The organism is Rhizobium sp. CF122 (assembly GCF_000282035.1).
Classification (GTDB): domain Bacteria; phylum Pseudomonadota; class Alphaproteobacteria; order Rhizobiales; family Rhizobiaceae; genus Rhizobium.
Genome location: NZ_AKKA01000009.1, coordinates 57,187 through 114,857 on the forward strand (window position 1 = coordinate 57,187; position 57,671 = coordinate 114,857).

The window sequence follows — 57,671 nt, forward strand, 5'->3', positions numbered from 1 at the left end:
AGGCCGCAAAATCAAGCCAGCATCCCGTCTATGCAGCTTTCCGGACCGGGCTTTCGCGTTCCGGCGGGCTGGAAAAGGCCTACCCGCCGGCAGCGATCTGACGCCGTATTACCTCGTGGCCGCGCGACCGACCGAACGACCTGCATCCTGAGTCGCGTTTACGGCATTTGCCGTGTCGCGACCGATGCCGCGAATCGTGTTTCCACACGAAGAAAGCACGAGCAGTATTGCGAGGGCGGAGCCGATCTTAGCCATTGTCGTCATTATGAAATCCTTCCTTCTCAATCGTCCGGGCGCGGGCGACTCCCGCCACGCGCGTTAAACCCCGGAGGAAGAAAAGAGGTCCCCGCTTAGTTGTCAAGCAGCAACGGCTTTTGCTTTTTCGGCAAAGGCAAAGCGGATACTTTCGGCCACAGCCCGCATCGGGCTGTTCATCTGCGATGCGGTGAGCAGCCTGATGTCGAAGGAACCAAGCTCGGGCAATCCTTCCTGCAGTCCGAGGATCGCCATCTCATCGGTGACATAGGAACGCGGCAGCGGCGCGATTGCCAGGTCGGAAACCACAGCTGCCCGTTGCGCCATCGTGTGGCCGCTGAGAAAAGCGACACGATAACCGCGCTTCATGCGCTCAAGTTGCGACAGTGCCTCCGAGCGCCAGATGCAGCCATCTTCCCAGATCGAGATCGGCAGCGGATCGCGGCGATGCGCCGTACCGCACTTGGCGCCAGCCCACACCAGCCGCTCGCGAAATACGATCTCGCCGTCAGTCGGCAGTGGACGCGTCGCGCAATTGATCAGCGCCAGGTCCAGGCGTTGCTCTTCAATGCGCTTCTTGAGGCCGATGCTCATGTCGATGGTAACGTCGACCATAATGCTCGGGAAACTCTCAGCGAAGCTTTTCAGGATACGCGGCAGCAGTCGTTCGCCGATATCCTCCGGCGCACCGAGCCGCACCACGCCGCTTAGTTCGGGCATGATGAACCGCGAAACCGCCTCGTTGGACAAAGCGAGAATGTTGCGCGCATAAGACAGCAGCACCTCACCATGCTGGGTCAGGCTGACGGACCGCGCATCCCGCAGGAAAAGCGTAGCGCCGAGTTGCTCCTCCAGCTTCTTGATCTGCATGGAGACCGCCGACGGTGTCCGGTAGACGGCTTCCGCGGCAGTGGAAAAATTGCCGGTCTCTGCTATGGCAACGAAGGTGCGCAGCACGTCGTTATCAAGCAAGGGAATGGGACGGCGAAAGGGAATGCTCATCGTCACATCTTTCAATTTTTCTGAATTTGAATTCCATATCATTTTGTTTGATTGAAAGTCAACCCGACAATATCCTTCCTTCGTAGCGGCTAGTACTGATGAAAGGAGGCCGCGATGAACACTCTCAACGCTATCTTTGACATCTTTTACGCATTCAGATCACGCCAGATCTCCCGCCAGACGCGCAATCGCACACGAGATCAGTTGGCACGGCTGCCGAGACATCTCGCCGATGATCTCGACCTGCAAGCTCTTGGCATGACCGAGCCTCGCTGAGACGCGAGACCCCAGCAGCGGCTTCAAAGACGCGGTCAAAGGCTCTAATATACGGTCCGCGGCGCGGCTACGGAGCGTAATGACCATGGCGATGAATGACGCGTGTTTCCAAGGTGATATCCCTGCAGCGTATGACCGGTACCTGGTACCGATCCTGTTTGACCCTTATGCGGCCGATCTGGCGCAGCGCCTGGCGCCGCTTCATCCGCACCGCGTTCTCGAAGTCGCGGCGGGGTCTGGCGCTCTGACGCGTGCGCTATCGTCGGTGCTTCCGCACGCCGAAATCATCGCCACCGATTTGAACCAAGCCATGTTGGATGTCGCCGCATTGAGACATTCCGGAGGGCATGTCGCATGGCAACAGGCCGACGCCTTGAGCCTGCCCTTCCCCGATCAGATCTTTGACGCCGTCACAAGCCAGTTCGGCGTCATGTTCTTTCCCGACAAGCACCGCGCCTACCGCGAAATCCTCCGGGTACTGAAGCCGAAGGGGACGTTCCTCTTCAACACCTGGGACTCCGTGGAGAACAACGCCTTCGCAAAGGCCGTCAAGGCTGCGACGGATGCGCTGTTTCCAGACGATCCGCCGGATTTCTTCCGGCGGACACCGCACGGCTACTTTGATGCCGAGGCGATCCTGTCGGAGCTCGAGCGGGCCGGCTTCCAGTCGGTGACTTTCACGAAGGTCGACAAGACTGCCCGTGCATCCTCGGCAAGTGACGTGGCGACCGCCTTCTGCCGGGGTAGCCCGCTCCGCATGGAAATCGAAGCCCGCCAGTCGAAAATCGATGTCGTTGCCCGCGTGGCCGATACACTTGAACAGGTTTTCGGCAAGGGACCGATCGAGGGCCGGATGTCCGCGTTTGTGTTCACCGCCGAGGCCCCACGCCAGACCTAAGCTGCTCGGCGCCCCGTTTCCGTGGTACCGCAGCCACCGTGGCTATCGGCAGGGTTCGATTGCGCCGCCAGGAAGCGGCCCACGTGACGACGCAACACTGTCGGAACATCCTGTGTGGAGCGACGTTCCTCCTATGCAACGCACCCTTTGTCGTTGCACTGACTGCGTTTCCCTCAACTGCAGTCCCAGAGGCCCGGCGCTGTCCAAACCAGCACCGGGCTTTTCTCTCTCGGCTCACCATTCACCCCTTAGATAATTAAGCGCCACCTAAAATAAATCTTGAAATCGCCGTCTCGGTAATGATGATGCTTGGCGTCAGCCAGGAGGGGTATCGATGTCACAATACCAGGAAACGCGGCGGTTCAAATGCACCGGCGACGCTGGAGATCCCTGCATCGTCATCGAACAGATCAAGATTGCTGATGAAGCCATCGCCAGCCCAAGAACAGACTATATGACGGTGGATGGCGACGTCGCCAATCGCCTCGACAAGAAGCACTTTCTGATCCTGATGAAGGGCGAGGTCGTTAAGATTCAGAGGGCTCTAAGGAAAAAGCACTGAGCTGCTACTAAGCGGCGTTGCCATCGCGGCGCGGGCCGACGTCGTGGTGGGTCCCTGCTACCTCGGAATGGACTGAGATGTTGCTGGGCACATGTCATCAGCGCGTCATGTGACGGTGATGTCTTAACGCACCGAGCGCTGAGACTCGTTTCCATTCGGCGCTGTTCACCGTTGGAATGACTGATGCTGTATATCATTGCCGTCGCCAGTGCCCTGCTGGCAGTCAATACCCTCAGCCTTATGATCGCCGGATGGCGGCTTCGGTCCCGCCAAGACAAGGCGCCAAGCGTCTCTGCGCGCCCTTCAGTCTCGATCGTGATACCTCTTTGCGGAGTGGAACAGTTCTCGCGGGAGACACTCCAAAGCGCACTTAGCCTGGATTGGCCCGACTACGAAGTCATCTTCTGCGTTGCCGACAGGAGCGATCCCATCATTGGTGTAGTCGAGCACACGCTCCGAACAAAGCCGCTGACAAGCGCGAAAATCCTTGTCGGAGACGACCGCATCAGCGCAAATCCGAAACTCAACAATTGCGTCAAGGGCTGGAACATGGCGTCCCATGAATGGGTTGTCCTTGCCGACTCCAACGTCCTGATACCCACAGACTATCTCGCACGCCTGCTGGCATCATGGCGGCCCGATAGCGGACTTGTCTGTTCGACGCCACTTGGGTCCCGTCCCAACGGGTTTTGGGCGGAGGTCGAATGTGCGTTTCTCAACACTCACCAGGCGCGCTGGCAGTATGCGGGTGAGGCGCTCGGATTCGGCTTCGCGCAGGGCAAGAGCATGCTATGGCGCAAGAAGATGCTCGACGCCCACGGAGGCATCCAGGCACTTGCGGCTGAAATCGCCGAAGACGCCGCCGCCACAAAGCTGGTGAACAGCATGGGTCTCAAGGTACATCTCGTCGCCGGCCCGTTCGAGCAGCCCCTGGGCAGACGGACCTTCCGCGAGATCTGGGCAAGGCAATGCCGTTGGGCGCGGCTAAGGCGCGTCACCTTCCCGCACTTCTTCGCGCCGGAGATCCTGCTTGGTGTGGTGCCCCCCTTATTGCTGTGCACGAGCGCTGCCTTCGGATCCGGGAGTAGTCTTCCCGCAACAGCTTTCGCGGTTTTATGCGCCGCCTACACACCGGAGCTTATTCTTACGGTCCGTAAGAATTGGCACCTGTCCCCGCTGTCACTCGTCGCAATGGTTACGCGCGATGCCTTGCTTCCAATTATCTGGACGAGGAGCTGGTTGGCAGGGAGCTACGATTGGCGTGGGAACAGGATGGTGATCGGATCGCAGGAGTCGCGTCTCGAAGCTGGCGTGGCTGGATCGGCCGCAAGCCCCTAACAACGGCGGGTGCATTCGATACGGTGTCGTATGTGAGGCCGCCCACTTAGGAGCTGGAATGCTCCGAAATTGAACTCAGGTTGGCAACTTGGCCGACGTGCCCTTATCCGCGAAATCGGCACTATGCTTCCGATCCATTCTATCGTCGCAATTGCGACGAGCGCGCCTCTGCTTGGCCGGCGCGCGCGCCTTCATCATTCAAAAACACTGATGATATCCATAAACTCTATTCGTTTGATTGATGGGAGCAAAACACCCATATTCTCACCATGAAACAAGCGTCATCCGACGAGGAAAGGAAACGGACATGACGACGATTACCTTCAGGCACACCAAGACGCCTTCAAGCGAAGCCCACCTGCATATTGTCGACTATGCCCGCAAGCTGGTACATGCATGGCATCAGCGACAGCTTGCCCGCGAAATTGAATCCATGCCTTTCGACATGCGCAAGGACATTGGCTGGCCGTCGGCGGATGACGCGGATGAACGCAAGGTCATGTAATGAATCCGACATTCCTCCCCGTGTGAAAGCGGCGCCTCGCCTTCGTGCAGCGCCGCTTTTTCCGTCTTTACGGCCACCTTATTAAATCTTGAATTTCCGACGCATATATTTTCCGCAATCGCCTTTTTTGAACTTTTGACGACAGCGATCGTCATTTGACCTTCGTCAATTTCAGCAATGTCGCAAATTTGCTCTTTGCGGCCGCATTTATCCATGAGAATGTCGCTTTCAGGATATCGAAACGACGTATTCCAAGCAACGAATAGTGCATTCGACCTCGAGCACGGATTTGTCTCATGAATAAGATGTCGCATAAGCAACGCTCTCTCGTCTTCTTCATGGTTCCGCAGTTTACGATGCTGCCTTTTTCAGCGGCAATCGATACGCTGCGCATCGCCAACCGTATGCTCGGCTACCAGGCCTATACCTGGCGGCTGACCTCGGTTGACGGGCAAAAGGTCTATTCTTCCTGCGGCATCGGTATCGAGGCAAATACGTCGCTTGCCGACGAGCGCCGCAATCTCGGTGGCGAGCACCGTCCGAGCATGGTGCTGGTCTGTTCCGGTATCGATGTCGAAGACTTCAATAACAAGTCCGTCAGCGCTTGGCTGCGCGAATCCTACAATCGCGGCGTCGCCGTCGGGAGCCTCTGTACGGGCGCACATATCCTCGCCCAGGCGGGGCTGCTGAATGGCAAGCGCTGTGCGATCCATTGGGAAAACCTGCCTGGCTTCTCCGAAGCTTTTCCGCAGGCCGAGGTCTACGCCGATCTCTATGAGGTGGACAGCAATCTCTATACATGTGCTGGCGGCACTGCTTCGCTGGACATGATGCTGAATTTGATCGGCCAGGATTTCGGCGAAACGCTGGTGAACCGGGTCTGCGAGCAGCACCTGACCGATCGCGTGCGCAGCCCGAACGATCGCCAGCGCCTGCCTCTGCGTGCGCGCCTCGGCGTCCAGAATGCCAAGGTTCTTTCCATCATCGAGCTGATGGAGGGCAACCTTTCCGAACCGCTCTCACTTCTGGAGATCGCCGATGGCGTCGACCTGTCACGTCGGCAAATCGAACGGCTGTTCCGCCAGGAAATGGGGCGCTCGCCGGCCCGCTACTATCTGGAAATAAGGCTGGATCGCGCCCGCCATCTGCTCGTGCAGTCCTCCATGCCGGTTGTTGAAGTGGCTGTCGCCTGCGGCTTCGTTTCCGCCTCGCACTTCTCCAAATGTTATCGCGAACTCTATCATCGCTCGCCGCAACAGGAGCGTGCAGAGCGCAAGATGACGATGGCAACCGCACGCCAGGCCATCGCGGCGTGATGTCAGCCGGGGCGGCTATTGAGCCGCCTCCTCCGTCATGCGCGCGTCGGAATAGACCTGATTACGACCCTTGTGCTTGGCCATATAGAGAAACTGGTCGGCGGCATTCAGATAGTTGTCGAAGGTCTCGTAGCCGGAAATTTCGGCAACGCCGATCGACACGGTGACCGAAAGCTCTTCGTCATCCGCCATCACCTTCAGACGTGAGATATCTGACCGTATCTCGTCACACAGCTTGCTCGCGGCAATCGAGTCCATCATCGGGAACAGGATCGCGAACTCCTCTCCGCCAAGGCGCGAAAGCAGGTTGTCGTCCCCCTCGAAGATCGTCCCCAGCCGATTTGCGACCGCCTTCAGCACTTCATCCCCGATCTCATGACCGTAGGTGTCGTTCAGCCGCTTGAAATGATCAATGTCCAGCACCGCAACGGCGGCCGTAGCCTTCTGACGCAGGCAGTCATTCACCAGCTTCGGCCCGAGATCGTAGAAATAGCGGCGATTGTAGAGCCCGGTCAGATAGTCGCAGGCCGCGGCTGCCCGAAGCTGCTTCAACTGTGTCAAGGTCTCGACGTTGTTGGCGATCCGGCACTGCAGTTCTTCGGCCACGAACGGCCTGTAAAGAAAATCGGATGCGCCGGCCTTCAAAAAGCTCACAGAAAGCATGCGATCGCTCGAAGATGAGACCCCGATGATCCGCAGCCTGTCCGAGCCGAAGCGCCGCCGTATCCGCCGCGTCAATTCATAGCCGCTCATGTCGGGCATATGATGATCCGTGACGACAACCTCAATATCGTCGTAGGCTTCGAGCGCCGCGAAGGCTTCGAGCCCAGAAGCCGCTTCGACAACCACGTATTGCTGCGCTTCGAGCAGCCCGACAAGGACCTGGCGCGCGGAATCAACATCGTCGACCACAAGAACCCGCGTTTTCCTGTTCGACAATACCCGTCTGACGCTGGCGACAACGTTATCGAGCGCGAACTCATTGTCCTTCAGCACGTAATCGATGACATTGCGCTCCATGATGCGATTGCGCGTATCGAGGTCGAAAGTGGCGGTGAAGACAATGGCCGGAATACCAGCCTGTATAGTGCAGTCGAGCGCTTCACCGTAGGGCGCGTCCGGCAGATTGAGGTCGACAATCGCCATTGTGTAATCGCTTGGCGACTGGGCGATAGTCTCGTTCAGCACTTTGAGGGAGGAGCAAGGCTTGACGTTCAGCCCGAGTTCCGCATGAAGCCGGTGGCACAGAACGGCGGAAAACATCCGGGAATCTTCAACCAGGAGTACCCACTGACCACCAAAGCGTGGCCCGGCCCCATCCCGATGGAGATCCTCCTGGAACGCCATTCACCCCTATCCCCCAGAAAGCCGCAGCGGTCCGAATCGACCATCTTCTCGACTTATGTGAAGATAACTCACAGAAACACGCCTGAGAAGATATCGGGACTTGGCAATACCTGAAATTGCAGAAATCTCGACCTCGAACGCGTGATAGCGCTTCCGCCTACCATCGTCGGGCGGAGGCAGCGCGTCAGGCAACGGCACGCTCCTTGCGCATCGACTGGATTTGCAGCAGTGTGTCCAGGTTCTGGTTGACGCGGCAGTAGAACTCCTCATCGATGAACGGCCGCAGCATGAAGTCGTTGCCGCCAGCCTTGAGGAAGCGCGCCGACAGCAGCCGGTTCGACGATGACGACACCCCGATGATGCGGAGTTCATGTGAGCCGATACTGGCGCGGATGCGCCGGGTCAGCTCGAACCCATCGATATCGGGCATGTTGTAGTCGGTGATCATCAAACCGATGTCGCGGTTCGCCTTGAGAATCTCGAGCGCCTTGGCGCCGCTGTCTGCTGTGCTGACCCGGAAATTGTAGCGCTTGAGACGGCTTGACAGCAGGGCACGAGCCGTCGGGCTGTCGTCGACGATCAGAACGTGGTGACGATGATTGGTGAGGAATCTGCAGATCGATTCCGCAAGCAGGTCGACTGCAAAGACATTGTCCTTGAGGATATAATCGACAATGTCCTTGGCCATCAGCTTGTCGCGCATGCCTTCCTGGAAGGTGCCAGTGAAGACGATGGTCGGGATGCTGAGATCGACCAGATACTCCAGAGCCTCGCCGTTCTCAGCGCCAGGCAGGTTGATGTTGGAGATGGCGAGCGTGATCGGGTCGGTCGACTTGTCGTAGGACAACTGCAGCTCTTCGAAATTCCGGCAGATTTCCACGTCGATATCGAAGAGCTCCTTCAGCCGCTTGCCTATCATCGACGTAAATACGTTCGAATCCTCCGCCAGAATAATGCGCGCATCAGCGAACATGCCTCCGGAATATTGCATTCCCGAAATACCCAAAAACGCCATTTCGAAACCTTTTGATGAAACTCCTGTCCCCGGCTGAAATCGGTACAGTACCCGGTTTGAATAAGTATTAATCGACCGCCTTCGCTGACCAACAAAAAGGCGGCCACGAAGGCCGCCCTGATATTCTTCAAAACATGCTTAAAAGACTATGCGCGCAGCGCCGCATTGTCCGGATCGAAGGGGCTCTCGCCGACGACGGTCGCGTTGTACGTCGTGCCGAGGATCTTGATCTTAAGCTTCGTGCCTTCCTTTGCGTAGTCCGGCCGCAGCATCGCCAGCGCAAGCGAACGATTGATACGGAAGCCGAACGTGCCGTTTGTCGCACGCCCGACAAGTTCGCCCGCCTCGTTGTAGATCGCTTCCGAACCGCGGGCATCGACATCGTTGCCGGTCTCGACGACGAGGGTTGCGAAGTTCCACTTCAGACCCTTATCCTTGTAGGCCAGCAGCCCCTCGCGGCCGAGGAATTCCTTCTCTGGCTTGATGAAGCGATCGAGTGCCGATTCATAGGCGTTGTACTCGATCGACATCTCGCGCGGGATGAGGCGGTAGGACTTCTCGACCGACATCGACAGCATCGCGCGAATACCGAAGGGCTTGATACCGAATTCGGCACCGGCTTCCATCAGCTTGTCGAAGATGTAGTTCTGCATCTCGATCGGGTGGTGCAGTTCCCAGCCTAGCTCGCCGACGAAATTGACGCGCAGCGCATGTGCGCTCGCAACGCCGATCGAGATCTCCTTGCCGGAAAGCCACGGGAAGTCCTTGTTCTCAAGGCTCGTACGCGTGAGCTTCTTGAGCAGATCACGTGACTTCGGACCGGCAAGCACGAGCACGCCGAGCCGCTGCGTGATCTGCTGCAGACGAACGGAGCCGTCGGTGGGTGCGAGCTTGCGCAGATAGTCATGGTCGTGCGCCTCATAGGCGCCCGCCGAGACAAGATAGAAGCGGTTCGGAGCCCATTCGTAGACGGTGAACTCGGCACGCACGCCGCCGTGAACTGTCAGCATATGGCAAAGAGCGATGCGGCCGCGCTTCTTCGGGATGGCGTTGGCGAAGATCGATTCCAGCCAAGCGCGCGCCCCGGGGCCGGAGACTTCCATCTTGGCGAAGGCGGACATGTCGAGCACACCGACGTTCTTGTGCACGTTCATGACTTCGTTGCCGACATGCTCGAAGTAGTTCGAGCGACGGAACGACCACCGCTCGAGGATGCGACCGTCCTCTTCCGGGTCAGAGTGATTATGGTTGGTGAGAACATCCTCACCGACGCCGATCTGATCCTTCGGCAGGTCGTAGCCTTCAGGCGCAAACCAGTTGGCGCGCTCCCAGCCGTAGACAGAACCGAAAACAGCGCCCAGCTTTTTCAGGCGGTCGTAGACTGGCGTCGTCTTCAGCGGACGGGCGCCGGCACGCTCTTCATCGGGATAGTGCATGGTGAAGACATTCGCGTAGGCCTCTTCGTTCTTGGCGATGAGGTAGCCTTCGGTCGCATAGGGACCGAAACGACGCGGATCGACGCCCATCATGTCGACGGTCGGCTCGCCATCGACGATCCATTCCGCCAGCTGCCAACCGGCGCCACCGGCAGCCGTGATCCCGAAGGAGTGCCCCTCGTTGAGCCAGAAATTGCTGAGGCCCGGTGCGGGACCGACGATCGGGTTGCCATCAGGCGTATACGCGATGGCACCGTTGTACACTTTCTTGATGCCAACCTCGCCGAAGGCCGGGACGCGGGCAATGGCAGCCTCGATATGCGGCATCAGGCGATCAAGCTCTTCCTGGAAGAGTTCGTATTCGCTCTCGTCCGATGGGCCGTTGACGTAACAGACCGGTGCTCCGTGTTCATATGGCCCGAGAATAAGGCCGCCGTTTTCCTCGCGCATGTACCAGGCGCTGTCGGATTCACGGAGCACGCCCATCTCCGGCAGCCCCTTGGCTTTGCGCTCGAGGATGGCCGGATGCGGCTCGGTGACGATGTACTGGTGTTCGACCGGGATGACCGGAATGTTTATCCCGACCATCTCGCCGGTCTTGCGGGCGAAGTTGCCGGTACAGCTGATGACATGCTCGGCGGTGATCTCGCCCTTGTCTGTCGTCACCTTCCACAGGCCGTCCGGCTGCTGCTCGATTGCCGTGACCGTGGTATTGCGGTAGATCGTGGCGCCGCGGTCACGCGCGCCCTTGGCGAGCGCCTGCGTCAGGTCGGCGGGCTGGATATAGCCGTCGTCTGGGTGCTGGATCGCACCGAGCAGACCGTCCGTCTCGCAGAGCGGCCAGATTTCCTTGACCTGTTCCGGTGTCAGCACTTCGACCTTTACGCCGATCGTTTCAGCGATGCCGGCATAGTACATGTACTCGTCCCAGCGATCCTTGGTGCGTGCCAGGCGGATATTGGAGACCTGGCTGAAACCGACATTCATGCCGGTCTCCTGCTGAAGCTCCTGATAGAATCGAACGGAATACTTGTGGATCTGGCCGACCGAATAGCTCATGTTGAACAGAGGCAGCAGGCCGGCGGCATGCCACGTCGAACCGGAGGTCAGTTCCTTGCGTTCGATCAGGACGACATCGTCCCAGCCCTTTTTGGCAAGGTGATAAAGCGTCGAAACGCCAACGACGCCGCCGCCGATGACCACTGCGCGCGCATGTGTCTTCATGGAGAATTACCCTCTGTTCTACTAACCTGTCCGACGAATGCCGCCGACGGAAATCGCCTTTGCGAACTATGCAGCGAGGCCGGGTTTGCCAAATGCCTGTTTACGACATGGGAAAAGCTTGCCGCGACTGCGTGCAAATAGGCAAGCCACAAAAGGCCTTTGGCCGAAAATCGGTGGACAAAAATTGTGATCAGAGAGGACCGTCGTTCACTTTACGACGGCAGACCCCTTGATGATGTCGATTGTTTCGCCGCCATCGAGACCGATCCGATCACCGTCAGGCGCGGTGATGAAGCAGCCCGACCGGCAGAGCGTCTCCGATGCGCCGGGATCAAGCACCAGCTGCATCTTGTTGCCGCCCTCGGTAAGGACGATCACAACAGCGGCGCTGTCGGTGTTGGTAATGGAAGCTGCGTGAGTTTGGCCTGCGGCCACGAGTGAAAGAAACAGTACGACGGCAAATCTTGCCATGCAGTGCGGCGCGGATGAAGCGCCCTCCCTTGGAGCGTCTCGGCGCTGCTGCCCCCAGCAACGAAAACCCGATTGCAGGCGGTATACAGCGACCGCTCTGAACGATCGCTGAACAACCCCTTCACCCCTTGAGATTGCCATCAGCCGACTTGCCGCGCAACCGGCGCACCGTGCCGGCCTCCTCGTCCAGTTCGCTCGTCTCGGAAACGTCCTCGGCCGGCGGCTTGCCTGCGTTGGCCGCCGCTCCAACCTGCTCGGGCTGTCGATGGAACACGATGTCGCTCTGCGGAAGAGGTATCTCGATACTCTCCTCCCTGAACCGCTTCAGGATCGCGATGCGGAGATCATTCCTGACCTTCAGGCCATCCCCCATGTCGGCAAGCATGAAGCGAAGCTCGAAGTCGAGCGAATACGGCCCGAAGCGGAGGAATTCCACATGCGGTTCGGGATTGCGCAGGACCACGGGCACCGCGTTGACGAGCTCCAGCAGGATATCCATGACCTTCTGCGGGTCGGAATCATAGCTCACCGAGACCGGTATCTCGGAGCGTCCCATCTTGTTGCGATGGGTCCAGTTGCCGACAGACGCGTTGATCAGCTCGGAATTCGGCACGATGATCGACTGCTTGCGGAATGTCTCGATTTCGGTCGCGCGCACGGAAATCCGCTTTACGATACCTTCAGCAGTGCCGGAGACCACGTGGTCGCCAACCTTGAATGGCCGCTCGACCAGCAGGATCAGGCCGGAGACGAAGTTCGACACGATGTTCTGGAGGCCGAAACCGATACCGACCGAAAGTGCCGAGGCGACGAGTGCGAAGCTCGAGAGGTCGATGCCCGCGGCAGAAACGCCGACAATCGCCGCAAGACCAACGCCGAGATAGCCGATACCCGTCTTGACCGAGTTTCGAACGCCAAGGTCGACATGGCTGCGCGCCATGACGTTGCTGTCAAGCCAGCGCTGGATCCAGCGCGTCAGCAGGTAACCACCGGCAAAAAGCAGGATGCCGGTCATTATCCCGACCAGCGAAATGCTGATACCGCCCAGCCGGACCTCCGTGAGAAGGCGATAGGCGATGAGTTGAAGATCCTGGATATGGAAGCCCCACAGGAGCAGTACCAACGGGATCCCAACCATCAGCGCGATGGCGGAGATACACATGCCGACCAACAGTCCCGCCTGATCGATGGCGACCGGACCAAGCTTGAAGCGCTTTTGGAGGAAGCGACCAAGCGATGTCTCACCGAAGGTTTCGCTGCGCGAAATCGCCTTCCCCGATAGCAGACCAATATAGGTCGTGACGATGATTGCACCGGTGATGATCAACTGTGTTGCGACGAAGCGCGCAAGCCCGACATAGCCGGTCAACGCCGTTATGATCAGACCTGCACCCAGCACGCGCAGAATGATCGCCATGCCGCGGGGCCAATGGCGTCCCGGCGCATCGGGATCCCCGTTTCGCGCCAGCATCGGCCGGCCGAACGAAGCGGCGATCAGGATGAAACCAATGATCAGGGCCGCGATCAGACTCTTGACGACGGTCAGGACGAGCGGAGACCCCATCGCTTCGCTGATGCTGCCGAAGAGGTAGTCAAGCGCATTGACGACCGCCATCGCAAGCAGGCAGGCGCCGATCGAGCTCGCACCGCGGTTGGAAAGCCTGACAAGACGCCAATGCGGCTCCCTTGGCGCGAACACTGCATTGGTGAAGCGCCTGACGAAATAAATCAGCCCGATCGATCCGAAGAGCGCGCCGATGATCGGCGCGATATCCGGCCTCAGAACGTTGAAACTATTGAGGAAGAAGTAAGACGTCACCAAGAGGGCAGCAAGCGCAAACGTGCGAATCAGCGTCGACCAGAAAGCGATGGAGAGACGGTTGATATAGGAGGGCTGCTCGTCCGTCTCCTTGCGCTGAAGGTAGCGACCAAAAATGCGGTAGCCGCCAGACAAGAGCACCATTGCCGTCACGAGGGACATGAAGATGGCCGCAAAGAATGCGAAAGCCTTGAACTTCAGTACGAATCCCAACCAGCTGCTCAGCGCCTGGACGAATTCCGAGCCTTCCTGAACGAAGGCGCGTGCTGCATCGCCGAGAACGGAAAACGAAATGTCGGTGCGCCGCAGCAAGGTGGCGGCAAAAAGCTGACGGCGGGTTTCGGCAATGCGGTTGCCGAGCTTGCCGATGGAGGCGGACAGCGTTTCGGCATCGCCCGTAACGGCGTTGATCTGGGCGCGCTCCGCCGTCAGGGCGTTACGCTCGGTCGTGACGATCTCCGCCTCCGCCGGCTGACCTTCCTTCGGTGGATCGCCGAGCTCGGTCAGGCGGTTTTTGATCTGGTCGAGCCGCGGTCTGAGGCCAACGGATATGTTGAGAACCGAGCGGCCAAGTTCGTCGGTCTTTCCAGCGAGAGCCACCAGCGCGTCGTCATCGTCACGCTTCTGCTTGACGCCATCCTCCAACGAAGCGAGGTCTTGCTTTGCCTTCTCGATCGCTTTCGCGGCCTGCTCGATTGAGCTGTCAGCGACAGACGCCTGCTCGGTCGCTTGCGGCGGCTGCGAGGCCTGCGGCGCGGGCGTCTGGGCGCTCGCAAGGTTCGCGCCCACGCCCGCCAGCGCTGCGACTAGGAGAATGCGAAGCAAGAGTCGTGTCGGCCGCAAAATATCCCCGCTCGGGTTTGCTGGATCGGATGGATTCCAGCTTTTCATAAGAAAGAAAGGCGACAGAAAGGCGACGCGATCAGAAGCCGGCGCCCGGCTGCGCCAGATATTCCAGCTCTGCCGCGGTCGATTGCCGCCCGACGAGGGCGTTTCGATGTGGAAATCGACCGTACACTTCAATCACCTCCCGGTGGCGAAGCGCATAGTCGATATATTCCTCATCGCCAAGCGCTCTGAACAACGCCACGGCCCGCTCCTGCTCCTCCAGATCTTCGCAATGCTCGAAAGGCATGTAGAAGAACGTCCGGCATTCCGGGCTGACTTTCTGGTCCGCTCCAGCTTCCAGCGCAAGCTTTGCCTCGCGCAGCGCAAGCCCGTCGGTGGCGAATGCAAGCGGTGTCGCGCGATATATGTTGCGCGGAAACTGATCGAGCACGATCACTGCGGCAAGCCTGCTGCTCGGGGCCGAGCGCCATTCCTCCGTCACGCCACGCGAGAGTGCAAGATGGGTGTCACGGAAGCGCTGGCGAATATCCCGATCAAAGTCCAACGTCGCCTTGAACCATTGATCCCGCCCACACTCTTCGAACCAGAAGTCGAAGACCTCCTGAGGCGTGCAGACATATCCGAGTTCCATGTATCCTCCCGACAAAGGCCGACCGATTGCAAAGCGACCGACTATTTCGTGCCGATCTTGTGACCCGACACCTCGGCGCCGGCATCCGGCGCCAGCTGCAGGAAGCGCAGTGACGATATGATGCCGATTGCTCCCACGACAAGAAATGCCCAGCGGAAATCGATGAGCCCCGGACCTTCGACGCTACGCAAAGCGACAGAGATGTTCAGCGCCGCCGCCGCGATCGCGACGCCAAGCAACATCGAAACTTGCTGCAGCATGCTTGAGAGCGTCGAAGCCGAACTGCGTTGTGCCGGATTGATATCGGCAAAAGCCAGGGTGTTCAGCGCAGTGAATTCCATCGACCGCGAGAGGCCCGCAATCATCAGCAACGCGTAGATCATTGCGCGTGGCGTCTCGGGCACGAGAAAGCCGCAAGCCGCAATCGACAGCGCAGCAATCATCCCGTTGAAGAAGAGCACGGTGCGAAATCCAAGCTTGGCAAGCAGCGGCGTCGTCACGGCTTTCATACCGAGATTTCCAAGGAAGTAGACCAGCAGATAGGCACCCGCCTCGATCGAGCTCAATCCGAAACCGAGTTGGAAGAGGAGCGGCAAGAGGAACGGCGTGGCATTGATCGCGACACGGCTCGCCGTCCCGGCAGAAAGGGTCGCAATCGCATAAGTCTGCACCTTGAAGGCGGATAGATCGAGCAGCGGATTGCCGACCTGCAGGAAGTGTCGCGTCGCCATGACTGACAGCACAATGCCGGCCGCGAGCATCAGCAGGATCGGCAGCAGGCCACCATCCCATTTCACGGAAAGTTCGAGCGCCGCCAGCAGGAAAGTCAGCCCGCCAGCGCTGAGAGCGAACCCGAGCGCATCGAGCCGGCCGGCATTTTCTTCGCGCTGTTCCGGCACGAAGCGAAGAACCAGCGCCATGCCGAGCACCCCGATCGGCAGATTGATGAGGAAATTCCAATGCCAGCTTGCATAGGTCGTTATGAAGCTGCCAAGCAGCGGGCCGATAACGGGAGCCGTCAGCGCAGGCCAGGTGATCAGAGCGATCGCTTGTACGAGTTCCGATTTGCGAGCATTTTTCAGGACAATGATGCGGCCGACCGGCGTCATCAGTGCACTGCCCGCGCCCTGCACAGCGCGTGCCACGACAAATTCGGCAAGCCCGTCGGACAGCCCGCAGAACAGCGAGGCGATCGTGAAGACAGCAATGGACGCCATGAAGACGCGCCTTGCGCCATATCGATCCCCAAGCCATCCCGAAAGCGGGATGAATGCCGCCATCGTCAGCATGTAGACGGTGATACCGATACTCATCGAGACCGGTTGAACGCCGAAACTCGCGGCCATCTGCGGCAGCGACGTGGTGACAATAGTGCCATCGAGAATCTGCATGAAAAACGAAACGGCAACAACCAGTGCTACGATCTTTGCCCTGCGGATGCTCTCCGCATCGTTTTTCTCTGTCATCTGCATAGCTGTCATTGATCTGCCGATGTGAATTGGAAGCATTCGGATAGAACGGGCGGAAGCCGGACCCGATGCGTGCCGAACAGCACTACCGCTAGATAGGCCGATCAGCGCAACGCGGAAAGAGAAAATCCTGAAATCTCAAAGGATTTTGATCGCCGAGAGGCCGCCCAGGCACGCCGCAGGCAACTCGTTCTACGCGAAATTTCGAAGCAAAAACAATTGACAGCTACATCTTCTGCGGCCACCGTGGCGCGCAGGGGCAGCGTCAACGTCATTTCAGCGGCTGCGCGGTGACACCCGCCCTCCTGACACAACATCGCCTCGCCATTCACGTGACAGGACTCGGAGCACAATTCGATGATCGACACGCTGCTTGTTCTCAACACCGGCTCATCGAGCCTCAAGTTTCAGATTTTCGAGGATCAGACCCTAAACGTGCTGATGAGCGGCAAGGTCACCGGCATAGGTGACACGGCTGAGATGTGTGCCAAACTCCCCGATGGACAAGAGACGCGAACCTCCCTGCCCGCAAATACCAACCACGATTCGGCCCTTAGCGCCGTAGTAAACCTCATCGGCGGACACGACCACGCCTGGCACATAGCGGCCGTTGTGCATCGCGTCGTCCACGGCGGACAAGCTTTCGTAGAGCCTGTCATTGTCACGCCCGAGGTGATGCGTCGCCTCGAAGCGCTGATCCCGCTGGCGCCGCTTCACCAGCCGCACAACCTGGCCGGCATCACCGCTTCGACCAGACTCGCAAGCGGTGCGCCCGATATCGCTTGCTTCGACACCGCCTTCCACGCCGGGCACGACAAATTGACCAGCAACTTTGCCTTGCCAAAAGACATGCGCGACAAAGGCATCCGCCGTTATGGTTTCCATGGACTTTCCTACGAATGGATCTCGCAGGTGCTGTCCAAGGACTATCCGGACCTCCATGCCGGCCGCGTTGTCGTCGCCCACCTCGGCAACGGCGCCAGCCTCTGCGCGCTGAGGAACGGCATCAGCGTCGACACCACGATGAGCATGACCGCGCTCGACGGCATACCGATGGGAACGCGCAGCGGATCAATCGATCCCGGCGCCGTTCTCTATATGCTTCAGGATCTGAATCTTGGCGTCGAGACGGTCCGGGATATCCTCTATGAGCGTTCCGGTCTGAGGGGATTGTCCGGCATCAGCAACGACGTCGAGACCTTGCTTCGCAGCGACGATCCGCAAGCCGCCTTTGCCCTCGAATATTTCGCTCTGAGAACGGCCCAGCATGCCGCGATGATGGCCGTCTCCATGGGGGGCATCGATGCCTTTGTCTTTACCGGCGGGATCGGCGAACACGCCGGTCCGGTCCGCGATTCCATCCTTGGAAGGCTCCGCGTCCTCGGCGATTTCAAGACGCTCGTGATCCCGACAAACGAGGAGCGCCTCATGGCAACGCACGCCAAAAAGCTCCTCTGCTCGGCAGCCTGAGAAGGCTCCGATCAGGCTAGGGCCAGCTTGTCAATAAAGCCGCTGACCCCCTTGACGTTCTCCACCAGCACACGGATGGCGCGCCGCTCCAGTTCGCTGGATACCGTCCCTTCAAGTATTGCCCTGGAATCATGAACCGATACCTTGATCGCATCGGTGTCGAGACCAAGGTCGCCCTGCAGTCGCGCGCGAATGGCACGAGCGAGGGCATCGTCACCACTCGCCGTTCTTGCCGCCGGCGCCGCAACGATGCCCTTAAGGAGATCGATGCGGCTGACGATGCCGAGAAGGCGCTTGCCGCTGACGACGGGAACGCGCTTGATCTTGTGCTGAAACATGACCTCGGCGACGGCCGCCGCCGGTGTTTCCGGCGTAACGCTGATCACGCTCGCGGACATGACATCAAATACCCGCCAGCTGCGGCTACGGATGTAGTCGTCGAAATCGACGAGCGACGTATTATCAGGATTGCCGGCCGATCTACCACCGCCGAACTCGATGCGTCGCATGAGATCGCCCTCCGTCAACAGGCCACAAAGGTTGCCATCGTTGTCGATCACAGGCAGGCCGCTGATATTCTTGGCAACCATCAGGTCTATTGCCTGATGCACGCTGCTGTCGGCGCTGATCGTCGTGATGTCGGTGTTCATGATGTCTTGAGCAAACATGATAATCCCATTGCACTCTGGAGGAAGTCGAATGGTGCCTGTCTGATGCTTGGCGCTAACAGCGCACACATCTGCCACGGAAAATATTGCGCAAATCAGCGCGCAAGTCGATCAGGGATCGCGACCTTAATTTCAACCTCAGAGATCAGTTTTAGATCATGCGCAAAGTAGTTGCAATGACATGGCGCGGACGGATCGGTCGTGAAGCGGAGGCGCTGCGCCGGATGCGGGACCTTCGCCTTTCTCCGATCGTCGGCGGGAGAGTTCAATGGCAGCTATGTGGCGCTTTCAGCCGAGAACGTTCCTGATGGCTCGCATGAAGGCCCGAGAACCGGTGGCAATCAGCTCATCGGGAAAGTCGTAGTCGGGGTTGTGCAGTCGGGGATGATCCTCGCCTGCCCCGAGGAAGAACATGGCAGCCGGCGCCACGGTCCGGAACAGACCGAAGTCTTCCGACGCTTTCATCGGCAGCAGGCTGCTTGCGCTATCATGGCTGACACCCTCGTCATCCAGCGCGCGCCGCAACTCCGTAACCGCTTCGGCGGAATTGTAGCACTGGTGAAACACGTCCTCATAGCTGATCTCTACCCGTAGCTGTCCGGCCTTCGCCTGTGTCAGCACAAGTTCCTCGGCGCGTGAAACCAATGCAGTCATCGCTTCATCCGTCAGCGTCCGTAAGGTCGCCCAGATTTGCGCCTCACCGGGGCTTATGCCGAAGGCCGGCTCACCGAGACGCGCATGTGTGACCGTGATCAGCGAGTAATCCGGTCCGAGCGGCTGATTGTTGCCCAATGCCGTCAGATCATCGAGCAGCCGGGCCAACACGAAAGTCGGTGCGATGCCCTGCTCCGGATAGGAAGCGTGCGATGTCTTGCCCTTTAGAACGATCTTCATTCCCCGCGACGCACAATTGACCGGTCCCTCCTTGAGAAGGACGTGGCCAAGCGGGATCCCCGGGAAATTGTGAAGCGAGAGCGACATATCAGGCGTTAGCGTCGCAAACTTCGGATCCGCAAGCACCGCCGCTGCGCCTGCACCGTTCTCCTCGGCCGGCTGGAACATCAGGATTGCGCGCCCTCTCGCGGGCCGCATCTGCCCGAGCCCCTTCGCGAGTGCGATCAGGATCGCCATATGGCCATCATGGCCGCACAGGTGGCCCTTGCTGGGTACGGTCGAGCGGTGTGGTATGTCGGCGATTTCCTCGATCGGCAGGCCATCCAGTTCCGCACGGATCATGATCGTAGGGCCTGAAATCGCCCCCTCGTAAACCGCTGCAAGGCCATGTCCACCGATGCCTGTAATGATCTGATCAGGTCCAGTTGCACTCAGCTTTTCTGTCACCCGCAATGCGGTTTGTGCCTCCTCCCCAGAGACTTCTGGATTGCGATGAAGTTCTCGCCGAAACATCGCGATTTCGCTGAGCTCTTCATCCGTCAAAAACATCGTCTGCATCCTCGCAATACACATGGCCTTTACTGCGCGAAACGCGCGAGGCTCGAACCTAGCCTGTCCGTTTTTCGTCGTCGATGGCGAAGTTCGCTGCATAAACCCCCGCTTTTCCGCAACTTCACATTTGTATATGTAAGTTGGTATTCGCAGGAGAAGTTCATGGAAGCAGAAGACCCCGATCGGTACCGTGCTCCGGCGCTGGACAAAGGGCTCGATATCCTTGAGCTTTTGGCCGGCGTCGAGGAAGGGCTGACCCAAGCGGAGATCGCCAAACGCCTCGATCGCAGCCCTAACGAATTTTATCGCATGCTCGATCGCCTCGTGCGCCGCGGCTACGTGACCAAGCTTGAGGGTGATCGGTTCACCCTCACACTTAAACTCTTCGGCCTGTCCCAGTTGCATGCGCCAACGCGCCGATTGGCGTCCTTCGCCACACCACTGATGCGCGACCTCGCGCAACGAACCAAGCAGGCAAACCACTTGGTTGTCTTTGACCGCGGTTCGGCTGTGGTGATCGCCCAGCACGAGGCGCCGGACTATTGGGGTATCTCGATCCGCGTCGGCTCGCATATCAGCCTTTTCGACACCGGTTCCGGCCATGTGCTTCTCGCCTTCCGAAGCGATGAAGAGCGGAAGATGATGATCGCGGAGCATGCACGGAGCCGCGATGAGGTGAAACTTGGCCCGGAATTTTACGAGCGTCTCGCCCATATCCGCGAGCGCGGCTACGAGATGATGGCAAGCGCGCAAACAGCGGGCGTCCACAACCTTTCGGCGCCGATCCTTGGGCCAGACGGGCGCTGCATTGCAGCTCTCACCTGTCCCTATATTGCTCTGGTCAATGCGCCAACTGCACCCGACATCAGCCAAGCGATCACCATGGTCATGAAGACGGCGGGCGAGCTTTCGCTGCTGGCCGGCTCTGACGTCAGAACACCGGCATAGGCTCAAGAGCTCGCCAAGAGCGCATTTCGGCTAGTCGCTTGCCAGGGGCACCGTCTTGGAGCGCTCGTCACAGTATTTTTGAACGCGCCCCCACGCAGCTTTAAGGCCACTGTCAGCTAGCGGCCCCATTAGAATTCCTGGCGACGCTTTGCGATGCCCCCAAGCAAAACCATCATCATGGCTGGGCATGCTGCCGCAAGGCAGGCAAGCAGCAGGGGAGATGACACATGAATGTACTATTGGTTGAGGATAACATCCTACTGGGAGACGCCGTGCGCGATCACATCGCCGCCGACGGTCATTCAGTCGATTGGTGCCTCAACCTCGCGGAAGCGACAGAAGCGGCCGGAACCGGCAGCTACGGAGTAATCTTGCTCGACCTGCGGCTACCTGATGGCAACGGCCTTACTCTCCTGAAGGCGCTTAGAAGACAAGCGAACGCCGTCCCCGTCATCATTCTGACGGCGCACGATCAGACCTCAGATCAGATCGAGGGCTTGCAAAGTGGCGCAGACGATTTCCTGGTGAAGCCGTTCGGGCTTTCCGAGCTCTCCGAGCGCATGAAAGCCGCAAACCGCAAGCACTGAGAGCTGACTTGGCCGCCAGAAGGAGGTGACCGGCAGAACGCTCTCGGGTAGCCACTGTGGCAGCACAGCTGAACCCCGGCTATCTCATCGCTGGACGCTCGCGACCTTATCCGTCTTCCGCCGACACGCGGCGAAAACATCCAGATGCGGATCATACACCTTGGTCGCCACGTCCATCAGCCCAAGCACACTATGGAAGAGGTTGTCATGCGAACGGGAGCCATCCGTCTGCTTGGCCATGCAGCTCATCTCGAAGCCGGCGGACTTGGCGAGATCTTCACCGACCCAGACAAGGAACGGCACATGCGTCTGCTGCGACGGCGCCACGATATAGGGCGCACCATGCAGGTAGATGCCGTTCTCACCAAGCGATTCCCCGTGATCCGACACGTAGATCGCTGCACCCGCGACTTTCTCAGAATGCTGCTTGAGCTTGTCGATGACAGTCGAAACGACGTGATCCGTATAGAGGATCGTATTGTCGTAGGCGTTGGTGATCTCTTCGGCCGTGCAACTGCCAAAGTCATTGGCCCTGCAGTCGGGAACGAAGCGTCGGTACTCATCGGGGTAACGAGCGAAGTAGGCCGGCCCGTGACTGCCGAGCTGGTGCAGGACCAAGACGCTGTCGCCCTTCACGTGATCGAGCCAATCGTCGACCTTGTCGAGAAGGATGGCGTCGAGGCACTCACCGTCCTTGCAAAAGCGTGCATCGTTAGACTGCGGCAGCGAGGCATAGGCGACGCGGTCAGTCACGTGATAGCTGCCGGTATCGTTGTCCAGCCAGGACACGTCAACCTTGGCGTGGCCCAACACATCGAGAAGGTTCTCGGTCGCGAGCCCCTTGCGATGGGTATAGGCCGTTCGCGGATAGATGGAAAACATGCAAGGAATCGAGATTGCCGTCGCTGTACCGCAGCTGGTCGTATTCGGGAAATAGATGACGTTCTGCTTTTCGAGTTCCGGATTGGTCTTGCGTTGGTAGCCGCCCAGGGAGAAATCATCGGCACGCGCCGTCTCGCCCGCGACGATAATCGTCACGCGAGGCTTGTTGAGGCCGGCAGTGTTAACCCGGTGTGCATCCGTGCCGAGCGGTGCGGCGACCACATGCGCATCCTCCTCGGACGAAACGGCAAAGCCAATGGTGCTGGTGATCGGCGCAAACGGATTTAACCTCTCGAGGATGTCCCTATGAGCCCGCCCGACGCCCGCAAAGGCCCGATAATCGCCGAATCCGACTGTGGCGAAGACCGCCAGGCAAGCCAGAATCACGCCCGTATTGTGAGCAAGCTTGGACAGCACGGGGCGATGCCGGATACGCAGCCACATGATAAGAAGCGACGGCAATATCCCAGTGAGCAGCATATGAAGCACAAAGCGCGCGGTTATCAGATGCCCCGCCTCCGCGCCCGTCGACACTGCCGCGTTGCGGATCATTTCCTTGTCCACGATCACACCGAACTGATCGGTAAACCAGGAGCCGGCAGCTGCTGCGAGCACAAAGAAGATTAAAAACGGCTTGGTGACATACTTGGCCGAGAAAGCCGTGATAATTGCCGTGCTGATCGCTGAAATGCCGATCACAAAAAGCACGAATGACAGATGATCGGCAGCGAAATCACTGTATGCGGCGCTCCAGAACGAATGATTTGTCACCGAAAGAAGGTAGAGGGTCGTCACAAGGCAAAGCGTCACGCTGCCGATTGCGGGCCGCCAGTCGATCAGGCGGGCCTTGGTGGCACTATCTTTCAATTGGTCGTCTCCGCGTCCAGATTTGGCGTCGACGGAACCAGGATTGGATCATAGGTAATTCATGGCCGCCGATAATATTCGCCAGCCATGGCCGTGTTTTCTGACAGTCACCTGAACGCTTGAAGGCGAAGCGTCGCAGCCGCATCTAAAGGGCGGGCATACATTGAGCGATTCAGGCCAGCGGATTGCCGTATTGCGCGCCGGACAGCGTCCGCGACACGGCATTACGCCAGCCGGCGATCTTCGTCTGCCGCTCGGCCTCCTCCATCGACGGCTGGAACCGCCTGTTGCAAGCCCAGGCCTTTCCAAATTGCTCGTGGTCCGGCCAGACCGCCGCTCTCGAACCTGCGAGCCAGGCCGCGCCCAGCGCCGTTGTCTCCAGAACAGCGGACCGGTCCACCGGATTGCCGACCACATCGGAAAGGCGCTGCATCGTCCAGTCAGAGCTGGCCATGCCGCCATCGACGCGCAGGACCGTCTCGATGTGATGGCCGCCCCAATCCTTCCGCATCGCGATCAGCAGATCGAGCGTCTGGTAGGCCACGGATTCGAGCACCGCATGCGCCAATTCGGCCGGGCCGCTGTTTCGGGTCAAGCCGAAAATCGCACCCCGCGCCTCCGGATCCCAATAAGGAGCCCCGAGCCCCGTAAACGCCGGCACCACATAGACTTGCTGATTGGGATCGGCCCGCGTCGCCAGCGTGCCGCTCTCCGATGCCTGTGAAATAAGGCCAAGCCCGTCGCGGAGCCATTGCACGGCTGCACCGGCGATGAAAATCGAGCCTTCCAACGCATAGGTCGTCTTGCCGCCGAGCCGATAGGCGATCGTCGTAATCATCCGGTTGCTGGATACCACGCAGTCCCGCCCTGTGTTCAGGAGGGCAAAGCAGCCTGTCCCATAGGTCGATTTCATCATGCCGGGCTTGAAGCAGGCATTGCCGATGGTGGCGGCCTGCTGGTCGCCGGCAACACCGAGGATTGGGATGGCCGCGCCAAAGATTTCCCGATCGGTGACGCCGAAATCGTCCGCGCAGTCCTTGACCTGCGGAAGCATAGCTGCCGGAATCCTGAGAAGGCCAAGAAGCTCCTCGTCCCACCGACCCTCCGTTATATTGAAAAGCAGCGTTCGCGAGGCGTTGGTGGCGTCCGTGGCATGAACGCGTCCGCCGGTCAGATTGAAGATCAGCCAGCTGTCGACAGTGCCGAAACACACTTCACCAGCCTCGGCACGCTCCCGCAATCCGTCGACATTATCGAGCAGCCAGCGCAGTTTCGTTCCGGAAAAATAAGGATCCAGTAGCAGACCCGTCTTAGCGCTGAAGAGCTTCTCGTAACCGTCAGCCTTGAGACTGTCGCAGACTTCAGCCGTGCGCCGGTCCTGCCATACGATCGCCTTGTAGAGCGCCCTGCCTGACTTTCGCTCCCAGACAACGGTCGTCTCGCGCTGGTTGGTGATACCGATTGCGGCGATATCGGCCACTGGAACGTTGGCGTTTGCCAAAGCTTTCCGTGCCGTATTGACCACCGTGGTAAAGATCTCATCCGGGTCATGCTCGACCCAACCTGGTTGGGGATAGGATTGCTTGATCTCCTCCTGTGCAGACGAAATCATCTTCATCCCGGCGTCGAAGACGATCGCGCGCGAGGACGTCGTGCCCTGGTCGATCGCGAGAATATGGCCGCTCATTGTCTTCTCCGGCGCAATAGTTCGCCCAGCCGCCGCGAATGCGCCAGCTCATGCGATAAGTCGTTCCCTAGAGGCGGTTGGTGCCGACGGCGACTTTGCGCCGTCGGCATTGCTGTTGGCCGGGCCTCGTACCCGACCAAAAGCAGCCGATCAGTTCGACTGCCAGCTCTTGACCAGTTCGTCGTAGTTGACGGTAACCGGCTTTTCCTTCTCGTTCTCGATCTTCAGCTGGGGAGCGAGGTTGCCCTTGGCGACTGCGTCCTTGTTCCAGTATTCGAGATCATGCTCTTCGGCGAGCTTCGGTCCGATATCGCCCTGAACCTTGGCGCGCTCCAGGCGTTGCAGGACCTTTTCCTGCTCGGCGCAAAGCGAATCCATGGCTTCCTGCGGGGTCTTCGCGCCCGACGACGCATCGCCGATCGCCTGCCACCAAAGCTGAGCAAGCTTCGGATAGTCAGGAACGTTCGTGCCGGTCGGCGACCACTGCACGCGGGCCGGCGAGCGGTAGAACTCGACCAGACCGCCGAGCTTCGGAGCGCGTTCGGTGAAGCTCTTGTCGCGAATGGTGGATTCGCGAATGAACGTCAGACCGACGTGGCTCTTCTTGACGTCGACCGTCTTCGAAGTGACGAACTGCGCATAGAGCCATGCAGCCTTGGCGCGATCGTCAGGCGTGGACTTCATCAGCGTCCAGGAGCCGGCATCCTGATAGCCAAGCTTCATGCCGTCCTTCCAATAGACGCCATGCGGCGACGGGGCGAAGCGCCACTTCGGCGTGCCGTCCTCGTTCACAACAGGCAGACCCGGCTTGACGAAATCGGCGGTAAAGGCCGTGTAGGTGAAGATCTGCTGTGCGATCTCACCCTGAGACGGGACCGGGCCGGACTCCGAGAAAGTCATGCCCTGGGCCGCTGCCGGAGCGTAGGCCTTCATCCAATCCAGGTACTTCTGGATGGAATAGACCGCTGCCGGGCCGTTGGTGTCGCCGCCGCGTGCAACACACGAGCCGACCGGGCGTGAGTTCTCATCGACCTTGATGCCCCACTCGTCGACCGGCTTGCCGTTCGGGATACCCTTGTCACCATTGCCGGCCATGGAGAGCCAGGCATCAGTGAAACGCCAACCGAGCGACGGGTCTTTCTTGCCATAGTCCATATGGCCGTAGACCTTCTTGCCACCAACGTCGCGGCCGGTAAAGAACTCGGCGATGTCCTCATAGGCAGACCAGTTGACCGGAACGCCGAGATCGTAACCGTACTTCGCCTTGAAGTCGGCCTTGTTCTTCTCGTCGTTGAACCAGTCGTAGCGGAACCAATAGAGGTTCGCGAACTGCTGATCCGGCAGCTGATAGAGCTTGCCGTCCGGAGCCGTGGTGAAGGACTTCCCAATGAAGTCGTCGATGTCGAGGTTCGGGTTGGTGACGTCCTTGCCTTCGTTGGCCATCCAGTCCGTCAGGCTGCGTGCCTGCTGGTAGCGCCAATGCGTACCGATCAGATCCGAGTCATTGATGTAGGCGTCGTAGATGTTCTCGCCCGACTGCATCTGCGTCTGCAGCTTTTCGACGACGTCGCCTTCGCCGATCAGGTCATGCGTGACTTTGATACCGGTGATGGCCGTAAAGGCCGGCGCCAGGACCTTCGATTCATACTCATGCGTGGTGATGGTTTCGGAAACCACCTTGATATCCATGCCGGCGAACGGTTTCGCCGCATCGACGAACCATTGCATTTCCTTTTCCTGGTCGGCGCGGGGAAGCGTCGAGAGCTCGCCGACCTCCTTGTCCAAAAAGGCTTTCGCCTCGTCCATGCCGGCATAGGCGGAGCCCGCCATGGCCAGCAACATGCCTGCTGTTGTCGCTAGTAAATGCTTTCGCATAATATCCTCCCAGGGTTGCGATTGCAGTCTTCACGTTTCAGGCGGCCAGTACCCCCGGCCATCTGTCTTTCCTTGCCGTCACACGTAGCGAAAGACGCCAATGGCGTAGACTACGGAGAGGGCAAGAGCCCACCACAGGTTGGGTCCGACAAGACCCAGCCATGCGAGATGAATGAATGCCGCGCCAAGCAGCGATACGAAGAGCCGGTCTCCTCGCGTGGTTTCGAACCTGAGGATGCCCACCCGCGGCGAACCGCCCGGCGCGAAATACTCCCAGACGCTCATGCCAACCAGCAGCATGAGAATCGTCAGGAAAAACAATGCGGTCGGCAGCGTCCATGCCATCCAGGAAAAGTTCATGAGTGGTCCTTCCTTGTCAGACGCGGCCGAGCGCGAAGCCCTTGGCGATGTAGTTGCGTACGAAGTAGATGACGAGCGCGCCAGGAATGATAGTCAGCACGCCGGCTGCCGCGAGCACTCCCCAATCCATCCCTGCAGCCGAGACGGTGCGCGTCATGATCGCGGAAATCGGCTTTGCGGCAGTGGTTGTCAGCGTGCGGGCAAGCAGCAGTTCCACCCACGAGAACATGAAGCAGAAGAAGGCCGCGACACCGATGCCTGAGGCAATCAACGGCATGAAGATCTTCACGAAGAAACGCGGGAAGGAATAGCCGTCAATATAGGCCGTCTCGTCGATCTCCTTCGGCACGCCCGACATGAAGCCTTCCAGGATCCAGACCGCCAGCGGCACGTTGAACAGGCAGTGGGCGAGCGCCACGGCGATGTGCGTGTCGATAAGTCCGAAGGCGGAGTAGAGCTGGAAGAACGGCAGCGCGAAGACCGCCGGTGGTGCCATACGGTTCGTCAGCAGCCAGAAGAACAGATGCTTGTCGCCCAGAAACCGATAGCGCGAGAAGGCGTAGGCCGCCGGCAGCGCCGCCAGCACTGAGATCACCGTATTCATCACGACGTAGATGATCGAATTAATGTAGCCATTGTACCAGGACGGATCGGTGAAGATCACGCTGTAGTTGCGCAGCGTCGGGTTCTGCGGCCAGAGCGAAAAGGCGCCGGTAATCTCGGCGTTCTCCTTGAAGCTCATATTGATCAGCCAGTAGATCGGCAGCAGCAGGAAGATGATGTAGATCGTCGAAACGACCCAGGAGAAGTTGCCCGCAGGCTTGTATTTCATTGTCTGAGCCATGGTCCTCTCCTTTCTCAGGCGTTCGCGTCGCTGCTGGTCATGACGGTGTAGAAGATCCACGACAGCAACAAGATGATCAGGAAGTAGATGATCGACATTGCCGCTGCGGGACCGAGGTCGAACTGGCCGACGGCCATCTTCACCAAGTCGATCGACAGGAACGTCGTCGAGTTGCCGGGACCGCCGCCGGTGACGACAAAAGGCTCGGTGTAGATCATGAAGCTGTCCATGAAGCGCAGCAGCACGGCGATGAGCAAGACGCGTTTCATCTTCGGCAGCTGGATGTAGCGGAAGACGGACCAGCGCGACGCGCCGTCGATCTTTGCCGCCTGATAGTAGGCATCGGGGATTGAAACGAGGCCGGCATAGCAGAGCAGCACGACGAGGCTTGTCCAATGCCAGACGTCCATGACGATGATGGTGATCCACGCATCAAGGGGATCGCGGACATAGTTGTAGTCAAACCCCATAGCCTCAAGCGTATGGCCAAGCAGGCCGATGTCGACACGACCGAAAACCTGCCAGATGGTGCCGACCACGTTCCATGGAATGAGCAGCGGCAGCGCCATCAGCACGAGGCAGACCGGCACGCCGAGCCCCTTCTTCGGCATGTTCAGCGCGATGAAGATGCCGAGCGGGATTTGCAACGCCAGAATGATCAGCGAGAAAGCGAGATTGCGCTGCAACGCCGCCCAGAAGCGGTCGGAGTGAAGCGTCTGCACGAACCAGTCCGTACCCGCCCAGAAGAACTCGTTGTTGCCGAACGTGTCCTGCACCGAGTAGTTGACGACGGTCATCAGCGGAATGACGGCCGAGAAGGCAACCAGCACCAGAACCGGCAGAACCAGAAACCAGGCTTTGTTGTTCCAGGTCTTTTCCATGCTCAGCCCTCCCTGCCGACGCGCCAGGAATTGGCGTAGATGTTGATCGCAGCCGGATCGAAGGTCACGCGTGCATCGGCCGGGATTTCAGAGTCCTCCGTGACGACGATGGCGATCGGCTGACCGGCAAACGTCGCCCGTACGACCTTTTGCCGTCCAATGTCCTCGACCCTGTTGACAGTAACCGGCATCCCCTCGCGGCCGAGATCGATGAACTCCGGACGGATGCCCAGCTCAATCTTTGCACCAGCGGCCGTTTGCGGCGCATAGTCCAATGACAGTGTTTCGCTGCCGATGCGGACCGCGTTACCCTGCAGCTGGACCGGCAGAACGTTCATGCCCGGCGAGCCGATGAAGTAGCCGACGAATGTGTGGCTCGGCCGTTCGAAAAGTTCTGCCGGCGTGCCGATCTGGACGATTTCCCCCTCGTACATGACGACAACCTTGTCAGCGAAGGTCAGCGCCTCCGTCTGGTCGTGGGTCACGTAGACCATGGTGAAACCGAACTGCTTGTGCAGGCGCTTCAACTGCGAACGCAGCACCCATTTCATGTGCGGGTCGATAACGGTCAACGGCTCGTCGAACAGGATTGCGTTGACGTCGTTGCGCACCAGCCCGCGACCGAGCGAGATCTTCTGCTTCTGGTCGGCCGTCAGGCCCTGCGCCTTGCGCTTGGCCATGCCGCCGAGATCGATCATTTCGAGAATGTCGCGAACGCGGCGATCGACTTCCAGCTCGGCAACACCGCGGTTGCGCAACGGAAAGGCCAGATTGTCGTAGACGGTCATGGTGTCGTAAATAACCGGGAACTGGAACACCTGCGCGATGTTGCGCGCCTGTGTCGAAAGGTTCGTCACATCGTATCCATCGAAGAGGATGCGGCCATGGGACGGCTGCAGCAGGCCGGAAATGATGTTGAGCAGCGTCGTCTTTCCGCAGCCGGACGGTCCAAGAAGCGCGTAGGCGCCGCCGTCCCTCCATTCGTGATCGACTTCGCGAAGCGCATAGTCCGTGTCCGACTTCGGGTTCGGCCCGTAGGCGTGGCGGATGTGGTCGAGCGTGATGCGTGCCATGTCCTTCTCCCTTACGCCTTTGCGCCAGTTGCAATAGCGCGACCGTCGGTGCCAAAAGCCATGACGTGACGCGTGTCGAGATAGACGTCGACCTCGGTGTCCGGATCGATGTTGTGAATGCCGTGCGCGAGCATGACCCAGCGCACACCATCGAAATCCAGGTGCACGAAGCTCTCGGAGCCGGTGATTTCCGAGATCTGTGTGCGAGCCTGGAGCCTTGCTGCGGCCGGGGTCTGCGGCGAAAGACCGAGGTGGTGCGGATGGAAGGCAATTGTGACCGGGCCATCGGCCATTCCGGCCAGATGTGCAGGCACCGGCAGCATCGTCGCATCCTGCCTTTGGAATACTCCACCAGCCTTTACGACATCAATGAAATTGAGCGGCGGATCGGCAAAGGTCTTTGCTGTGACAAGATCGAACGGGCTTCGATAGACTGAAATGGTCGGTCCGAACTGGGTCACGCGGCCCTCCGAAAGGGTCGCCGTGTTGCCGCCGAGCAGAAGCGCTTCGGAGGGCTCCGTTGTGGCATAGACGAAGATCGCGCCAGATTGCGCAAAGATCTTCGGCAGCTCAGCCCGCAATTCTTCGCGCAGCTTGTAGTCGAGGTTGGCGAGCGGCTCGTCCATCAGCACCAGGCTGGCATTCTTGACGAGCGCACGCGCAAGCGCCGTGCGCTGCTGCTGGCCGCCGGAGAGATTGAGTGGCGTCCGGTCCAGATAGGGCGTGAGGCGCAACAGATCGGCGGCCTTGCGCACTTCCCGGTCGATCGTCGCCGCATCCTTGCCAGCAATGCGCATCGGCGAGGCAATGTTTTCGTATACCGTCAGCGCCGGATAGTTGATGAACTGCTGGTAGACCATCGCGACATTGCGCTTCTGCACCGGCATGCCGGTCACATCCACGCCGTCGAAATGGACCGAACCACCCGTCGGACGATCGAGCCCGGCCATCAGCCGCATCAGCGACGTCTTGCCGGACAGCGTCGGCCCCAGCAGCACATTCAGCGTGCCTTTTTCAAACGCAAGATTGGTCGCGTGGATATGATTTTCCCCACCCACCATCTTTGCGGCGTTGCGCAATTCAAGCATTCCGGTTCCCGTGCCTCCTCAACAGCGGGGACATTACCGCTTCAACCAGCCATCTGTGCCGGTCGCGCGGCCATGTACTCCTCCAACAGTGCAGCCTGTTCCTTGGTCAGACGCAGGCCGTCCTTCGTTCTTCGCCAAAGCACATCGTCCGCGCTTCTGGCCCATTCGTGATTGATGAGATAGCGAACCTCTGCCTCGTAGAGATCGCCACCGAAACAGTGCCCCAGGTCGTCGGTGGTGGCCGCCCGTCCAAGCAGAACCGACGCCTTCGTGCCGTAGCGGCGCACCAGTCGGCGCGCATGCCGGTCGGCCAGGAACAGATAGCGGCCCTTCAGCTTCGCGACTTCAGCCTCAAAGCCGGTTGCTGCGAAATCGCCGCCCGGCAGATGGCTTTTCGCTGTCCACGGCGCACCTTTGGCGCCGATCGCCGCAGCAATCTTTTCCAGCGCATGCTCGGAAAGCCGCCGATAGGTCGTGAGCTTGCCGCCGAATACGTTGAGCAGCGGCGCGCTTTCCCCCTCGCCTTCGATTTTCAGCACGTAGTCGCGGGTTGCCTCCTGCGCCTTGGAAGCGCCGTCGTCAAACAGCGGCCGCACGGCCGAGTAGGTCCACACGATGTCGTCCGGCCGCACCGGCTCCTTGAAATACTCGCTCGCCGCGTTGCAGAGATACGTCGTTTCTTCCTCGGATATCTTCACATCCTTCGGATCGGCCGAGTAGTCGCGGTCAGTCGTACCGATCAGCGTGAAGTCCTGCTCGTAGGGGATCGCGAAGATGATGCGGTTGTCCGGATTCTGGAAGAAGTAGGCTCGTGCATCGTCGAACTTCTTCTTCACCACGATGTGGCTGCCCTGCACGAGGCGCACATGGTGAGCCTCGTTTTGCCCGAAAGCCGCGCGAATAACGTGATCGACCCAGGGACCGGCTGCATTCACCAGCATCCGCGCCTGAAAACTGTTCCCGTGCCCGCTGACGGTGTCGATCGTTTCGATCAACCACATCCCATTCTCACGTCGCGCCGAAACGACCTTCGTCCTCGGCATGATCAGCGCGCCGCGGTCGGCGGCGTCCCGCGCGTTGAGGACGACCATGCGCGCATCGTCGACCCAACCGTCCGAATATTCGAATGCCTTTGTGAAGAGCGCCTTCAACGGCTTGGCGGCCGCATCCCGGCGCATGTCGAGAACCGCGGTCGGCGGCAAAAGTTTGCGACCGCCGAGATGATCATAGAGAAACAGCCCGAGGCGGATGAGCCATGCCGGTCGGATGCCGCCCTTGTGATAGGGCAACACGAAGCGCATCGGCCAGATGATGTGCGGCGCCATCGCCCAAAGCACTTCGCGCTCCATCAGCGATTCGCGCACCAGACGAAACTCGTAGTGCTCGAGATATCGCAAGCCGCCATGAATGAGCTTAGTCGCGCCGGAGGACGTGCCCGAAGCGAAATCGTTCATCTCTGCAAGCGCGACCGAATAGCCACGTCCGACCGCGTCACGCGCAATCCCGCAGCCGTTGATGCCACCGCCGATGATGAAAAGATCGTGAATCTGACGGCTCACGTTCCCCCTCCGAGCCAGAATATACCGCATCGCAAAAAGCTTGCGCAGTTGCGAAAGTAAAAGCAGTTAAAACGAAGATTATTCGAATGTCAAACGAATGTTTTTCGAATTTTTGAAACGCACAGATTTACCGTGAACGTCAACGTCATATCGGTGTCCGGCGCGGATATCGCGCCGTCTGCCAAACCGCGAATCCTTCCTCCGGAAAACCCTCAATATTGTTCGGGTGCTCTGAAATAGGCGCGCGGAGCCGCCCCCAGCATCCGCCTGAACATGGTGGTAAAGGCGGCGACGCTGTCATAGCCGAGGTCAAGGGCAACGGCTGTAACAGTCTCCCCGGCTGCAAGGCGTGGCAAGGCAGTAAATACCGCTGCCTGCTGGCGCCACGTCGAGAGACTGATTCCCGTTTCCTTTCGGAAGAATCGGGTAAAGGCGCGCCGGCTCATAGCGAGCCGCTCAGCCCAGTCGTCGATAACCAGCCGGGCACTTGGATTTTCCATGAAGCCGCGGCAGAGGGCGGCCAGGCGTATGTCGGACGGAAACGGCAATCCCAACGGCCTGTCGGGAAGCCGCAGGACTTCCTCGAGCAGCAGGGCCATGACGAGATCATGCCGGCCGCTTTTGGCCTCCGGCAGCGCGACGGCCTCGATGATCAGTGCCCTGGCAAGGTCGGTCAGCGCAACGACGCGGACGGCCGTTGGCGGGTCGGCCAGAGCATGAGGCGCGACATAGGCGGACAGCATGGCAACGTCGCCCAGCATATCGACGGTATGGACAAGCTCGGCCGGTATCCATAGCGCATGCTGTGGCGGCACCATCCACCGCCCCTGTACTGACGACACCATGACGACACCGGCGCGGGCATAGACGAACTGCGCACGACTATGGCTATGCGGTTTTACATGATAGCCGGCCGGATATTCCGCGGGGATGGCATAGACCGGCTCGGAGGCAGCCTCGATGGCAGCAAGTCGCTCCACATGGAGCTTGGCCAGCTCGCTCACCGCCAACCGCTGTCCGGATTTTGTCATTTTTGGCCCACTCGCGAAACAGCAAGACCAAAACACGAAAGCGGGACAGCAGCAAGTCGGCTATCTCCGGATCGTCAAAGGACGGAGTAGAATCGTGACAAACAGCGCAATGACGGCAGAGAGGCACTCTGCGGAACAGACGGTTTTCGGCATCATCATGGCCGTGAGCTTCTGCCACCTCCTCAACGACACAATGCAGTCGCTGATCCCTGCTCTTTATCCGATGATCAAGGACGGCTACGGTCTTGACTTCACGCAGATCGGCTTCCTTGGCCTCGTGTTCCAAGTTACTGCATCGCTTCTACAGCCGCTGATCGGCATCTATACTGACAAGCGCCCGTTGCCTTACTCGTTGACTGTCGGCATGGGCTTCACGCTGATCGGCCTGGTGCTGCTTGCCTACGCGCACGCCTATTGGGTGCTGCTCATTGGCGCCGGCGTCGTCGGCCTCGGCTCGGCCGTGTTCCATCCGGAATCCTCACGCGTTGCCCGGCTGGCTTCGGGCGGACGCCATGGCCTTGCCCAATCGCTGTTTCAGGTTGGCGGCAATTTCGGCTCGGCGATCGGTCCGCTGTTGGCAGCCTTCATCGTGCTGCCGCGTGGCCAGCATAGCGTTGCATGGTTCTCGCTTGCAGCGCTGACCGGCATGATCATCCTGTGGCGCGTCGGTGCCTGGTATGCGGACCACCGCAAGAACAATGCCGGTCGCAAGGCAGTGGTACCTGCCGTACATGTCCCGCGCGCGGAGGTCATTGCGTCGATCGGCGTCCTGGCACTGCTGGTGTTCTCGAAGTACGTCTACATGACAAGCCTTTCGAGCTACTACACCTTCTACATGATGGAGCGCTTCGGCGTGTCGGTACAGCACGCGCAGATTCTGCTGTTCGTATTCCTCGGCGCCGTTGCCATCGGCACGGTCGCCGGCGGTCCTGTTGTCGACTGGTTCGGCACCAAGTTCGTGATCTGGTTCTCGATCCTCGGCGCCCTGCCCTTCACGCTTGCCCTGCCTTATGCCGACTACAGCTGGACGGTCTTCCTGACCTTCCTGATCGGCGTCATCCTCGCCTCCGCCTTCTCGGCGATTGTCGTCTTCGCCCAGGAGCTGGTTCCGGGACGCGTCGGCATGATTGCCGGCTTGTTCTTCGGCTTTGCCTTCGGTATCGGCGGTATCGGCGCAGCGGGCCTCGGCATGGTGGCCGACCACATGGGCATCGAATTCGTTTATCGCATCTGCTCGTATCTGCCGCTGCTTGGCCTGCTGACCATCTTCCTGCCCGATATTGGCAAGGGCCGCCGCCATGCTGCGAAAACCGGCAGTTAAGCCCGTACCGCAGGATACGAAACGACAAGGGCCGAGATCACGATCTCGGCCCTTTTAATTTAAGCTTGGCAAGTCGAACCGGACCTAGATGGCGGTGAACCCGTTGTCGACGAAGAGATGTGCGCCATTGACGAACATCGACTCGTCGCTGGCGAGATAGAGCGCGGCGCGCGCCACATCCTCCGGCTCGCCGATCCGACCCTGCTGAGCGGCAATAGCAGCATCCGACACATCGACGCCAAGGGCCTGCAATTCGCTCACCTCGCGTAACCCATGCGGCGTGCGGATAAAGCCGGGGCAGACGGCATTGCAGCGAATGTTGCGATCCCTGAACTCCACGCCGATTGCCCGCGCAAACATATGCACGGCGCCCTTCGTCGTGTCGTAAAGCACCTCCATCGGCGTTGCGGCCACTGCCGAGATTGACGACGTGCAGACGATGGAACCGCCGCCGGCGGCAATCATCCCCGGCAGCACGGCTCGTGTCATCAGGAACATGGACCGAACGTTCACCGCATGCAGCCATTCCCACTCCTGAAGTGTCGTTTCCAGGAACGGCTTGATGACGATCGTCCCGGCGTGGTTGAAAAGCACGGTAACAGCGCCGAAGCTTTCCTCCACTCCCTTGACCGCCTGGATAACTGCCGCCTCGTCGGATACGTCGGCTACCCAGTACTCCGCAACATGACCAGCAGCGCGGATTTCCTCCGCCGTTTGGCGCGCTGCCGCTTCATTCCGGTCAATGATCGCCACCTTGGCGCCCTCGGCGGCAAAGAGACGGGAGGCTGCCCCACCCATGCCCGTCGCGCCACCGGAAATGATTGCAACTTTCCCCTTCAGCCGGTCGACCATGACCAATCCCCTTGTTTTTTTGTTCCGCCGTCGCTCACTCTAGCTTGAGCGAACGCCCAAGCATCCAGTGTTGAAGGGAGTCCCTTCCAATGTCCAGACATACGGCACGCGGGGTCGTTAACCTTACCAAATAACCAACAGAACAGCTTTCGGTTGTCTCAACGCGCGACACCCGGCATTGGTATTTCCAGCGGCTCACCATCAGCCGCGGTCCGGAAGGGGTCCGGATCGATAGAGCCCGCCCCGAGGGGCCTGGGGCGGGCTTCCTCAAACACAACAAAGACATAAGCGTCGCCGGATCGTGCCGTACAGACTTGCAGCATACTGATTTGGCGCTGCGGCACTTCACGCATGACGCCGCCAACTGGCACACGCTAAGGCTGATCGGCCTCTCGCTGCAGCCCTACGTTACAAGAAAAGCGCGGAAATCATTCACGTTGGTACCCGTCGGTCCGGGTACAAAGAGATCGCCGGCGAGGTTGAAGGCCGACCACGCATCATGACCCGCAAGGAACGCGCGCGCATCGCCGCCGGCGCTCCTGATGCGCGCCACCGTCCCGCCGTCGCAAAAGGCGCCGGCATTGTCTTCGGAGCCGTCGATGCCGTCGGTATCCGCAGCCATTGCCACAACGCCGTCGACACCTTGAAGATCGATCGCGGCCGAGAGAAGAAGCTCGGAATTTCGTCCGCCCTTGCCGTACGTTCCAGCTCCGATACTGACGGTGGTCTCCCCGCCAGAAAGCAGCACGAGAGGCTTTGGAGCCGGAGGCCTTGCGGAGAACTCACGAGCGAGCGCCGCATGCATCCGGCCGATATCCTTCGCCTCTCCTTCGATCGAATCCGAAAGAATGAGGGGGTGCACGCCAAGGGATCTCGCCCGATCGGCAGCCGCCTCCAAGGACACGCGCGCCGAGGCAATCACATGAACCTCGTTGTTGGCGAATACGTTGTCGCCGGCGGCTGGCGCTCTCCTATTCCGGATGCAGTCGATTACGCGCGCCGGGAGATCGATCCGATAGTCCCGAATCACTCGGAGCGCCTCCTCCGCATCGCTGTTGTCTGGAACCGTAGGCCCTGACGCAACGAAGGCCGGATTGTCTCCCGGAACATCTGACACAACGAGGCTGACTACCCTGGCCGGGTAGGCAAGGGCGGCAAGCCGTCCTCCCTTGATGCGAGAGAAATGCTTCCGCACGACGTTCATGCCTGAGATGGGAGCCCCCGAGGCCAGCAGTGCTTCGTTCAAGGCGCTTTCGTCGGCGAGGGTAAAGCCAGTCGGCGGTGCCGGCAGGAGGGCTGAGCCGCCGCCGGATATCAGCGCAATGACCAGATCGTCGGAGGTCAGCCCATGCACATGGTTTATCAGCGCCTCTGCCGCAACGAGGCCAGCCCTGTCCGGGACGGGATGAGCCGCCTGCAGAATTTTGGTCGACCGGCAGTCCGCGATTGGCCCATGCCTGGCAACAGCGAGACCTTCGAACGGATAAGACCAGGCACGCTCGAATGCAGCCGCCATTTGGCTCGCTGCCTTCCCGGCTCCGATAACAATTGTCCGGCCTTTCGGCGGATCTGGCAGGTGGCGGACCAATGCCTCGTAGGGGTCGGCAGCCTTGACCGCCTCATGAAACAGGGTTTGCAGGAAAGCTCGTGAATCGGAAATCAAACCCTACTCCATTTTTAAACTTCGCTGTCCGAACACTTAGCTGACGATCGCCCTCGCCCTCGGTCGCGTTTCGTTGCGCTCGTGAGCAAAGATCGCTGCAGGCAGTGGCGGCAATCCCCGGATAAGGTCAGAGCCTCGTTCGCCAATCATTATGGTCGGTGCGTTGGTGTTGCACGATGGAACCCGCGGCATGACCGACGAATCGCACACCCGAAGCCCCTCGAGACCATGGACCTTGAGATCGAGACCGACAACAGCTTCCGGCCCCGTCCCCATCTTGCAGGTGCCAACCGGGTGGTGGTCGGTTTTCGCGTTGGCGCAGCCGTAATCGAACAGCTGCTCGTCGGTCATGACCTTCGGGCCCGGCAATCGCTCGGCCAGAATATAGGGCTTGAGCGCTGCCTGCTGCATGATCTCGCGGGCGATCTTCAATCCTTCCAGTGACATGACCTTATCATGCAGGTCGGACCAGTAGTTCGGATCGATCAGAGGCGCAGCACCCGGATCAGCTGCGGAAAGCCGCACCGTTCCGCGTGAACGTGGGTGCAGGTAGGCCGAGTTCAGGGTCACACCGGCATTCTTCAGGCGCTCGACCCCCGCCTCGATCCCGGATCCAAGGCCAAGGTGGAACTGAATATCGGGCGACCGCGCATCCGGGTCGGCATACCAGAAGCCTCCGGTCTCAAAGAGGGAGGAGGCAACCGGACCCGTTCTAAACAGGACATACTGAACGCCGGCCCAGATCGTCCTGTGGAGCTTCGCGACGCCATCGTAGGTGTGATCGCCGGTGCATTCGGAGATGACAAAGAGATCGAGATGATCCTGCAGGTTGCCACCAACGCCTGGAAGATCGTGGTGCACCTTGAGCCCTACCGATCGAAGATGGTCAGCAGGACCGATCCCCGACTGAAGGAGGAGCTTCGGGGATCCGATCGCACCCGACGATACAAGAACTTCGCGTTCGGCGCGAACGATCTCGGAGCCACGGTCGGTCGCTATCTCGACGCCGACGGCGCGATGGCCCTCCAGGACAATGCGCGCCACCCTCGCGCCCGTCCGGACCACCAGGTTCTTCCGTCCTTTAATTGGGGAGAGGTATGCCAGCGATGCCGACGAACGGCGACGGTCGCGTTGCGTCAGCTGATAGAAGCCGACACCCGCCTGCTGCCGACCATTGAAATCATGATTATACGGAATGCCGAGTTCCTGGCCGGCCCGTATGTAGGCATCGCAAATCGGCAAGGGAGAGGCAGGCATCGAGACACCGAGGGGCCCCCCGTAGGAGTGATAATCGTCAGCAAAGCGCTGATTGTCTTCGGCGCGCTTGAAGTACGGCAGTATGGAGCGATAGTCCCAGCCCTCACATCCATCCTCGCTTGCCCACAGGTCATAGTCTGCCGCGTTACCGCGGGTATAGAGCTGGGCATTGATCGATGAGCCGCCGCCGATCACCTTAGCCTGCGTATAGCGCAGCACCCTGCCCTTCATGTGCTTCTGCGGAACTGTCTCCCAGCCCCAGCTCGCAACGCCCTTCGTCATCTTCGCGAAACCCGCGGGCATATGGAACAATGGGTTCCAGTCGCCTCCACCGGCTTCAAGCAGCAGCACATTAACGTCGGGATCTTCACTCAGCCGGCTGGCCAACACGCATCCCGCGGGGCCTGCTCCGGTAATAATGTAGTCGAAACGCATTTCTCTATCCTGTTACAAGCGAGGAATGGACAGGCCGCCATCGGCGTTAATCACCGTGCCGGTGGCAAAGCCGAAGTCGCCGGAAGCAAGCGCTGCGCAGATCTTTCCGAGGTCTTCGGCCTCGCCCCATCGCCTCATCGGCACCAGGCCACTTTCGATGAGGGCGTCATATTTCGATGTCACGCCGGCAGTCATGTCGGTCCGGATGATCCCAGGCCGCACTTCGAACACCGCGATTCCTGAATCCGCCAGCCGCAAAGCAAGCCCCTGCGAAAAGGCGGCAAGGCCGGCCTTGCTGATGCAATAATCCAGTCGTTCCGGCGAGCTTGCCTCGGCGGAGACAGACGTGATGTTGATGATCGATCTCGGACGATGAGCCGCACCTGTCACGAGCATCGCCTTCACGACGGCCTGCGTGAAAAACACCGTGCCCTTGAGGTTCGTCGCCATGATCGTGTCGAAGTTTTCTGGAAGCAAGCCTAGGAAATCGCCGCGAACCACAGCCGCCATTCCGGCATTGTTGACGAGGCAATCGATGCGCCCAAAGCTCGACAGGACCGCACGCATGGTCTCGTCATGCCTGGAGACGTCGGAAACATCCGCTTGCAGATAGACGGCATCCACTCCCAAGCCCCGAAGCTCGTCGACGACGTCCCGGCTCTCCTGCGCCGCCCCGACACCGGTGATCGCTATGTTGTAACCGGCCTTCGCCAGCGCGATCGCGATCCCGAGACCGATGCCGCGGCGTCCGCCGGTGACTATGGCGACTGGCCTTTCAACCTGCTCTGTCATGCGCGTAAATCCTTCGATGCGATGTGGTCGGCGACCCGCAGCGCCTGACTGGCGACCGTCAGAGCGGGATTCACCGCAGCCGAGGTCGGCAGGAAGCTGGCGTCCACTACAAAGAGGTTCTGGTGATCGTAGGAACGGCAATAAGGATCCAGCGGCGCGCTCGCGGGGTCGTTGCCGATCCTGACGGTGCCGCACTGGTGAGACGGCGTGCGCTTGTCGAACGGCTTTGAAAGAACGATCGGGAATCCGATCGACTTGAGGACCGCCTTCAGCTTCCCGACCAGTTCGAGATGCGCATCCCAGTTCGTCCTCTGCCACTGCAGAACGATGCGCTCCCCATCCACCCTCACGCGGCTTTCCGGGTGAGGTATATCCTCGCTCATTGCATAGAAGTCGATCGCATGGCCCGTAATGTTCTGGAGCAGCCATTCCGGTGCCCAGGGCAGCGAGCCCTTAAGTACCTTTGCCGAGATTCTGCCCAGCAGTTGAACGTTCCCGAGCGGCGGGCCGCCGTTTCCATCAGACAAATAGAAATCATTGAAACCGAAGGTTTTCTGATAGATCGACCCATTTCGATAGGTCGGCGAAACAGCGATCACCGCCGACGAATTATGGTTCATGAAATTCCTCCCGACCTGATTGGAGGAATTTGCAAGCCCGTTCGGATGGCGCATATCGGCCGAACGCAACAGTAGCACGGCGGATTGAACGGCGCCGGCCGATAGAATGACCAGCTTCGGAGCGACAGCCAGGTCCTCGCCGTTCTTGCGGTAGCGGACGCGCTCGATCCTGCCGTTTCCATCAGCCTCGAGCTTCATCACCTTCGCGTTCGTCTCGAGGCGGACGTTCGGATATTCCAAGGCCTTGAGGAGAGCAGCGGTCTCCGCATCCATCTTCCCGTCGCGCGAATTCGGATGCGCATCCCAGGGTGTCTTGGCCTTCGACAGCCAAGCGTCGATATTCACCCCCAACGGCAGCGAAAACGGGTGCAGGCCTTTCGCCTTCAGTCGCGCTCTGACATCAGCAATAGGGGGCTCGTCGGGAACAGCCGGATAGTCGTAGTTGCCCGAATGGCCAGGCTCCGTGGGATCATCTCCGAGGTTTCCCCGAACCTCGTACATCCGTTCTGCGCGGCTATACCAGGGCTCCAGAACCTCATAGGGAAACGGCCATGCGGGCGAGACGCCCTCCCTGTGGCGGATCTCCTCGAAATCTTCCCGGCGATAGCGCGATAGCACCGCACCGTAGAACTTCGAATTGCCGCCAACATTGTAGTAATTGCCGGGATTGAAGGCCGTACCGTCCGCCTCGTACCACACCTCCTTCGGACGAAAATGCCCGCGCTGGAAAATGGCCCGTTGGTCGCGGTTCTCCGGGCGATCGGCAATGAAGTCGCCAGCCTCGAGGATCAGGATCTCGGCACCGGTTGCCGCCAGTCCGGCGGCAACGGTGGAACCACCCACGCCCGATCCTATGATGATGATATCAGGTGTGCTGCTCATTTCGAATATCCAGACCAGACTACGCTATACGCGTCTGGCTTTGAGGATCGAAGAACACCGCCTTGTCGAGATTGAACGCCAGGCGGGCGCTCTGCCCCGGCTGAATTCGGGCATCCGCGCGCAGACGGGCCACGACTTCCTTCCCACCGAGCTTCGTCACTGCGAACGTATCCGATCCCGCCGGTTCCACCACCTCGATCAGGCAGTCGCTTTCGGCGAGGGCCTTGGCGTTGCGGTCCGCGCCATCCGGGTCGGTCAGCGCCTCCGGTCGGATGCCGAAGACGATCTCCCGGCCGGCATGCGCCTCAAGCGCGCCGTTGCCTGATGTGACCGGGAGCCGGACCGGTTCTCCGTGCGGACGCGCCAGCGATACTGTCAATCCCGCGGCCCCCTTCTCGATCGTTCCCGCGAGAAGATTCATGGCCGGAGACCCCATGAAATCAGCCACGAACATGTTGGCGGGGTTGTTGTAGATCTCAGCAGGCGTTCCAAATTGCTGCACCTCGCCATCCCGCATGACGGCGATTTTGGTGGCGAGCGTCATTGCCTCGATCTGGTCGTGGGTCACGTAGACGATCGTCGTGCCGGTCGCCTGATGAAGCCGCTTGATTTCGATACGCATGTCGACACGCAGCTTGGCGTCCAAGTTTGAAAGCGGCTCGTCGAACAGGAAGAGCTTGGGATCGCGGACCAGCGCTCGCCCCATGGCAACGCGCTGGCGCTGCCCACCCGACAGCTGGCTCGGCTTGCGATTGAGCAGATGGCCGATCTGAAGCACCTTGGCGACCTTGTCGATCGCCTTGTTGCGCTCCTCGACAGGTACGCCGCGCATTTCCATGCCGAAGGATATATTTCCGGCAACCGTCATGTTGGGATAGAGCGCGTAGCTCTGGAACACCATCGCGATATCGCGCTTCGAGGGATGCAGGTCGGCGATGCTTCGACCCTCGACGCGGATGTCGCCCGCGGTAATCGATTCCAGGCCGGCGATGGTGTTGAGCAATGTCGACTTGCCGCAACCAGAGGGGCCGACCAACACGAGGAAGCCGCCCTTCTCCAGTTCAAGGTCGATACCCTTGAGGATCTCCAACGAGCCGAAACGCTTCTTGAGACCGGATATTTCGAGGAAGGCCATTGGATTATCCTTTGACAGCGCCCGCCATCAGGCCACGCACGAAGTAGCGGCCGGCGAGAATGTAGACGAGGAGTGTGGGCAAGGCTGCGATCATCGCTGCCGCCATGTTGACGTTGTATTCGACGACACCCGTGGAGGTGTTCACGACGTTGTTGAGAGCCACGGTCATCGGCATGGAATCGCCCGTTCCCGCATAGGCCGAGGCAAACAGGAAGTCGTTCCAAATATTCGTGAACTGGTAGATGACCGTGACGACGATGATCGGCAGCGAATTGGGGAGCATGATGCGGCGGAAAATCTGGAAGAAGCTTGCGCCATCGACCTGCGCCGCCTTCACCAATTCGGTCGGAAAGGCCTCGTAATAGTTACGGAAGAAAAGCGTCGTGAAGCCGAGACCATAGATGACGTGAACGGTGACGAGATTGACGGTCGGATTGCCGAAACCCAGCGATACGCCAATTTCGTTGCGCAACGTCGCCCCGAACCGGCCGAGACTGCCAAGGATGGTCGCCATGGGCAGAAGCACCGACTGGAACGGAATGAAGCAGGCAAACAGCATCAGGCCGAATACCAGCGTGTGGCCGGGGAAGCGCCACTTGGTCAGGATGTAGCCGTTGAGCGCCCCCATGATCGTCGAGATCGCCACAGCCGGGACGACCATCTTGATCGAGTTCCAGAAGTAACCCTTGATGCCGGCGCAGGTCAGACCGACGCAGGCCTCGCCCCAGGCCTTGAACCAGGGATCGATCGTCGGCGACTGCGGCAAGGCCAGCATATTGCCACTCTGGATTTCGTCCATCGTCTTGAACGAAGTCACAAGCATGACGAACAACGGCATCAGATAGATGATCGCGAATATGACCAGCAGGCCGTAGATGAAAATCCGACTGAACATTCTGGAGCGCGCAGCATTGGCCGCGTCGGACATGGTCGAGGTGACAGCGCTCATCGCGATTTCTCCCGGAGCTCGGAATAGAGATAGGGAACGATGATCGCCGAGATCGTCATCAGCATGATCACCGCACTGGCCGAACCGACCGCCATCTCGTTCCGCTTGAACGTGTATTCGTACATGAAGTTCGACGGCAGCCAGGCCGAGCCACCCGGTCCGCCCGATGTCAGCGCCACGACAAGGTCGTAGGACTTGATCGCCATGTGGGCCAGCACGATGAAGGCCGACAGGAAGATGGGTCTGAGCAGCGGAATAATGATGCGCCGATAGAGCTGCACCGTGGTTGCGCCGTCGATCTGCGCCGCCTTCATGATCTCGCTGTCGATGCCGCGAAGGCCGGCAAGGAACATCGCCATCACGAAGCCGGAGGCCTGCCAAACGCCGGCGATTACGACCGTGTAGATCACGAAATCCTTGTTCTTGATCCAGTCGAAGTGGAAGCTCGTCCAGCCGAACTGATGCAGTGTCTGCTCAAGGCCAAGGCCCGGATCGAGGAACCATTTCCAGGCAACACCAGTGACGATGAAGGAAAGCGCCATCGGGTACAGGAAGATCGGCCGCAGTATCCCCTCGCCGCGGATCTTCTGATCCAGCAAAATCGCCAGAAACAGTCCGAGCGCCAGGCATATGCCGATATAAAGGACGCCGAAAATGCCCATGTTGGTGATCGAGGTGTACCAACTCGAGGGCGGATCGCTTTCAAACGTCCAGCGCCAGAGCCGTTGATAGGCGCGCGGCCCGGTCAGGGCGTAAGACGGAAAGGTCTTGGAATTGGTAAAGGACAGATAGACCGTCCAGATGATGAAGCCGTAGACGAAAACAAGCGTGATGGCGAAACTCGGCGCGAGCACGATCTTCGGCAGCGCGTCTTGCAGGCGCGCGCGGATTGAAATTGGCGTTCCCCGGTGTGGCGTAAGAACGGTTTTATCTGTAGTGATGGTGCTCATGGGTTCATCTCCTCCGACGATGTCGTCCGTTGCGGAGCCTTCCCCGCCACGAGGGCGGGGAAGACCGCGGGAGGCCTTGATTACTTGGCGTCCTCAATTGCCTTGACGAGTTCTTCGACCGCCTGATCGGAGGTCTTGATCTGGCCATGCACGAATTTGGAGACGACGTCCTTGTAAGCATTGGCGACTGCCGGAGGAGCGCCATAGCCCTGCGCCAGCGAGCCGAACAGCGTGCCGCCTTCGTTCGCCTTCTTCAGGTCGGCGATACCCTTCTTGCCACAAGCATCGAAGTCGGTATCCGGCACGTCGGTACGGGCAGGAACCGAGCCCTTGACGACGTTGAATGCCGACTGGAAGCTCTTGGAAAGAGTTGCCGTTGCAAGCGCGACCTGGGCGGCCTTGCGATCGTCCGGCACATTGAACATCCCAAACATGTCGGAGTTGTAGATCACGCTGCCGTCAGTGCCCGGGAAGCGGTAGCACAGGAAGTCCGTATTCGGCGTCTTCTTGGCCGCTACGAATTCGCCCTTCGCCCAGTCGCCCATGACCTGAACGAGTGCATCGCCCTTGATGACCATGGCCGTTGCGAGGTTCCAGTCACGTCCGGAGAAGTTCGGATCGACGTAGGTGACCATCTTCTGGAGATTGTCGAACGACTTCTTCATCGTGTCCGACTTCAGAGACCCCTCGTCGAGATCGTTCATAGCCTTCTTGTAGAACTCGGGCCCACCTGTCGACAGCACGATGGAGTCGAACATCGTCGCCTCCTGCCAGTTCTGGCCTCCGAGCGCGAGCGGGGTGACACCTGCCGCCTTGGCCTTGTCGAGCAGTGCAATCAGGTCGTCGAAGGTCTTCGGCTCGGTACCGCCGATCTTGTCCATGACGGCCTTGTTGATCCACAGCCAATTGACCGAGTGAACGTTGACCGGAGCGGCAACCCACTTGCCGTCATACATCGAGAACTTCTGCAAAGCAGCCGGGACCGACTTGTCCCAGCCCTCTTTCACCGCCGTCTCGGTAAGGTCGCCCATGACACCGGCCTGTGCGTAGTCGAGAACGGTATAGCCGAGCATCTGAGACGCCGTCGGATAGGTGCCCGCAGCAACCATGGCCTTGAGCGCGGTCATTGCCGCGTCACCACCACCGCCAGCGACCGGCACGTCCTTCCAGGCAAACCCTTCCTTCGCCAGATCCTCCTTCAGGACATTGAGGGCCGCGGCCTCGCCGCCCGACGTCCACCAATGCAGCATCTGCACTTCTTTCACGTCGGCGGCCTTGGCGGCGCCGAGGCCAGCTACCGTCATTGTCACCAAAGCAGTCGTCATCAAAAACTTGCGCATCGTTTTCCTCCCGGTTTGCAAGTTCACAAAAGCGGAGAATCCGCGTTCAAAAGCCCGTGCACACTCCCCGCACAAAGGCCCTGGCTATCACGGCGAAAACGCCGCTTGCGTTAATTTAAAACGTTATAAACTTAACCAAGTCAAGTCACACGCGTCGCCTTTCCACGTTCGAGAAACACAAGTTACCGTATGTTTTTGTTTGTTTTTTAGCATGAACTGCAGCACAAGCGAAACTGAGCCGCAAATTTAAAACGTTTCCAGTCCGGCATTGCGTCGGCTTGGCTGTCGCGTTAGTGTCCGGCCATCCGACCCCTTTGGAGGAAAGCCGAGCGTGTCTCGCATCGCAATGCCGCCCACGACCAGATCGACCCGCAGGACCGGCAAACCAACGCTGCGTACCATCGCGGATATGGCAGGCCTTGCCGTAACCACGGTGTCGAGGGCGCTGTCGGACGACCCGGTGATCAATCACGAAACCCGCAAGCGTGTCCGCGAGATCGCGATTCAGGTCGGCTATTCCCCCGATCGCGCCGCCCAGCGCCTGAAGACCGGCCGCACAAATGTCATCGCCATCCTGCTTGAGCCGCACGAGGAAATCCTCGGCTATGGCACCTCGATCATGTCCGGCATCGCCAAGGCGCTGCAGGGCACCGCCTACCATCTGATCGTCATGCCCAACCTGCCGCACACAACCAACATCGAGGCGGTCAACTACATCATGCGCAACCACATGGCCGACGGCCTGGTCATGTCGCGCACCGAACCTTTCGACCCACGCGTGCGGTTGCTGATGGAGCACGATTTTCCGTTCGTCACCCATGGCCGTACCGAACTTTCGACCCCGCATCCTTATGTCGACTACGACAATTTCACGTTCGCCTACGAGGCAACCAAGCGGCTGATCGTCAAGGGGCGCCGCAAGCCGGCTCTGATCAGCGGCCCGATGCAGTTCAGCTTCGGCAGCCATATCCTGCATGGCTTCATGACCGCCGTTCGCGAAGCCGGCTGCGCCTATGAGGTCATCTCCGGGATCGACCTCGATCATCCGGCAGGCGCCATTCGCGACCGCATCGCCCGACGCCATCGGGAACCCGACCCACCCGATGCCTTCACCTGCGGCGGCGAAGTCTGCGCGCTCGCCACCGTCACCGGCATGAGCGACTGCGGTCTCACACTCGGCGTTGAATACGACATCGTCGCCAAGCAGACGTCCCAGCTCCTCTCCGCCATCCAACCGAAGGTGGAGACCATCTATGAAGACCTGACGGCCACCGGCGAGCAGATCGGCCGCATTCTGAAGAAACGGATCGGCGGCGAGACGGATATGGACCAGTTGCAGGTACTGCTGACGCCGCAGCCACCCCTTTCCGCAGAAGCTGGAAGCAGCTGACAGCTGCGTTCTTGAACTCCGACCAGAAGTGGCGCCGGTCAAACGCCAGCCCGCATCCCCACCCATCCGGCAGAGACCCAATTTGGCCCGGTCCTGGAGCGCGGGAATGAGAAAGCGAAAGGCACGCCAGTTGCCACAAGCGAACGTGCGACTAGCGAACGTCGATCCAGCCATCTGCTCCCTCCCTTCTCCCACTTAAGCTCCCTCGGTAATCTTACCGCGGCATCCACCAGCCAGTGCGGCCGCCGATATGCATGTTGAGCGTCTTGGTTTCGGTGTAATCCTCCACCGCGTGGCGGCCGAGTTCACGACCGAGCCCCGATTGCTTGTATCCTCCAAACGGCAGCTCGGAAGCCCCGTCCATGAAGGTGTTCATCCAGATCGTCCCGGCTCGCACCTTGCGCCCGACAGTCAGGCAGGTATCGAAGTCACGGCTCCAGACCCCTGCCGAAAGACCGTAGTCGATGGCGTTGGCGACCTGGATTGCCTCCGCCGTGGTTTCGAACGCGAGAACGGACAGGACAGGACCGAAGACCTCCTCGCGCGCAACCGCCATACCGGGCGTCACCGCCTCGAGGATGGTCGGCGCCATGTATTGGCCCATACCCAGGTCAAGTTTTTCGCCGCCATGCGCGACTTGCGCGCCGCTGCTGGTTGCGCCGGCCACGTAACCGGCAATCTTGTCCAGATGCTGCGGCGTGATGATAGCACCAACTTGCGTGGTTGGATCGAGCGGATCGCCAACTTTGACGTCCTTCGAGAGGTCAGCAACGCGCCTGACGACATCGGAAGCGATGCTCTTGTGCAGGATGAGACGGGAGCCTGCATTGCAGCACTCACCGGCATTGAAATAAGCACCGAAAACGGCCGCATCGATGAACGCATCGAGATCCGCATCGGGGAACACGATCTGCGGGTTCTTGCCGCCCAGTTCCAGCGAGACCTTTTTGAGTGTCTGCGCGGCATTCGCCATGGTGAGTTTGCCGACACCGGTGGAGCCGGTGAAAGACACCATGTCGACCTCCGGATGGGACGTCAGGACTGCTCCGACCTCTGGCCCCGTACCGGTGACAATGTTGACAACGCCGTCCGAAACGCCCGCTTCCTGGAGGATTTCGCCAAGCACAAGCGTCGACCCCGAGGTCAACTCCGACGGCTTGACGACGGTCGTGCATCCGGCTGCTAGGGCAAAGGGAAGCTTCTGGCCGACGATCAGGAACGGAAAGTTCCAGGGAGTGATAATCGACACCACACCGATCGCTTCGCGCAAGACAACGCCAAGCGTGCCGTCTCCAAGCGTGTTGTAGCTCTCGCCGTGCAAATCGCGCGCAAGGGCCGCCGCGTAGCGCCAAATGTCAACCGAGCCCGCGATCTCGCCGCGCACCTGGGAGATCGGCTTGCCGGCCTCGATCGCGTCCAGGAAGGTGAGCTCTTCTGCACGAGCAGCGATTAAATCAGCCGCCTTGAGCAAAATGGCAGACCGCTCGGAAGCGGTCATTCGCGGCCACGGCCCGTGATCGAAGGCCTTGCGAGCGGCGAGGATCGCGCGCTCGGCATCCGCTTTGCTGCCAGTCGGGAAACGGCTCACAACGACGCCATGGCTCGGCGCAACGCGCTCGATCGGCTGGGCGGACCCCGCTTCCCACTTGCCATCGACCAGCATCTTGAAGTCGCGGATCTTGTGGTCGCTAAGCGCCTTTGGATTGACCAGAACCGTCATTACCATTCTCCCTTGAATTTGGCCGGGCGCTTTTCGCTGAAAGACGCGACGCCCTCCTTGAGATCGGCGGTCTTCGCGACCAGGATCGAACCCAGCGCTTCGACGGCAGTGCCGTTGTCCTCGCCATTTGCCGAAGCGATCATCAGCTTCACGATCTCCAGCGCGGCAGGCCCTCTCGACGCAACCCGTTGCGCATATTCCTTCGCGGCATTGACTGCGTTGCCGCTCGATGTGACCGCATCCACAACCCCGAGCACACGGGCTTCCTCGGCGGTGAATATCTCACCACCCAGCGCCATGCGGCGAACCACCTGCGCGCCGAAGCGCTTCACAAGGCGTTGCGTGCCGGACCAGCCGGGGACCATGCCGAGGCCCGTTTCGGGCAGCCCGATCTTGATGTGCTCTTCGGCAATACGAATGTCGGCGACACCGGCAAGCTCCAGCCCGCCACCGAGAGCGTGGCCATTCAGGGCCGCGATCAGCGGCACCCTGAGGGTCGCAAGTCTCTCGAACACTCGATGGCCGTGACGCACCCAGGCATGGCCGAACTCCTGCGGCTGCATACCGCCCCACGCCTTGATATCGCCACCAGCCGAGAAGCCCTTGCCCTCACCTGTCAGGATTGCCACTCGCACGTCGGCGTTAGCCTCGACATCGTCGGCGGCATCCGCGAGCGCCTTTAGCATGTCCAGATCGAGCGCGTTCAGCTTCTCCGGCCGCGATACCGTCATGATCGCGACGTGATCCTCGACCTGGATCCTGACCGTGCCGCTAGCCATTAAAGACACCCTCCAGAACGCCGGTGCTCTTCTTCGGCAGAGACAGGCCTATGTTTGCTTCGCCAAAGAGCTTCGCATCCATAACCTTGAGGTCCTTCGCTACGATCAGCGGGAATTCGGATTGATCGAGGATGTGGCTCTGCAGGTCGATGCCCGGTGCGATCTCCGTCAGAACGACGCCTTCTGGCATTAACTTCATCACGCACCGCTCGGTGACATAAGTGATGTCTTGGCCTTGCTCGATCGCCCGCTTACCAGAGAAGGTGACATGCTCGACCTCGTTGACGAGCTTCTTCAGCTTGCCTTCCTTCTCGATCACCAACTTGCCGTCGATGATGGCAAGCTTCGCCCCAGCGTTGAACATGCCGGAGAATACGATCTTCTTCGCCCGCGCTGTGATATCGACGAAGCCGCCGGCCCCCGCTGTCACGTGGGGACGGAACGAGAGCTTAGAGACGTTCACGGAACCATTCTTGTCGATCTCAAGGAAAGACAGCAGCGACGCATCGAAACCAGCGCCCTGAAAGTAGGTGAACTGATATGGCGACGGCATATAGGCATCGGCGTTCGATGCGCAGCCAAACGCGAAGTCCAGCAAAGGGACGCCGCCGACGGCTCCCTGCTCGATGACCCAGGTGACTGCGCCGTGCAGCCCCTCCTCAAGCAGGATGCGCGGCACGTTGGCAGAAATGCCGAATCCCAGATTGACGCAGCTGCCCGCCTGCAGCTCCTGCGCAACGCGGCGCGCGATGACCTTCTGGATATTGAATTCCGGAACGCGAAAACTGTCCAGCGGCCGAAAGATTTCGCCTGAGATGGCCGGATCGTAGAGCGTCTGTGTGGTTTGCTTCTGGTCCGGATCGACGATGACATAGTCGACCAACATGCCAGGTACACGCACGTCATGCGGCTTCAGCGAACCTTCCTTGGTAATCCGCTTGACCTGGGCGATGACGATGCCGCCATTGTTGCGGGCAGCAAGCGCCTGATCTAAGCCGCCGAGATAGGCGCCTTCGTGCTCATACGTAAGGTTGCCGCGCTCGTCCGCGGTTGTCGCACGGATGATGGCGACCTGCGGCACGATCGACGGGAAGAACAGCCAGTCCTCTCCTTCGAACAAGACACGCTTGACTACGGGCTCCTCTGCCCCAAGGTCGTTCATCGCGCAGCCCTGCCTCTTCGGGTCGACGAACGTGTCGATACCAACCTTTGTCAGAACGCCGGGGCGTTTGGCAGCAGCCTCCCGATGAATATCGAACATGATGCCCGAAGGAATATTGTAGGCCGGAATCTCATTGTTCGTGATCATCTGCCAGATCAGCGGTGGCTCCGCGCTGGATGGACCCGATGGATAGGAACCGCCGACGATCTTCTTCAACAGCCCCTTCTTGGCGATGTGGTCGACGCCCTTGATGCCGCTCATGTCACCTGCCGCGATCGGATGCAGCGTTGTGATATCCCGCGGATGACCGGTGGTGTCGAAGCGCTCGCCAATCGCCTTCAACATCAGGTCGGGGCAGCCAAGGCCGCTCGATGACGACACAGATACGACGGCTCCGTCGGGGATCAGTGCGGCAGCTTCGGCCGGGGTGATGTGCTTGCTCATTGGGATGACTCAAAGTCCTGTTTCGATTTTCACGGCAGACCCGCTTTTGGTCGCCTCGACAACGGCAAGACCTGTCGCGACCGACCAGATGCCATCCTCCGCCGTCGCCGAAGGACGGCCCTTGCCGGCCACCGCAGCGTGGAAGGCTTTCAGTGCGGTTTCGTAGAGATTGCTCGCGTTGGTCGGCAGTTGCTGCTCGCCATCCGCATTCCTCAGCGTCACCGTCCCATCCGGACGCTGCGTCATAACGTTGCGGCCGACGAGCGAACCTTCGGTGCCGTGCACCTCAAACCCGGTCTCTGCGTATTTGGTGGTGAAGGCATCGTGAAACTGCGCGAGGATACCGTCCTCGAAACGCATCACGCCCATGACGCCATCTTCGACGCCGGGCTTTCCCATGCCCGCCGCCTGCGAAAACGCGACCACCTCCACCGGATCACGCCCGAGAACAAACCGCAGCGTGTCGGTGTCATGGACCGTGATATCCAAAATGACGCCGGCACCGGCTTCGGGCTTATCGAGCCGCCAGCCCTGCAGGTGGACCGGCAGGTAGACGGCATGAAAGACGCGGGCGGCCAGTGGCTTGCCGATTTTTCCGGCGGCAATCGCGTCTCGCATGGCAATGTGAGTGGAGGCATTGCGAAGATGGTGGTTGGTGGCGAGCACGACGCCGGCCTCCTTCGCCGCCTTCGCCATGGCGTGCGCATCTTGCAAGGACATCGCCAATGGCTTCTCGCAAAGAATATGCTTGCCGGCGCGGGCCGCAGCGATCGCCTGGTCACGATGAAGCTCGTTGGTCGTCGAAATGTAGACCGCATGGACATCCGGATCGTTCACAAGGGCATCGACATCTGCGACATGCCTCGGGATCCCGTTTTCCGTCGCATAGGACCGGCCGCGCTCCGCGCTCGAACTCATGACGGAGACGATATCGCCGCCGGTCTCACGGATAGCACTAATCACCCATTCGCGCGCGATGGTGCTCGCGCCAATCAGCCCCCAACGAACTGTCATGCCATCTTTCTCCCTGCCTTCTTCTGCGCGGCACCACAGCTCTCGCGAACAACAAGCCGGACAGCGGTCGTGATGCTTTCGGGCTCCGCTTTGCCGGCATTGATCTGCTTGAGGAGAAGCTGCGCTGCGCGTCTACCCATACTCTGAGGATCAACGGAAATGGTCGTGAGAGCCGGGACTGCCGTTTGCGCCTCGATCACGTCGTCGAAGCCGACGACAGCGAAGTCCCGACCGGGCTCCATGTGACGCGCGCGCAAGCCATCGCACACACCGAAGGCGACGGCATCATTGAAGCAAACCGCCGCCGTTGGCCGATCGGCCATCGCCATCGCCCGTCCGATCGCGTCGACACCGCCCGCCCTTGAGGGCGCTGACGAGACTACCAGCTCTTCATGAAAGCCGAGGCCCGCCGCCTTCATGCCGCCCGCATAGCCCGCCAGACGCTCTTCGAAGACCGCCGTATCGGGAAATCCGCCGAGAAACGCAATTCGCGTGTGCCCTAGGGATGCCAGGTGCTCGACCGCCGCTGAAGTCCCGCCCTGATTATCGGAAACAATTGACGAGACCTTCGCACCAGGCAGGCTGCGAACAACGACAACGACCGGAATATCGGCAGCAACGAGCGGCTTGAGATCGGCCGCTTCGGTAGCGCGCGCCGGAGAGACGATAAGGCCCGAGATTCCATGTTCTCTCATCGAGGCAACGACTTCCCGCTGCCGGTCGATGCTCTCGCTGGTATTGGAGAGGAACTGTACGAAGCCGGCGGACTGCACGACCATATCGACGCCAACCGCAAGTTCGGCAAAGAAGCTGTTGGTGAGGTCGTTCACGACAACACCGATGATCTTCGATTTCGCACTTGCTTGGCGCAGATTCGCTGCCCCACGGTTATAGACGTAGCCAAGCTCACGCATCGCCGCATTGACCTTGGATCGCGTCCCCTCATTCACGAGCGGCGACCCTTGCAGCACCAGAGACACCGTCGACTTGGAGACGCCGGCGGCCTTGGCGATGTCAATGACGGTCACCCGCCCCTTGGTCATGAAATTCCTCCCAGCGCTCTCGCCAACTTGGACGCTACATAATTGGAACGTTCCAAATATGTCAAGCGCAATCTTCATCTGGCCACGACGGCGAAAATCAAATCGAAAAGGCAATTATCATTTTGATTCTACTACATTTTCTATATTAAAAACAACCTCATTACGCTTGCCATCTACCGAAACTAAAGAATCAGAAAAACACTATTGCAATTTGGAACGATCCAAATTATTGCGTCGTTAGCTGTCGAGGAGGATCACAATGAGCTTGTCTTTAAATCTGCCGAACACCGACGGTTCCGCCAGCGAATACCGTCTTGTCGGGACGCCGATCGAGCGCCCGTCCGCACCGCCCAAGTTCAACCGGATTGCCTATGCGGCCGCTCACGTTGTGTCCGACCCGCGAAAGGACTTCGACCCCTGGGGTCGTCCGGCGATTGACTGGGACACAACAATCGCCTTTCGCCGGCACCTGTGGAGCCTCGGCTTCAAGATCGCCGAAGCGATGGATACCTCCCAGCGCGGCATGGGCCTTGATTGGGACGGCGCGCGGGAACTGATCCGGCGATCGTTGGAGGAGGCTCGCACCGTTCCGGGGGCTGACCTTGCATGCGGCGCCGGCACCGATCATCTCCCTGCATCCGATGCGCGATCGATCGACGATGTCATCAAGGCGTATGAGACGCAGATCGAATTCGTGGAAAAGAATGGCGGTCGCGCCATCATGATGGCCAGCCGCGCCCTCGCCCGCGTGGCGTCCTCTCCTGACGACTACACCAAGGTTTATGGCAGAATTCTCTCCCAGGCCAAAGACAAGGTCGTCTTACACTGGCTCGGAGACATGTTCGATCCGAACTTAGCAGGCTACTGGGGCAGCGCGCAGTTTGAACCGGCGCTCGAGTGCGTTCTCAGGATCATCAATGAGAACAAGGAAAAGGTCGAGGGGATCAAGATTTCGCTGCTCGATAACGCCAAGGAAATACAACTGCGCAATCGGCTTCCGGAAGGCATCCTTTGCTTCACCGGCGACGACTTCAACTATGCGGAACTGATCGAAGGCGATGGCCGCCGCTATAGCCATGCCCTGCTCGGCATCTTCGATGCCGTTGCACCATCAGCGTCGAAGGCATTGGCCTCACTTGCAACAGGTGATGCCGCTACCTTCCGCTCGGTGATCGAGCCGACCGTTCCGCTCTCCCGCAAGATCTTCGAGGCGCCGACGCAGTACTATAAGGCCGGCGTCGTCTTCCTCGCCTGGTTGAACGGCCACCAGAGCCATTTCAGCCTTCCTGCTGGATTGCAATCGGCGCGCGGCATCAATCACTATGCCGATATTTTCCGGCTTGCCGACAAGGCAAACGTCCTCGACAAGCCAAAGCTTGCCACCGCACGCATGAGGCATTTTATGGGTGTATTCGGCATTGAGTGAACCGCCGAGGAAGGCGAGCACGTTTTGACCTATGCGGCTCATGTCGCCTCGGGGCAAGTTTTCTCCGAGGCGGCTCAAGCATCCATCGAAGCAGCTCAACTGCCTGTGAGCGCGTCGTTATGCCTAGTAGCTGCAGGGCCGGTGATTGAAACAAACTGAAAAATTAGTGCGTCCTGGTGGCCCGTCAGGTAGAACGGAACCGGGCTCGCTGAAGTATAAGCAGCGCTATAGCCTCATTTGCTGGATATTGTCGTCTTCACAGTCGGCCTCGCTCCACCACGAATGAACGCAAGCGAGTAATGGGTCGCTGCGGCAAGCAGACCGACGATCGCTCCGTAGTTCAAGAAGAAACCCAGTGTGGACTCGTTGAAGTCCCACATATCAAGGCTGTAGGTCAGCACCAGCTTCGATCCGAATGTCATCTCAGCCCAGCTTTTGATCCCCCAGAGTGAAACCGCCGTAGCCGCAAGGCGGAGCGACCATGTGCAGACCGGGTTGGCATCCCTGATACCAAACACCGCGCGACAGGTGTTCATGATTACGCCCCATCGTGTCCCAAGGTGGACAGAGACAATGAACAACAGCCAGTATGCCGCGAACATATGCACCTCACGCATGGCGAAGGCTCCATCAAGCGCCAGGAAGGTGAACAAGTCACGGGAGATCAGCACGCTTGTAACCAGCATGATCGTCATCACCAGCTTGAGAACCGCGATCGTGATGATGTTGAGCCACCGCACGCCATCGTACTTCCCTCTAGCGACGCGCCCGTACCAGAGCCGGTTGAAGACGTTATGGCCGATCACGAGCGTGAATAGCACCATGCCGAATACCTCGTGCGCGAAGTTCTCCAGCCACCAGTAGGCCAGGCACGCGATAATCAGCGACAACGCAACAAAATCGAGGAGCAGGCGGAAACGGAACATCAGATTCATTCGAACTCGAATCTGCGGATGTCATTGAAGGTGTACAGGAAGTCCCTGTCAGACCTGGAGCTATGGCATCGCTGGCAGCGCGCCGTGTTCTCGGCCATGTTAATGGTCCCGTCGGGCTTGAACCATTGGAACTGCCAATCGCCAGTTCTGCGCTCTTCGCCGTAGTCGTTACCCCAGCCGGAACGCTTCTCCATGACGAAATAGCGGTAGATGTCCCCGTCGCGGTAGTCGACCAACACGAAATGAGTGCCGTCGGGTATGGCCTGTCCGTTCTTCACGGCTTCGATTGCCTCCCGTGTTGTCATGATGTGCTCGGTGACTTCGCCCCGGGTCACGGTCGTATAGTGCACGAGACTGTCGATGTCCGGCATCGTCGCTCGATTTGGTTCGGCATCGACCTGCCAGCCGGCAAGAACGATCGCACCCACCACCGAGGCGAGAAGCGGAAGACGAAGGATGAATTTGCGCACGAGTGAGGAGCCCTTGCTGGTTAGAGCGACGGTTAATCGGCCGCGAAGACTTCTTTTGCGACGGCAACCGCCGAGACTGCGTTCGGCCAGCCGGCATAGAACGCGAGATGGGTGATCGCCTCGGTCAACTCCTGTTCGGTGACGCCGTTCGTGCGTGCGATCGCAAGGTGGGACCTAAGCTGATCCGGGCGGTTCATCGCTACCAGCGCCGCGACGGTTATGAGGCTGCGGTCCCGCTTCGAAAGTTCAGGCCGCTCCCATATGTCGCCGTACAGGACGTTGTCCGTTAGTTCCGCCAGCTTGGGCGCGGTCGCACCCATCAGTTGTTGTGCTCTTGTCGGCATGGTCTCGTCCTCTTTTTCGGTTGGGGATTGGGCGCAAACCACGCCCGGGAGTGCCGTCACGACAATGGCTAACGTCAGGCACGCGTTGACGAGTAGATGCCTCATGTTGGGTCTCCGGGATTGAGATGTCGGGTCGCGGTCAAGCGGCAACGTTCAGTCGAGCTTCTTTTCCTTGAGGAATGCCGACACCTGGTCGGCGATTTCGACGTTGTTCAGATCGGAAAACATGAAGTGCGTGTTCCCGCGGATGCCGATTTCGGGGAGATGGACGAGCTTGGCGTCTCCCCCGAGCTTGTTGACGGCAGCGACCCAGAGTTTGGCCATCGCGAGTCGGACCCGCCAGTTGTCCCGACCGCGCTCCGTTGTGGGCTCTGTCGGGAAGTTGTCCCCGTAGTAGATGATGATCGGCAAGCGGGTCAGCTTCTCGAAGTCCGCGACAGACACCGTCTCTGGCGACAACGTGCCCGCTGCACTTGGCATCGGCGCAGGCACCTCGCCCTCCGGGAATATGAAACCGCTGCCTGGCTCGAAAGCGACGATACCTTTGACGTTTTGGGTCTTGATCGCCGTCAGCCAGCCGGGTCCGCCGCCTTGCGAATGCGTGATGAGGATGCCGGGTCCGATCTTGTCGAAGAGTGCCGCCATTGCATCCGAAATCACTCCTGCGTCGTAGGGCCCGGTATTCGGCGTGACGAGTCGGAAGAATTGGTCGAGAGCCGCCGGGTTCCGGTCGAACTGAACGCCCTCGAAGAAGTTCGGCCATTTGCCCAGCCGGAACTGATCGAAAAAGAGCTGGTCGTAAGGCGTCGGCTCGATGGTCGTCGCGACGGTGCTGTTGCCAGCCCGACCACGCCGGGGCTGATCGACGAGATATACGGGAAAGCCGCGGCGCAGGAATATGTTTTGAAAGCCCTCGCGGCCGTCCGGCGTCGTCTCCCAGCTTCGCGCTGATTGGTAGGCACCGTGCAGCATGACGATCGGCATCGGCCTCGCGTTCTCCGGTATCTGGTAGAAAGCGTAGAGGTGATCCCCGTGCAGGCTCTGGCCTTCCGCGGTCGGCGCGTTGTTG

General features: G+C 59.7%; 51 protein-coding genes and 1 pseudogene (2 of these 52 only partly in view). 13 read left to right on the forward strand and 39 right to left on the reverse strand.

What is annotated here, in order from left to right:
- Nucleotides 1-101 (forward strand): annotated as a pseudogene (locus tag PMI09_RS02105) (hypothetical protein); it begins 248 nt to the left of the window's first position.
- Nucleotides 102-108: 7 nt separating this feature from the next.
- Here the strand turns inward: PMI09_RS02105 and PMI09_RS31960 are convergent.
- Together PMI09_RS31960 and PMI09_RS02115 are read right to left on the reverse strand one after the other, a co-directional pair.
- Nucleotides 109-264 (reverse strand): entericidin A/B family lipoprotein, encoded by a 156-nt coding sequence (locus PMI09_RS31960; RefSeq protein ID WP_007788385.1) that lies wholly within the window; start codon nucleotides 262-264, stop codon nucleotides 109-111.
- A 93-nt stretch (nucleotides 265-357) separates the two neighbouring features.
- A complete protein-coding gene (locus tag PMI09_RS02115; protein ID WP_183721624.1) occupies nucleotides 358-1,299 on the reverse strand; it encodes a LysR family transcriptional regulator in 942 nt (313 codons plus the stop codon).
- A gap of 72 nt (nucleotides 1,300-1,371) precedes the next feature.
- Here PMI09_RS02115 and PMI09_RS31635 point away from each other — a divergent pair, with 72 nt between their 5' ends.
- The 6 genes from PMI09_RS31635 (at nucleotide 1,372) to PMI09_RS02140 (ending at nucleotide 6,152) form a co-directional block, all read left to right on the forward strand.
- The gene (locus PMI09_RS31635) at nucleotides 1,372-1,533 is read left to right on the forward strand and encodes a hypothetical protein (protein ID WP_007788387.1); all 162 of its coding nucleotides are present in this window, start codon (nucleotides 1,372-1,374) and stop codon (nucleotides 1,531-1,533) included.
- An 85-nt stretch (nucleotides 1,534-1,618) separates the two neighbouring features.
- Entirely contained in the window at nucleotides 1,619-2,431 is an 813-nt protein-coding gene (locus tag PMI09_RS02120) for a class I SAM-dependent methyltransferase (RefSeq protein WP_007788390.1), read from the forward strand.
- Between the two features lie 334 nt (nucleotides 2,432-2,765).
- Entirely contained in the window at nucleotides 2,766-2,993 is a 228-nt protein-coding gene (locus PMI09_RS02125; RefSeq protein WP_007788392.1) for a hypothetical protein, read from the forward strand.
- Between the two features lie 183 nt (nucleotides 2,994-3,176).
- A complete protein-coding gene (locus PMI09_RS02130) occupies nucleotides 3,177-4,331 on the forward strand; it encodes a glycosyltransferase (protein WP_007788394.1) in 1,155 nt (384 codons plus the stop codon).
- Nucleotides 4,332-4,638: 307 nt separating this feature from the next.
- Nucleotides 4,639-4,836 carry a hypothetical protein gene (locus PMI09_RS02135; protein ID WP_007788397.1) on the forward strand — a complete coding sequence of 66 codons (198 nt, stop codon included), beginning with the start codon at nucleotides 4,639-4,641 and terminating at the stop codon, nucleotides 4,834-4,836.
- Nucleotides 4,837-5,132: 296 nt separating this feature from the next.
- A complete protein-coding gene (locus tag PMI09_RS02140) occupies nucleotides 5,133-6,152 on the forward strand; it encodes a GlxA family transcriptional regulator (RefSeq protein ID WP_007788400.1) in 1,020 nt (339 codons plus the stop codon).
- Between the two features lie 15 nt (nucleotides 6,153-6,167).
- Here the strand turns inward: PMI09_RS02140 and PMI09_RS02145 are convergent, their stop codons facing one another.
- The 7 genes from PMI09_RS02145 to PMI09_RS02175 form a co-directional block, all read right to left on the reverse strand.
- Entirely contained in the window at nucleotides 6,168-7,499 is a 1,332-nt protein-coding gene (locus PMI09_RS02145; protein ID WP_007788401.1) for a GGDEF domain-containing response regulator, read from the reverse strand.
- A 184-nt stretch (nucleotides 7,500-7,683) separates the two neighbouring features.
- On the reverse strand, nucleotides 7,684-8,514 hold the full coding sequence (locus tag PMI09_RS02150; RefSeq protein ID WP_007788403.1) for a response regulator: 831 nt from the start codon (nucleotides 8,512-8,514) through the stop codon (nucleotides 7,684-7,686).
- 146 nt (nucleotides 8,515-8,660) lie between these two features.
- Nucleotides 8,661-11,174, reverse strand: a complete 2,514-nt coding sequence (locus PMI09_RS02155; RefSeq protein WP_007788405.1) for a GcvT family protein — start codon at nucleotides 11,172-11,174, stop codon at nucleotides 8,661-8,663.
- 207 nt (nucleotides 11,175-11,381) lie between these two features.
- Nucleotides 11,382-11,645, reverse strand: a complete 264-nt coding sequence (locus tag PMI09_RS02160; protein ID WP_007788407.1) for a hypothetical protein — start codon at nucleotides 11,643-11,645, stop codon at nucleotides 11,382-11,384.
- 121 nt (nucleotides 11,646-11,766) lie between these two features.
- Nucleotides 11,767-14,355 (reverse strand): mechanosensitive ion channel domain-containing protein, encoded by a 2,589-nt coding sequence (locus PMI09_RS02165; RefSeq protein WP_443216156.1) that lies wholly within the window; start codon nucleotides 14,353-14,355, stop codon nucleotides 11,767-11,769.
- Between the two features lie 31 nt (nucleotides 14,356-14,386).
- The gene (locus PMI09_RS02170; protein ID WP_007788411.1) at nucleotides 14,387-14,944 is read right to left on the reverse strand and encodes a DUF924 family protein; all 558 of its coding nucleotides are present in this window, start codon (nucleotides 14,942-14,944) and stop codon (nucleotides 14,387-14,389) included.
- A 41-nt stretch (nucleotides 14,945-14,985) separates the two neighbouring features.
- Nucleotides 14,986-16,416, reverse strand: coding sequence for an MFS transporter (locus tag PMI09_RS02175; protein WP_085990657.1), 1,431 nt, complete (start codon nucleotides 16,414-16,416; stop codon nucleotides 14,986-14,988).
- A gap of 354 nt (nucleotides 16,417-16,770) precedes the next feature.
- Here PMI09_RS02175 and PMI09_RS02180 point away from each other — a divergent pair, with 354 nt between their 5' ends.
- A complete protein-coding gene (locus PMI09_RS02180; RefSeq protein WP_007788415.1) occupies nucleotides 16,771-17,883 on the forward strand; it encodes an acetate/propionate family kinase in 1,113 nt (370 codons plus the stop codon).
- Nucleotides 17,884-17,894: 11 nt separating this feature from the next.
- On the opposite strand, the gene PMI09_RS02185 is transcribed toward PMI09_RS02180, so the two are convergent.
- Together PMI09_RS02185 and PMI09_RS02190 are read right to left on the reverse strand one after the other, a co-directional pair.
- Nucleotides 17,895-18,551, reverse strand: coding sequence for a CBS domain-containing protein (locus tag PMI09_RS02185; RefSeq protein WP_007788417.1), 657 nt, complete (start codon nucleotides 18,549-18,551; stop codon nucleotides 17,895-17,897).
- Between the two features lie 288 nt (nucleotides 18,552-18,839).
- On the reverse strand, nucleotides 18,840-19,994 hold the full coding sequence (locus PMI09_RS02190) for an amidohydrolase (RefSeq protein ID WP_007788419.1): 1,155 nt from the start codon (nucleotides 19,992-19,994) through the stop codon (nucleotides 18,840-18,842).
- Nucleotides 19,995-20,159: 165 nt separating this feature from the next.
- Between PMI09_RS02190 and PMI09_RS02195 the strand changes: the two genes are divergently transcribed.
- Nucleotides 20,160-20,945, forward strand: coding sequence for an IclR family transcriptional regulator (locus PMI09_RS02195; protein ID WP_007788420.1), 786 nt, complete (start codon nucleotides 20,160-20,162; stop codon nucleotides 20,943-20,945).
- Nucleotides 20,946-21,172: 227 nt separating this feature from the next.
- Complete coding sequence (locus PMI09_RS02200; RefSeq protein ID WP_007788424.1) at nucleotides 21,173-21,532, forward strand: response regulator; 360 nt, start codon at nucleotides 21,173-21,175, stop codon at nucleotides 21,530-21,532.
- 84 nt (nucleotides 21,533-21,616) lie between these two features.
- On the opposite strand, the gene PMI09_RS02205 is transcribed toward PMI09_RS02200, so the two are convergent.
- From PMI09_RS02205 to PMI09_RS02250, 10 genes are all read right to left on the reverse strand, one after another.
- Complete coding sequence (locus tag PMI09_RS02205) at nucleotides 21,617-23,281, reverse strand: phosphoethanolamine transferase (protein WP_007788426.1); 1,665 nt, start codon at nucleotides 23,279-23,281, stop codon at nucleotides 21,617-21,619.
- Between the two features lie 172 nt (nucleotides 23,282-23,453).
- Complete coding sequence (gene glpK, locus PMI09_RS02210) at nucleotides 23,454-24,968, reverse strand: glycerol kinase GlpK (protein WP_007788428.1); 1,515 nt, start codon at nucleotides 24,966-24,968, stop codon at nucleotides 23,454-23,456.
- 150 nt (nucleotides 24,969-25,118) lie between these two features.
- Nucleotides 25,119-26,843, reverse strand: a complete 1,725-nt coding sequence (locus PMI09_RS02215) for an ABC transporter substrate-binding protein (RefSeq protein ID WP_007788432.1) — start codon at nucleotides 26,841-26,843, stop codon at nucleotides 25,119-25,121.
- A 78-nt stretch (nucleotides 26,844-26,921) separates the two neighbouring features.
- Complete coding sequence (locus tag PMI09_RS02220) at nucleotides 26,922-27,203, reverse strand: DUF2160 domain-containing protein (protein WP_007788434.1); 282 nt, start codon at nucleotides 27,201-27,203, stop codon at nucleotides 26,922-26,924.
- A gap of 16 nt (nucleotides 27,204-27,219) precedes the next feature.
- On the reverse strand, nucleotides 27,220-28,035 hold the full coding sequence (locus tag PMI09_RS02225; protein ID WP_338009955.1) for a carbohydrate ABC transporter permease: 816 nt from the start codon (nucleotides 28,033-28,035) through the stop codon (nucleotides 27,220-27,222).
- A gap of 26 nt (nucleotides 28,036-28,061) precedes the next feature.
- Nucleotides 28,062-28,928: a carbohydrate ABC transporter permease gene (locus tag PMI09_RS02230; protein ID WP_007788437.1), complete on the reverse strand. Its 867-nt coding sequence runs from the start codon at nucleotides 28,926-28,928 to the stop codon at nucleotides 28,062-28,064.
- 2 nt (nucleotides 28,929-28,930) lie between these two features.
- Nucleotides 28,931-30,001, reverse strand: a complete 1,071-nt coding sequence (locus tag PMI09_RS02235; RefSeq protein ID WP_007788439.1) for an ABC transporter ATP-binding protein — start codon at nucleotides 29,999-30,001, stop codon at nucleotides 28,931-28,933.
- An 11-nt stretch (nucleotides 30,002-30,012) separates the two neighbouring features.
- Nucleotides 30,013-31,089 carry an ABC transporter ATP-binding protein gene (locus tag PMI09_RS02240; protein WP_007788441.1) on the reverse strand — a complete coding sequence of 359 codons (1,077 nt, stop codon included), beginning with the start codon at nucleotides 31,087-31,089 and terminating at the stop codon, nucleotides 30,013-30,015.
- Nucleotides 31,090-31,130: 41 nt separating this feature from the next.
- Nucleotides 31,131-32,648: a glycerol-3-phosphate dehydrogenase gene (gene glpD, locus PMI09_RS02245; RefSeq protein WP_007788443.1), complete on the reverse strand. Its 1,518-nt coding sequence runs from the start codon at nucleotides 32,646-32,648 to the stop codon at nucleotides 31,131-31,133.
- Nucleotides 32,649-32,860: 212 nt separating this feature from the next.
- Nucleotides 32,861-33,679 (reverse strand): AraC family transcriptional regulator, encoded by an 819-nt coding sequence (locus PMI09_RS02250; protein WP_007788446.1) that lies wholly within the window; start codon nucleotides 33,677-33,679, stop codon nucleotides 32,861-32,863.
- 109 nt (nucleotides 33,680-33,788) lie between these two features.
- Between PMI09_RS02250 and PMI09_RS02255 the strand changes: the two genes are divergently transcribed.
- Nucleotides 33,789-35,000, forward strand: a complete 1,212-nt coding sequence (locus PMI09_RS02255) for an MFS transporter (protein ID WP_037081644.1) — start codon at nucleotides 33,789-33,791, stop codon at nucleotides 34,998-35,000.
- A gap of 84 nt (nucleotides 35,001-35,084) precedes the next feature.
- On the opposite strand, the gene PMI09_RS02260 is transcribed toward PMI09_RS02255, so the two are convergent.
- The 9 genes from PMI09_RS02260 to PMI09_RS02300 all read right to left on the reverse strand — a co-directional run bounded on the left by PMI09_RS02260 (nucleotide 35,085) and on the right by PMI09_RS02300 (nucleotide 45,875).
- Nucleotides 35,085-35,852, reverse strand: a complete 768-nt coding sequence (locus PMI09_RS02260; protein ID WP_007788449.1) for an SDR family NAD(P)-dependent oxidoreductase — start codon at nucleotides 35,850-35,852, stop codon at nucleotides 35,085-35,087.
- A gap of 403 nt (nucleotides 35,853-36,255) precedes the next feature.
- Complete coding sequence (locus PMI09_RS02265) at nucleotides 36,256-37,515, reverse strand: glycerate kinase type-2 family protein (protein WP_007788453.1); 1,260 nt, start codon at nucleotides 37,513-37,515, stop codon at nucleotides 36,256-36,258.
- 36 nt (nucleotides 37,516-37,551) lie between these two features.
- Nucleotides 37,552-39,207, reverse strand: a complete 1,656-nt coding sequence (locus PMI09_RS02270; RefSeq protein ID WP_007788455.1) for a GMC family oxidoreductase — start codon at nucleotides 39,205-39,207, stop codon at nucleotides 37,552-37,554.
- A 12-nt stretch (nucleotides 39,208-39,219) separates the two neighbouring features.
- Nucleotides 39,220-39,999 carry a 3-ketoacyl-ACP reductase gene (locus tag PMI09_RS02275; RefSeq protein ID WP_007788457.1) on the reverse strand — a complete coding sequence of 260 codons (780 nt, stop codon included), beginning with the start codon at nucleotides 39,997-39,999 and terminating at the stop codon, nucleotides 39,220-39,222.
- A complete protein-coding gene (locus PMI09_RS02280; RefSeq protein ID WP_007788459.1) occupies nucleotides 39,996-41,501 on the reverse strand; it encodes a GMC oxidoreductase in 1,506 nt (501 codons plus the stop codon). The genes PMI09_RS02275 and PMI09_RS02280 overlap by 4 nt, the downstream gene beginning before the upstream one ends.
- A 19-nt stretch (nucleotides 41,502-41,520) precedes the next feature.
- On the reverse strand, nucleotides 41,521-42,636 hold the full coding sequence (locus tag PMI09_RS02285; RefSeq protein WP_007788461.1) for an ABC transporter ATP-binding protein: 1,116 nt from the start codon (nucleotides 42,634-42,636) through the stop codon (nucleotides 41,521-41,523).
- Between the two features lie 4 nt (nucleotides 42,637-42,640).
- A complete protein-coding gene (locus PMI09_RS02290; RefSeq protein WP_007788463.1) occupies nucleotides 42,641-43,585 on the reverse strand; it encodes a carbohydrate ABC transporter permease in 945 nt (314 codons plus the stop codon).
- Nucleotides 43,582-44,535: a carbohydrate ABC transporter permease gene (locus PMI09_RS02295; RefSeq protein WP_007788465.1), complete on the reverse strand. Its 954-nt coding sequence runs from the start codon at nucleotides 44,533-44,535 to the stop codon at nucleotides 43,582-43,584. The genes PMI09_RS02290 and PMI09_RS02295 overlap by 4 nt, the downstream gene beginning before the upstream one ends.
- A gap of 80 nt (nucleotides 44,536-44,615) precedes the next feature.
- A complete protein-coding gene (locus PMI09_RS02300) occupies nucleotides 44,616-45,875 on the reverse strand; it encodes an ABC transporter substrate-binding protein (protein ID WP_007788466.1) in 1,260 nt (419 codons plus the stop codon).
- A gap of 346 nt (nucleotides 45,876-46,221) precedes the next feature.
- On the opposite strand from PMI09_RS02300, the gene PMI09_RS02305 reads away from it, so the two are divergent.
- The gene (locus tag PMI09_RS02305) at nucleotides 46,222-47,265 is read left to right on the forward strand and encodes a LacI family transcriptional regulator (protein WP_037081647.1); all 1,044 of its coding nucleotides are present in this window, start codon (nucleotides 46,222-46,224) and stop codon (nucleotides 47,263-47,265) included.
- A 214-nt stretch (nucleotides 47,266-47,479) separates the two neighbouring features.
- Here PMI09_RS02305 and PMI09_RS02310 read toward each other — a convergent pair whose 3' ends face one another.
- From PMI09_RS02310 to PMI09_RS02330, 5 genes are read right to left on the reverse strand one after another with little or no spacing between them, the layout of a single operon-like run.
- Nucleotides 47,480-48,991, reverse strand: a complete 1,512-nt coding sequence (locus PMI09_RS02310; RefSeq protein ID WP_193385376.1) for an aldehyde dehydrogenase family protein — start codon at nucleotides 48,989-48,991, stop codon at nucleotides 47,480-47,482.
- Nucleotides 48,985-49,764, reverse strand: coding sequence for an enoyl-CoA hydratase/isomerase family protein (locus tag PMI09_RS02315; protein ID WP_007788471.1), 780 nt, complete (start codon nucleotides 49,762-49,764; stop codon nucleotides 48,985-48,987). Before PMI09_RS02315 ends, PMI09_RS02310 begins: the two co-directional genes overlap by 7 nt.
- Nucleotides 49,757-51,370: an acyl CoA:acetate/3-ketoacid CoA transferase gene (locus tag PMI09_RS02320; protein ID WP_007788473.1), complete on the reverse strand. Its 1,614-nt coding sequence runs from the start codon at nucleotides 51,368-51,370 to the stop codon at nucleotides 49,757-49,759. Before PMI09_RS02320 ends, PMI09_RS02315 begins: the two co-directional genes overlap by 8 nt.
- 9 nt (nucleotides 51,371-51,379) lie before the next feature.
- Nucleotides 51,380-52,384, reverse strand: coding sequence for a Gfo/Idh/MocA family protein (locus tag PMI09_RS02325; RefSeq protein WP_007788476.1), 1,005 nt, complete (start codon nucleotides 52,382-52,384; stop codon nucleotides 51,380-51,382).
- The gene (locus PMI09_RS02330) at nucleotides 52,381-53,427 is read right to left on the reverse strand and encodes a LacI family DNA-binding transcriptional regulator (protein WP_007788478.1); all 1,047 of its coding nucleotides are present in this window, start codon (nucleotides 53,425-53,427) and stop codon (nucleotides 52,381-52,383) included. Before PMI09_RS02330 ends, PMI09_RS02325 begins: the two co-directional genes overlap by 4 nt.
- 259 nt (nucleotides 53,428-53,686) lie before the next feature.
- Here PMI09_RS02330 and PMI09_RS02335 point away from each other — a divergent pair, with 259 nt between their 5' ends.
- On the forward strand, nucleotides 53,687-54,853 hold the full coding sequence (locus tag PMI09_RS02335; RefSeq protein ID WP_007788479.1) for a dihydrodipicolinate synthase family protein: 1,167 nt from the start codon (nucleotides 53,687-53,689) through the stop codon (nucleotides 54,851-54,853).
- Between the two features lie 233 nt (nucleotides 54,854-55,086).
- On the opposite strand, the gene PMI09_RS02340 is transcribed toward PMI09_RS02335, so the two are convergent.
- The 4 genes in view from PMI09_RS02340 to PMI09_RS02355 are tightly spaced (at most 48 nt apart) and all read right to left on the reverse strand, a layout consistent with a single transcriptional unit that may run on beyond the window.
- Nucleotides 55,087-55,788 (reverse strand): DUF4405 domain-containing protein, encoded by a 702-nt coding sequence (locus tag PMI09_RS02340; protein ID WP_007788480.1) that lies wholly within the window; start codon nucleotides 55,786-55,788, stop codon nucleotides 55,087-55,089.
- On the reverse strand, nucleotides 55,785-56,258 hold the full coding sequence (locus tag PMI09_RS02345; protein ID WP_007788481.1) for a cytochrome P460 family protein: 474 nt from the start codon (nucleotides 56,256-56,258) through the stop codon (nucleotides 55,785-55,787). The genes PMI09_RS02340 and PMI09_RS02345 overlap by 4 nt, the downstream gene beginning before the upstream one ends.
- A 32-nt stretch (nucleotides 56,259-56,290) precedes the next feature.
- A complete protein-coding gene (locus tag PMI09_RS02350; protein ID WP_007788482.1) occupies nucleotides 56,291-56,707 on the reverse strand; it encodes a carboxymuconolactone decarboxylase family protein in 417 nt (138 codons plus the stop codon).
- 48 nt (nucleotides 56,708-56,755) lie between these two features.
- On the reverse strand, nucleotides 56,756-57,671 hold the 3' portion of the coding sequence (locus PMI09_RS02355) for an alpha/beta hydrolase (RefSeq protein ID WP_202801591.1). The gene runs 110 nt beyond the window's last position; 916 of the gene's 1,026 nt are visible here — the last part of the coding sequence; its start codon lies off the right edge, out of view; the stop codon is at nucleotides 56,756-56,758.

Coding starts and splice junctions, on each gene's coding strand:
- PMI09_RS02195 (WP_007788420.1), top strand. CDS start 20,160: ATGGAAGCAGAAGACCCCGATCGGTACCGTGCTCCGGCGCTGGACAAA.
- PMI09_RS02325 (WP_007788476.1), bottom strand. CDS start 52,384: ATGACAGTTCGTTGGGGGCTGATTGGCGCGAGCACCATCGCGCGCGAA.
- PMI09_RS02305 (WP_037081647.1), top strand. CDS start 46,222: ATGCCGCCCACGACCAGATCGACCCGCAGGACCGGCAAACCAACGCTG.
- PMI09_RS02330 (WP_007788478.1), bottom strand. CDS start 53,427: ATGACCAAGGGGCGGGTGACCGTCATTGACATCGCCAAGGCCGCCGGC.
- PMI09_RS02255 (WP_037081644.1), top strand. CDS start 33,789: ATGACGGCAGAGAGGCACTCTGCGGAACAGACGGTTTTCGGCATCATC.
- glpK (WP_007788428.1), bottom strand. CDS start 24,968: ATGAGCGGCCATATTCTCGCGATCGACCAGGGCACGACGTCCTCGCGC.
- PMI09_RS02260 (WP_007788449.1), bottom strand. CDS start 35,852: ATGGTCGACCGGCTGAAGGGGAAAGTTGCAATCATTTCCGGTGGCGCG.
- PMI09_RS02295 (WP_007788465.1), bottom strand. CDS start 44,535: ATGAGCACCATCACTACAGATAAAACCGTTCTTACGCCACACCGGGGA.
- PMI09_RS02285 (WP_007788461.1), bottom strand. CDS start 42,636: ATGGCCTTCCTCGAAATATCCGGTCTCAAGAAGCGTTTCGGCTCGTTG.
- PMI09_RS02235 (WP_007788439.1), bottom strand. CDS start 30,001: ATGGCACGCATCACGCTCGACCACATCCGCCACGCCTACGGGCCGAAC.
- PMI09_RS02125 (WP_007788392.1), top strand. CDS start 2,766: ATGTCACAATACCAGGAAACGCGGCGGTTCAAATGCACCGGCGACGCT.
- PMI09_RS02155 (WP_007788405.1), bottom strand. CDS start 11,174: ATGAAGACACATGCGCGCGCAGTGGTCATCGGCGGCGGCGTCGTTGGC.
- PMI09_RS31960 (WP_007788385.1), bottom strand. CDS start 264: ATGACGACAATGGCTAAGATCGGCTCCGCCCTCGCAATACTGCTCGTG.
- PMI09_RS02175 (WP_085990657.1), bottom strand. CDS start 16,416: ATGCAGATGACAGAGAAAAACGATGCGGAGAGCATCCGCAGGGCAAAG.
- PMI09_RS02300 (WP_007788466.1), bottom strand. CDS start 45,875: ATGCGCAAGTTTTTGATGACGACTGCTTTGGTGACAATGACGGTAGCT.
- PMI09_RS02135 (WP_007788397.1), top strand. CDS start 4,639: ATGACGACGATTACCTTCAGGCACACCAAGACGCCTTCAAGCGAAGCC.
- PMI09_RS02140 (WP_007788400.1), top strand. CDS start 5,133: ATGAATAAGATGTCGCATAAGCAACGCTCTCTCGTCTTCTTCATGGTT.
- PMI09_RS02340 (WP_007788480.1), bottom strand. CDS start 55,788: ATGAATCTGATGTTCCGTTTCCGCCTGCTCCTCGATTTTGTTGCGTTG.
- PMI09_RS02275 (WP_007788457.1), bottom strand. CDS start 39,999: ATGACAGAGCAGGTTGAAAGGCCAGTCGCCATAGTCACCGGCGGACGC.
- PMI09_RS02145 (WP_007788401.1), bottom strand. CDS start 7,499: ATGGCGTTCCAGGAGGATCTCCATCGGGATGGGGCCGGGCCACGCTTT.
- PMI09_RS02225 (WP_338009955.1), bottom strand. CDS start 28,035: ATGAAATACAAGCCTGCGGGCAACTTCTCCTGGGTCGTTTCGACGATC.
- PMI09_RS02315 (WP_007788471.1), bottom strand. CDS start 49,764: ATGGCTAGCGGCACGGTCAGGATCCAGGTCGAGGATCACGTCGCGATC.
- PMI09_RS02320 (WP_007788473.1), bottom strand. CDS start 51,370: ATGAGCAAGCACATCACCCCGGCCGAAGCTGCCGCACTGATCCCCGAC.
- PMI09_RS02130 (WP_007788394.1), top strand. CDS start 3,177: ATGCTGTATATCATTGCCGTCGCCAGTGCCCTGCTGGCAGTCAATACC.
- PMI09_RS02290 (WP_007788463.1), bottom strand. CDS start 43,585: ATGAGCGCTGTCACCTCGACCATGTCCGACGCGGCCAATGCTGCGCGC.
- PMI09_RS02160 (WP_007788407.1), bottom strand. CDS start 11,645: ATGGCAAGATTTGCCGTCGTACTGTTTCTTTCACTCGTGGCCGCAGGC.
- PMI09_RS31635 (WP_007788387.1), top strand. CDS start 1,372: ATGAACACTCTCAACGCTATCTTTGACATCTTTTACGCATTCAGATCA.
- PMI09_RS02180 (WP_007788415.1), top strand. CDS start 16,771: ATGATCGACACGCTGCTTGTTCTCAACACCGGCTCATCGAGCCTCAAG.
- PMI09_RS02190 (WP_007788419.1), bottom strand. CDS start 19,994: ATGTTTTTGACGGATGAAGAGCTCAGCGAAATCGCGATGTTTCGGCGA.
- PMI09_RS02240 (WP_007788441.1), bottom strand. CDS start 31,089: ATGCTTGAATTGCGCAACGCCGCAAAGATGGTGGGTGGGGAAAATCAT.
- PMI09_RS02165 (WP_443216156.1), bottom strand. CDS start 14,355: ATGAAAAGCTGGAATCCATCCGATCCAGCAAACCCGAGCGGGGATATT.
- PMI09_RS02280 (WP_007788459.1), bottom strand. CDS start 41,501: ATGAGCAGCACACCTGATATCATCATCATAGGATCGGGCGTGGGTGGT.
- PMI09_RS02270 (WP_007788455.1), bottom strand. CDS start 39,207: ATGCGTTTCGACTACATTATTACCGGAGCAGGCCCCGCGGGATGCGTG.
- PMI09_RS02230 (WP_007788437.1), bottom strand. CDS start 28,928: ATGGAAAAGACCTGGAACAACAAAGCCTGGTTTCTGGTTCTGCCGGTT.
- PMI09_RS02350 (WP_007788482.1), bottom strand. CDS start 56,707: ATGAGGCATCTACTCGTCAACGCGTGCCTGACGTTAGCCATTGTCGTG.
- PMI09_RS02220 (WP_007788434.1), bottom strand. CDS start 27,203: ATGAACTTTTCCTGGATGGCATGGACGCTGCCGACCGCATTGTTTTTC.
- PMI09_RS02250 (WP_007788446.1), bottom strand. CDS start 33,679: ATGACAAAATCCGGACAGCGGTTGGCGGTGAGCGAGCTGGCCAAGCTC.
- PMI09_RS02170 (WP_007788411.1), bottom strand. CDS start 14,944: ATGGAACTCGGATATGTCTGCACGCCTCAGGAGGTCTTCGACTTCTGG.
- PMI09_RS02150 (WP_007788403.1), bottom strand. CDS start 8,514: ATGGCGTTTTTGGGTATTTCGGGAATGCAATATTCCGGAGGCATGTTC.
- PMI09_RS02310 (WP_193385376.1), bottom strand. CDS start 48,991: ATGGTAATGACGGTTCTGGTCAATCCAAAGGCGCTTAGCGACCACAAG.
- PMI09_RS02185 (WP_007788417.1), bottom strand. CDS start 18,551: ATGTTTGCTCAAGACATCATGAACACCGACATCACGACGATCAGCGCC.
- PMI09_RS02200 (WP_007788424.1), top strand. CDS start 21,173: ATGAATGTACTATTGGTTGAGGATAACATCCTACTGGGAGACGCCGTG.
- PMI09_RS02215 (WP_007788432.1), bottom strand. CDS start 26,843: ATGCGAAAGCATTTACTAGCGACAACAGCAGGCATGTTGCTGGCCATG.
- PMI09_RS02335 (WP_007788479.1), top strand. CDS start 53,687: ATGAGCTTGTCTTTAAATCTGCCGAACACCGACGGTTCCGCCAGCGAA.
- PMI09_RS02120 (WP_007788390.1), top strand. CDS start 1,619: ATGGCGATGAATGACGCGTGTTTCCAAGGTGATATCCCTGCAGCGTAT.
- PMI09_RS02115 (WP_183721624.1), bottom strand. CDS start 1,299: ATGATATGGAATTCAAATTCAGAAAAATTGAAAGATGTGACGATGAGC.